The organism is Chitinophaga sp. Hz27 (genome assembly GCF_042263525.1).
Classification (GTDB): Bacteria; Bacteroidota; Bacteroidia; order Chitinophagales; family Chitinophagaceae; genus Chitinophaga.
The window spans coordinates 403,701-461,371 of the sequence record NZ_JBHKFJ010000002.1 but is presented as its reverse complement, the minus strand read 5'-3'; the positions used below and the strand labels follow the sequence as shown (position 1 = coordinate 461,371).

The 57,671-nt window shown below is 43.5% G+C and carries 40 protein-coding genes and 1 tRNA gene (2 of these 41 cut by a window edge); 24 read left to right on the top strand and 17 right to left on the bottom strand.

The window, feature by feature from the left end:
- The 3 genes from ACE38W_RS05740 to ACE38W_RS05730 all read right to left on the bottom strand — a co-directional run.
- Positions 1-202, bottom strand: the beginning of a protein-coding gene (locus ACE38W_RS05740; RefSeq protein WP_375829401.1) for an acyl-CoA dehydrogenase family protein. The gene continues 1,442 nt to the left of window position 1, outside the view; only the first 202 of its 1,644 coding nucleotides appear in the window; the start codon lies at positions 200-202; the stop codon falls past the left edge of the window.
- A 52-nt stretch (positions 203-254) separates the two neighbouring features.
- Entirely contained in the window at positions 255-1,376 is a 1,122-nt protein-coding gene (locus tag ACE38W_RS05735; protein ID WP_375829400.1) for a hypothetical protein, read from the bottom strand.
- 119 nt (positions 1,377-1,495) lie between these two features.
- Positions 1,496-2,503 carry a helix-turn-helix transcriptional regulator gene (locus tag ACE38W_RS05730; protein WP_375829399.1) on the bottom strand — a complete coding sequence of 336 codons (1,008 nt, stop codon included), beginning with the start codon at positions 2,501-2,503 and terminating at the stop codon, positions 1,496-1,498.
- Positions 2,504-2,608: 105 nt separating this feature from the next.
- On the opposite strand from ACE38W_RS05730, the gene ACE38W_RS05725 reads away from it, so the two are divergent.
- From ACE38W_RS05725 to ACE38W_RS05655, 15 genes are all read left to right on the top strand, one after another.
- Entirely contained in the window at positions 2,609-4,123 is a 1,515-nt protein-coding gene (locus tag ACE38W_RS05725; RefSeq protein WP_375829398.1) for a TROVE domain-containing protein, read from the top strand.
- A 641-nt stretch (positions 4,124-4,764) separates the two neighbouring features.
- Positions 4,765-5,355: an RNA polymerase sigma factor gene (locus tag ACE38W_RS05720; protein WP_375829396.1), complete on the top strand. Its 591-nt coding sequence runs from the start codon at positions 4,765-4,767 to the stop codon at positions 5,353-5,355.
- Between the two features lie 71 nt (positions 5,356-5,426).
- On the top strand, positions 5,427-6,581 hold the full coding sequence (locus ACE38W_RS05715; protein WP_375829395.1) for a FecR family protein: 1,155 nt from the start codon (positions 5,427-5,429) through the stop codon (positions 6,579-6,581).
- Positions 6,582-6,753: 172 nt separating this feature from the next.
- A complete protein-coding gene (locus ACE38W_RS05710) occupies positions 6,754-10,074 on the top strand; it encodes a TonB-dependent receptor (RefSeq protein ID WP_375829393.1) in 3,321 nt (1,106 codons plus the stop codon).
- Positions 10,075-10,085: 11 nt separating this feature from the next.
- Positions 10,086-11,705 carry a RagB/SusD family nutrient uptake outer membrane protein gene (locus ACE38W_RS05705; protein WP_375829391.1) on the top strand — a complete coding sequence of 540 codons (1,620 nt, stop codon included), beginning with the start codon at positions 10,086-10,088 and terminating at the stop codon, positions 11,703-11,705.
- Positions 11,706-11,978: 273 nt separating this feature from the next.
- Positions 11,979-12,743, top strand: coding sequence for a metallophosphoesterase (locus ACE38W_RS05700; protein WP_375829389.1), 765 nt, complete (start codon positions 11,979-11,981; stop codon positions 12,741-12,743).
- A 91-nt stretch (positions 12,744-12,834) separates the two neighbouring features.
- A complete protein-coding gene (locus ACE38W_RS05695; protein WP_375829388.1) occupies positions 12,835-13,191 on the top strand; it encodes a hypothetical protein in 357 nt (118 codons plus the stop codon).
- 75 nt (positions 13,192-13,266) lie between these two features.
- Positions 13,267-13,719 carry a DUF3347 domain-containing protein gene (locus ACE38W_RS05690; protein ID WP_375829387.1) on the top strand — a complete coding sequence of 151 codons (453 nt, stop codon included), beginning with the start codon at positions 13,267-13,269 and terminating at the stop codon, positions 13,717-13,719.
- 89 nt (positions 13,720-13,808) lie between these two features.
- The gene (locus ACE38W_RS05685) at positions 13,809-16,025 is read left to right on the top strand and encodes a multicopper oxidase domain-containing protein (RefSeq protein WP_375829386.1); all 2,217 of its coding nucleotides are present in this window, start codon (positions 13,809-13,811) and stop codon (positions 16,023-16,025) included.
- Positions 16,026-16,160: 135 nt separating this feature from the next.
- A complete protein-coding gene (locus ACE38W_RS05680) occupies positions 16,161-16,607 on the top strand; it encodes an ATP-binding protein (RefSeq protein WP_375829385.1) in 447 nt (148 codons plus the stop codon).
- Positions 16,597-17,364: a tRNA(His) guanylyltransferase Thg1 family protein gene (locus ACE38W_RS05675; protein WP_375829384.1), complete on the top strand. Its 768-nt coding sequence runs from the start codon at positions 16,597-16,599 to the stop codon at positions 17,362-17,364. Before ACE38W_RS05680 ends, ACE38W_RS05675 begins: the two co-directional genes overlap by 11 nt.
- Positions 17,365-17,404: 40 nt before the next feature.
- Positions 17,405-19,309, top strand: coding sequence for an AAA domain-containing protein (locus tag ACE38W_RS05670; protein ID WP_375829382.1), 1,905 nt, complete (start codon positions 17,405-17,407; stop codon positions 19,307-19,309).
- A gap of 95 nt (positions 19,310-19,404) precedes the next feature.
- A tRNA-Leu gene (locus ACE38W_RS05665) sits at positions 19,405-19,488 on the top strand.
- Positions 19,489-19,851: 363 nt separating this feature from the next.
- Positions 19,852-20,178 carry a hypothetical protein gene (locus tag ACE38W_RS05660; RefSeq protein ID WP_375829381.1) on the top strand — a complete coding sequence of 109 codons (327 nt, stop codon included), beginning with the start codon at positions 19,852-19,854 and terminating at the stop codon, positions 20,176-20,178.
- A 727-nt stretch (positions 20,179-20,905) separates the two neighbouring features.
- The gene (locus tag ACE38W_RS05655) at positions 20,906-22,024 is read left to right on the top strand and encodes a type I restriction endonuclease (protein ID WP_375829380.1); all 1,119 of its coding nucleotides are present in this window, start codon (positions 20,906-20,908) and stop codon (positions 22,022-22,024) included.
- A 94-nt stretch (positions 22,025-22,118) separates the two neighbouring features.
- Here the strand turns inward: ACE38W_RS05655 and ACE38W_RS05650 are convergent, their stop codons facing one another.
- Complete coding sequence (locus ACE38W_RS05650) at positions 22,119-26,150, bottom strand: two-component regulator propeller domain-containing protein (protein WP_375829379.1); 4,032 nt, start codon at positions 26,148-26,150, stop codon at positions 22,119-22,121.
- 234 nt (positions 26,151-26,384) lie between these two features.
- On the opposite strand from ACE38W_RS05650, the gene ACE38W_RS05645 reads away from it, so the two are divergent.
- The 5 genes from ACE38W_RS05645 (at position 26,385) to ACE38W_RS05625 (ending at position 36,597) form a co-directional block, all read left to right on the top strand.
- Positions 26,385-29,393: a SusC/RagA family TonB-linked outer membrane protein gene (locus ACE38W_RS05645; RefSeq protein WP_375829377.1), complete on the top strand. Its 3,009-nt coding sequence runs from the start codon at positions 26,385-26,387 to the stop codon at positions 29,391-29,393.
- 21 nt (positions 29,394-29,414) lie between these two features.
- Positions 29,415-30,875, top strand: a complete 1,461-nt coding sequence (locus ACE38W_RS05640) for a RagB/SusD family nutrient uptake outer membrane protein (protein ID WP_375829375.1) — start codon at positions 29,415-29,417, stop codon at positions 30,873-30,875.
- Between the two features lie 49 nt (positions 30,876-30,924).
- Positions 30,925-33,003: a DNRLRE domain-containing protein gene (locus ACE38W_RS05635; RefSeq protein ID WP_375829374.1), complete on the top strand. Its 2,079-nt coding sequence runs from the start codon at positions 30,925-30,927 to the stop codon at positions 33,001-33,003.
- 129 nt (positions 33,004-33,132) lie between these two features.
- The gene (locus ACE38W_RS05630; RefSeq protein WP_375829372.1) at positions 33,133-35,205 is read left to right on the top strand and encodes a glycoside hydrolase family 2 TIM barrel-domain containing protein; all 2,073 of its coding nucleotides are present in this window, start codon (positions 33,133-33,135) and stop codon (positions 35,203-35,205) included.
- 39 nt (positions 35,206-35,244) lie between these two features.
- Positions 35,245-36,597 (top strand): DNRLRE domain-containing protein, encoded by a 1,353-nt coding sequence (locus tag ACE38W_RS05625; protein WP_375829658.1) that lies wholly within the window; start codon positions 35,245-35,247, stop codon positions 36,595-36,597.
- 74 nt (positions 36,598-36,671) lie between these two features.
- Here the strand turns inward: ACE38W_RS05625 and ACE38W_RS05620 are convergent, their stop codons facing one another.
- The 4 genes from ACE38W_RS05620 to ACE38W_RS05605 all read right to left on the bottom strand — a co-directional run bounded on the left by ACE38W_RS05620 (position 36,672) and on the right by ACE38W_RS05605 (position 43,252).
- Positions 36,672-40,127: a hypothetical protein gene (locus tag ACE38W_RS05620; protein WP_375829371.1), complete on the bottom strand. Its 3,456-nt coding sequence runs from the start codon at positions 40,125-40,127 to the stop codon at positions 36,672-36,674.
- 335 nt (positions 40,128-40,462) lie between these two features.
- Positions 40,463-41,320: a helix-turn-helix transcriptional regulator gene (locus ACE38W_RS05615; RefSeq protein WP_375829369.1), complete on the bottom strand. Its 858-nt coding sequence runs from the start codon at positions 41,318-41,320 to the stop codon at positions 40,463-40,465.
- Positions 41,321-41,435: 115 nt separating this feature from the next.
- Entirely contained in the window at positions 41,436-41,918 is a 483-nt protein-coding gene (locus tag ACE38W_RS05610; protein WP_375829368.1) for a DUF4822 domain-containing protein, read from the bottom strand.
- A gap of 113 nt (positions 41,919-42,031) precedes the next feature.
- Complete coding sequence (locus ACE38W_RS05605) at positions 42,032-43,252, bottom strand: amidohydrolase (protein ID WP_375829367.1); 1,221 nt, start codon at positions 43,250-43,252, stop codon at positions 42,032-42,034.
- A gap of 195 nt (positions 43,253-43,447) precedes the next feature.
- Between ACE38W_RS05605 and ACE38W_RS05600 the strand changes: the two genes are divergently transcribed.
- Positions 43,448-44,779 carry an amidohydrolase gene (locus ACE38W_RS05600; protein ID WP_375829365.1) on the top strand — a complete coding sequence of 444 codons (1,332 nt, stop codon included), beginning with the start codon at positions 43,448-43,450 and terminating at the stop codon, positions 44,777-44,779.
- Between the two features lie 240 nt (positions 44,780-45,019).
- On the opposite strand, the gene ACE38W_RS05595 is transcribed toward ACE38W_RS05600, so the two are convergent.
- Positions 45,020-46,249 (bottom strand): glycoside hydrolase family 27 protein, encoded by a 1,230-nt coding sequence (locus ACE38W_RS05595; protein WP_375829364.1) that lies wholly within the window; start codon positions 46,247-46,249, stop codon positions 45,020-45,022.
- 213 nt (positions 46,250-46,462) lie between these two features.
- Here ACE38W_RS05595 and ACE38W_RS05590 point away from each other — a divergent pair, with 213 nt between their 5' ends.
- Both ACE38W_RS05590 and ACE38W_RS05585 read left to right on the top strand, forming a co-directional pair.
- Positions 46,463-46,843, top strand: a complete 381-nt coding sequence (locus tag ACE38W_RS05590) for a VOC family protein (protein ID WP_375829363.1) — start codon at positions 46,463-46,465, stop codon at positions 46,841-46,843.
- A gap of 255 nt (positions 46,844-47,098) precedes the next feature.
- A complete protein-coding gene (locus tag ACE38W_RS05585; protein ID WP_375829362.1) occupies positions 47,099-47,920 on the top strand; it encodes an alpha/beta fold hydrolase in 822 nt (273 codons plus the stop codon).
- A gap of 35 nt (positions 47,921-47,955) precedes the next feature.
- On the opposite strand, the gene ACE38W_RS05580 is transcribed toward ACE38W_RS05585, so the two are convergent.
- On the bottom strand, positions 47,956-48,564 hold the full coding sequence (locus ACE38W_RS05580) for a Crp/Fnr family transcriptional regulator (protein ID WP_375829360.1): 609 nt from the start codon (positions 48,562-48,564) through the stop codon (positions 47,956-47,958).
- A gap of 230 nt (positions 48,565-48,794) precedes the next feature.
- Here ACE38W_RS05580 and ACE38W_RS05575 point away from each other — a divergent pair, with 230 nt between their 5' ends.
- Positions 48,795-50,390, top strand: a complete 1,596-nt coding sequence (locus tag ACE38W_RS05575) for a sigma 54-interacting transcriptional regulator (protein ID WP_375829359.1) — start codon at positions 48,795-48,797, stop codon at positions 50,388-50,390.
- Here ACE38W_RS05575 and ACE38W_RS05570 read toward each other — a convergent pair.
- The 7 genes in view from ACE38W_RS05570 to ACE38W_RS05540 are tightly spaced (at most 25 nt apart) and all read right to left on the bottom strand, a layout consistent with a single transcriptional unit that may run on beyond the window.
- Complete coding sequence (locus ACE38W_RS05570) at positions 50,377-51,012, bottom strand: TMEM175 family protein (protein ID WP_375829357.1); 636 nt, start codon at positions 51,010-51,012, stop codon at positions 50,377-50,379. The two genes, ACE38W_RS05575 and ACE38W_RS05570, sit on opposite strands and share 14 nt — an antisense overlap.
- 5 nt (positions 51,013-51,017) lie before the next feature.
- Complete coding sequence (locus tag ACE38W_RS05565; RefSeq protein ID WP_375829356.1) at positions 51,018-52,379, bottom strand: sigma-54-dependent transcriptional regulator; 1,362 nt, start codon at positions 52,377-52,379, stop codon at positions 51,018-51,020.
- 10 nt (positions 52,380-52,389) lie between these two features.
- Positions 52,390-54,642, bottom strand: a complete 2,253-nt coding sequence (locus ACE38W_RS05560) for a histidine kinase dimerization/phosphoacceptor domain -containing protein (RefSeq protein ID WP_375829354.1) — start codon at positions 54,640-54,642, stop codon at positions 52,390-52,392.
- 4 nt (positions 54,643-54,646) lie between these two features.
- Positions 54,647-55,342 carry a YoaK family protein gene (locus ACE38W_RS05555; RefSeq protein ID WP_375829353.1) on the bottom strand — a complete coding sequence of 232 codons (696 nt, stop codon included), beginning with the start codon at positions 55,340-55,342 and terminating at the stop codon, positions 54,647-54,649.
- A gap of 25 nt (positions 55,343-55,367) precedes the next feature.
- Positions 55,368-55,841: a Dps family protein gene (locus tag ACE38W_RS05550; protein ID WP_375829351.1), complete on the bottom strand. Its 474-nt coding sequence runs from the start codon at positions 55,839-55,841 to the stop codon at positions 55,368-55,370.
- Positions 55,842-55,850: 9 nt separating this feature from the next.
- Positions 55,851-56,282, bottom strand: coding sequence for a DoxX family protein (locus ACE38W_RS05545; protein ID WP_375829349.1), 432 nt, complete (start codon positions 56,280-56,282; stop codon positions 55,851-55,853).
- A 10-nt stretch (positions 56,283-56,292) separates the two neighbouring features.
- A protein-coding gene (locus ACE38W_RS05540) for an amidohydrolase (RefSeq protein ID WP_375829348.1) crosses the window boundary here: on the bottom strand, positions 56,293-57,671 show its 3' portion. Its footprint extends 511 nt past the window's final position; only the last 1,379 of its 1,890 coding nucleotides appear in the window; its start codon lies off the right edge, out of view — the gene reads right to left on this strand; it ends in the stop codon at positions 56,293-56,295.

Sequence of the window (57,671 nt, the reverse complement as noted above, 5' to 3'; positions counted from 1 at the left end):
ATTTGTTAGCAAGGGCGCCCGCCTGCTGCATCGCTGCACTGCCCATGACAGCGCCAAAATCGGTGGCGGCAGGCAGGAGCCAGTCGCCACCCCAAACCTTCAACAGCTGCTGCAGTAAAGGATTGCTGGAGAATGAATTATAGTTTTCCAGTATGGGCGACTGGTTCAGCGAGGTATTAAAATCGAAATCAGGAATGGACATCACCGTAAGTTTTGGCCTTCCTAAATTTAACGAATATTAAGGATTGATGATGTTATTCTCCTTCGAATTGCATCCATGGAATCTGCAGGAATCCAGCGCGTTCGAGTACGCTTATTTCCTCGTCTATCTCTACTGAATTGTAGTAGGCACTGGATACAGAGATTTCTTCTGACTCCTGTCCTGGTTTCCAACCATCTACCTTTAGATAATAAGTATCGGTTTTGCCGGTAGACACGTGTTTTGAAAGCACTTTCGTTTTGTAAGCTACCGGATTGGATATATCCAGGAAATTATTTGTATACATCACTACACCGAATGTTCCTGCCATTGTCATGACCATAAATGCAATGATGAAAATCAGTTTACGTTGCTTCTTAATCGTGAATTCTTTAACAGCATTCATAAAAAGGATCAGCAGTAAAAACAATACAAAACCAATAATCTTCCACAAACTAACGTAATCCAATACACGTAAATGACGGGTATAAAAAAACAATACAAAATTTATGATCATTAATGGTATCATAGCACTACTACCAGCAGAATCTTTTGGCGCATCCAGCATAAGGATACCTTGGAAATACCAGATGGCTATGATCATTACACCATTCAACGAAAATAACAGGTAAAGCAACCATGCATAGTTATATTCAGTAAAAAAGAGTAATCCAGCAATTAATAAAGAAACGCAGGTAATACTTATGTTAAAATACTTTGCCAGTTTCGTTTTAGTGTCAACCACGCTCGGATCTATCGCAGAAATAGCATCATTGTACTCTTCTTCAGTAGTATGATCTTCAGTTGGATTACGGACTTTGGTCACTTGCTCTACCCAGGCAATAATCTCCTGGTAATCTTTCAGGTAGGATGATATAGTGACAGAACGCTTACCAGCGAGGCCTTTCAGCTTCATACCATTTTTTATTGGTAAAACCGTGCGGATCTCGTTGTTCAATAATTCTCTGCTGTAAAATCTAGATCGATATTTAATACCATATTGGTCAATGGAAATTGTAGAAAACAAATCATTTAGTGCGAAAATCATAACGCCGGACATGCTTACAAAAACAATTTCTAAAAATACAGTGGCCGCGATAGACTTAGGATCTATAAACATTAATATGCCTCCGGTGATAAAAGCCACCAACATTGCGCCGGCTAAAATTGTCATCACAATTTTAAACCATTTTGGATAAGTATATTCTTTCATAATCTGATATAGGAATGCCGAAGATGCAGGATTTATTTCAAAATTCAAAACAAGACCACGGCTGTTATTGGCTTACAGCAAGATCAATAGAGGTCAGCACCTCGCTGCAGTTTATTATGAATGCGCTTACGTAGCTGTGCCGGTTCTACTACCCGCATACCATCTGCATAACCTAGTATTTCTCTTTCCAATTCAAAATTCAATGTTACCGTCAGCTCTATGATCATCTCATCCTCGGTCGTTTCAAGGATTCGTTGACTCTTGTGCATGGGTTTTGTAGCTACATAAGGTATATGCTCCCCTCTAACAGCAATGACTACACGTGTAGGATCGGTATGCATCACCGTGGCGCCAATAGTGTGTTCATAATATGTTTCGGGAGTATGACCTTCATTTTTGGGCCGGTAAAGTAATTGTTTATTTACTTTCAACTCCACAATCCTATCTAGTGCCAAAGTGGACAGTACTTCCTGTTTTTGGATATTACCCACAACAAACCACCTGTTTTTAAACTCTTTCAACCAGGAGGCATGGAACTGCATCCATTTGGGTTCTTTTGCTTTAAACGACTGATAACTCAGTTCCAGCACCTGTTCATTAGCGATGGCCTCATAAATTGCATGGAGGTGCGTCAAACCTTTTAGGCGGTCATTCTTCTCAAAGTCAATAATAGTACGCTGGTTATGGGAAGAGGCATATATATGTCCTTCCAGCTTTTGTACCACCTCATTGAGATGTTGAAAATGAGAGAAGCCCTTGAACTGCTTCAGCACTTCTACCGCTTCGGTCATCTTACTAAGATCATGATCACTCAGGGGAATATTGGTAATACTATAGTCAGGGTCGTCGTAGATATAATATTTCTTTTCCACTATACTGATGGGCGCATTGTATCCCAACTTATCACTACGCATCATTTGTATATCTGCCTGGATGGTGCGGCGGCTAATACCCTTTTCTATACCCTCATAATCATATAAGGCCGTTGACACCTTGTCGATGATATCCTCTAAAGTCCAGCGGCGACGGCGGTTCCTAAGGCATACATCAATGGTTTTATATCTTATGAGGGCATTTCTGTTTACGGGCATTTTTTAAAAATTTTCTGAAAAATAATAAAAAAAATCATCTGCGCAAAAAGACTGCGCACATGGACAGACATCTTTGTATCGTCAATCACACAAAAACAAAAAGCTATGAAATTTAACTTAATGAAAAGATGGAACGACAGGGTTACCAATCATGAGGGGTTCAAAGCACATGCACTGAATACTGAGATGGAGCTTTACAGCAGCGTTGTAACGTCTTCATTGAGTGATCAGTTCTACGAAAGTGGTGCTGCGCGTGTGGATCGTATCAAAGCCCTGATTCAGGAAGCAGATCCTGCGTTTATAGCCAAACTGGCGATATATGCCCGTGAAAAGATGTATCTGCGTAGTATACCAATGGCTTTAACTGTGGAGCTGGCGAAGCGTCATAAAGGTGATGCTTTGGTTAGTAAAACTGTAGCCAGAGTAGTGCAGCGTGCAGATGAAATCACGGAGCTGCTGGCCTGTTATGCGCAGTCTAACGGCCGCGTACAAACGAAGCAATTAGCGGGATTAAGCAAGCAGTTACAAAAAGGTTTATCGGCCTCTTTCAACCGTTTCGACGAATACCAGTTTGCAAAATATAACCGCGACACTGCCATCACCTTACGTGACGCATTGTTTCTGGTGCATCCTAAGCCTAAAGATGAGGCGCAGCAACGGTTGTTCAATAAAATTGCGCAGCAACAGTTAGCGGTTCCTTACACCTGGGAAACGGCTTTATCTGCTGTCGGACAGCAGCGCTATGGTTCGGAAGTCGCTAAAAACGCAGCCATCAAAGCTACCTGGGAAGCTCTTATCAGGGATAAATCGCTGGGATATATGGCTATGATGCGTAACCTGCGAAATATGTTACAGGCAGATGTCAGCCCTGAATTGATACAGCAAGTATGTGATACCCTGGCAGACCCAATAGCAGTAAAGCATTCCAAACAACTACCATTCCGTTTCCTGGCGGCCTATCGTGAACTGAAAGCAGTACCACACGGCCTTACCGGAAAGGTGCAGCAGGCGCTGGAAAAAGCTTTGCAAGCCAGCGTAGCCAACATGAAAGGCTTCGATGCCAATACACGTGTAGTGATAGCCTGCGATGTATCTGGTTCTATGCTAAAACCGATATCTGCAAAAAGTAAAATACTAAACTATGATATAGGCCTGATGTTGGGAATGTTGCTGCAATATAAATCGCAGCATGTGGTAAGTGGAATGTTTGGAGATAAGTGGAAAATCATCCAGTTGCCAACCAATCAAATCCTTGCCAGCGTTGATGAATTCTATCGCCGCGAAGGTCAAGTGGGTTATGCTACTTATGGTTATAAAGTAATAGAAGACCTGACCAATCGTAAATACGTTGCTGATAAGGTAATGATGTTTACTGACTGCCAGCTCTGGGACGACAAAAACGATCAGTCGCTGGAAGCCGCCTGGAGCAGCTATAAAAAGATCGCGCCTCATGCAAAGTTGTACCTCTTCGATCTGGTGGGATATGGAAAAGTGCCAGTGGATGTAAGGGAGAATGATGTGAACCTCATCGCAGGTTGGAGTGATAAAGTATTTGAAGTGCTGGAAGCCCTGGAAAACGGTGCAGACGCGCTCGAACATATCAACAGCATTACTTTGTAGTCTGTTGTTTGTTGACCCCTGAAGTCATTAACTTCTGCCATTTTAAAAAAATGAAGGTGTCGGATCAGCGAGTTACTTCACTTTAAAGAAACCCGACTTGCTGAAATAATTACCCTTCTAAGCGGCAGGTGCCGTTGTGGTGAGATACTTCATATCCCGAATGGACGGCAGCAAAAGCTGCCATCACCTCATCACAGTTGTAGCCCTGCCGCTTTCCATCCATTATAATGTTACCTTAAAATTAAAGAAGGTGTCGTACTGTTGAGATACTTCGCTAAAAAAAAGACTTAACAGGCTTTTTACCCTTCTAATATTCTTTACAACCAGTGTCGTAGTCATGGGCTACTTCCTTGGGGGCAGGTAAAACAGGTGCAAGTCCTGTTGCTGAAATTCAGTATAGTCGATATAGTTATGACACCTGAAAAATATCCCTGGCTGTTTTTACCTGGTTGTAATTATCACCTTTGCACTCCGATGTCAATCGCATCGGGGTTTAGCGGTTTTATCCTATCACTGTTACGGTAGCACGAAATAGTTGTCATTTATTCAAAAATCACAATCCACTATCAGCTTTTAGCAATAGACTATCAGGTTAATATTTATCTTTTTAATTACTTTGGAAATTACCAGAATTCCAGTTATTGATAAACACACCTGACATCCACGATGAAAGAGGACTCCTGATTAGGTTGTCCGGCAATGATCAGGCAGCATTTAAGGGGCTGTATGATAAATACCACCATGCACTTTACCGCAAAACGTTTTTCATTTTAAAGTCGGCCGGCGAAACGGAAGATATTATCCAGGAGGTATTTATTACGCTTTGGGAAAAGCGTAAAGATATTGATCTGGAGAAGCCCTTAGGGCCCTGGCTTTTCACGGTAACATTTAATCGTACGGTTAATCATCTCAAAAAATCACTGCGGGAAAAAAGCAGGCAGCAATTGGCGTTGTTGTTATCAGATACAGAACCGGGCAGCTATCTGCAAGAAGCGCGGCTTCAAATGCTCGAAGTGGCTATCAGTCAGCTTTCTCCGCAAAAGAAAAAAGTCTTTCAGCTCTGTAAGCTGGAAGGAAAAACCTATGAAGAAACAGGTCGCCTGATGGGGATTTCGAAGTATACTGTTAAAGAGTACTTGGGGGAAGTAATGGCGAGCCTGAAGGACTATGCCCGGAAACATCCTGTTTATGATACGTCGCTCACTTTGTTCCTCTTCTTATATTTTTTATAATTTTTTTTTAAACTACCCCCCCGATTTTTTTATCCTGTTGTATCTATTATTACTAAACTGTAGTTCATCTTTTGGAAAATAATACAGAAAGACTCAGACAGATACTTCAATCGGCCACCAGAACGCCGCAAGAAGAACAATGGTTGCAAGCATACCTGGAATCCGGTGATACGCATGCACTGAAAGAACTGTCTGCACAGGAATTTGAAAGAGAGATGGAATCAGGGGAGCCCTTGCCAGCAGCGACATCTGACCGGCTATGGGATGCGATACAACAACATACCAATATTCCTATAGTTTCTATAGCTGATCATCGGCCTAAATATCAGTATTTATGGTGGGCTGCAGCAGCCATTGGCGCCTTATGCATTGCCTGGCCTATATTTCGTCATAAGCCGATTAAAAAGGAAATACCGGCATTAGCCAATATACGCCCTGCGATAAACAAAGCAGTGCTTACCCTGGCCGATGGCTCCAAGGTGACACTAAGCGACACCGGTAGCCAGGTTATAAGTATTGGTACTACCAGCATCAAACAGCACGATGGCGCATTGGAATACAATCATAGCAGCAAAGACAATATGATCGCCTATAATGAGCTGGCGACGCCCAAAGGCGGCATATTCCAGGTCACGCTGCCTGATGGCAGCCGCGTATGGCTGAATGCCGCCTCGCAGCTAAAGTACCCGACTACGTTCAAGGATAAACGAATAGTAACATTAACAGGGCAAGCCTATTTTGAAATCGAACCTGATGCCAGCATGCCTTTTATCGTAAAAACCAATGGCATGGATGTGCAGGTACTCGGCACCAGTTTCGATGTCATGTCCTACGAAGATGAAGCTACCACTAATACGACCCTTGTACAGGGAGCTGTTGTTATTAAGGCCGGTGGCCAGCAACAGCAACTTAAACCCAGCGAACAATCACTTCTGAATAATACATCGAAAACAATAACTACCCGGAAAGCAAATATAGCGCAGGTGCTGGCATGGAGAAACGGAAAGTTTGAATTGGAAAACACTGATCTGCCGGCCTTTCTGCGGCAACTATCCCGATGGTACGATGTAGAAATTGTGAACAGCCCTGCCATGAATACTGACAAGCGATTCGGTGGACAAATAGGTAGAGATATAGGCCTGAATGATGTACTGAAAGTACTGGAGCTGTATGATATTCACTGTACACTAGAAGGAAGAAAATTAACCGTCATATCCGTAAAATAATAGCTAAAATAACTACCGGCTGATACAACCAAAACACGATCCAAACCTGATTTTCCACTGATACAAATTTTTCGAAACACGAACTTTTGCTTACTGTTTAAAACTTGCAATCGAATGAAATTTATCTATCCATCTTAATCAACTATAGTTTATCACCAAATTCTATTGATGTATGTTTCAGAATTTCACTACAGGCGCTACGGCCAGGCCGAAGCACCCTGGTATGCTATGCTCCGGCTTGTCCTCGCCGGGAGGCAGTTATGAAAAACGCAGAAAAATTCAGCGGATAATGCGCATTACCACCTTACTGCTATTGTTTGCAATAATGAATGTATATGCCATCGGCGCATCACAAAACATCACGCTGACAGCTAAAAACGAACAGCTAAAAACTGTACTGAAAGAAATTGCCAAACAAGCCGGTGTTTATATCGTCTACGAAGAAAAAGAGCTAAATACGTTGTTGCCGGTAACGATAGCAATTAAAGAGGCTCCGTTGAAACAGGCGCTGGACCAATGTTTCAGAGATCAGCCACTGATGTATGATATCATCGACAAAACAGTAGTAGTAAAAAAGAAGCAATCGCCCACACCTACCTTTAGCACTGCTATTGCGCCTCCGCAGGAAAAAACGGTGCGTATCCTGGGCCGTATCCTGGAAGCAAAAGATCCTCCCGGACCTTTGATGGGCGCCAATATTGCAGTTAAAGGAACAACCAAAGGTGTCACCTCTGATGTAGACGGCGTTTTTGAACTACATGTAGCCAAAGGTAGTACCCTTTTGATTTCAATGATCGGTTATAAGCCACAGGAATATATTGTAAATGATGAACAGGCCAACCTGATCATCTCTTTAAGAGAGGATCTCAAAATGTTGGACCAGGTAGTAGTTACAGGTTTTGGAACACAGCGTGTAAAAAATATAGCCAGCTCCGTTAGTACCGTAAACATGGAGAATGTGAAGAACAAGCCTATCACGCAGCTTTCACAGGCATTGCAGGGTGGTACTACTGGTATACAGGTGGCCCAAACTACAGGGCTGGTAGGAGAAGACCAGGCCAATATTCGTGTACGTGGCGTAGGAACCTTGCTGAATGCGTCGCCGCTGGTATTGGTGGATGGCGTTCCTTTCGACATGAACAACCTGGACCCTAACACCGTAGAAAGTATTACCGTATTGAAAGATGCCGCCGCGGCTTCTATGTATGGCGCCAGGGCAGCTAATGGCGTAATCCTCATCACCACCAAACGTGGCGTGGCAGGTGTTCCTAACATCGAATACAATGGATATTACGGCATTCAACGTCCACAATACCTGCCTGATTTCGTGAATGCGGCCACGTGGATGAAGATGAATAACGAAGCGATGATCAACTCTGGTGGTAACCCTATCTATTCAGATTCCACCATCCTGATGACCGGCTCCGGTGCGGATAAGGTTAAATATCCCAGTACCAACTGGCCTGATCTGGTGCTCAGAAAATCAATTCCTATCCAGCAACATTCTATCCTGGTTTCTGGTGGTAATACTGCTGCCAGGTTCTCACTGGCTATTAACCAAACCTGGCAACAAGGCCACGTGAAAAACTCCGATTATTCCCGTACCACCGTTCGTGGTAATACCACTGTAGACCTTACGAAGAAATTCTTCATCTACATGGACCTCTTCGCCTCCAGGAGTTCACAAAATCAACCTTATGCCAACAACAGACTTACATCAGATATCTACCGCCGGATGTATACTGTACCACCTAATATTATTTCTAAATTTCCTGGCAGAGATGATAATCCAGGTTATACCTACTACGGCATCTATGGTGAAAGCTGGAACCCTGTAGCCATGCTGGAAAAAGGTGGACGTCTCAATAAAACAAGAGATGAAGCACTCATCAACCTGCGCCCGCAATGGAACATCATTCCAGGACTCAGCCTGAAAGGCCAGGCCAGCTACCGTGTAGCTTCCGGCCTTGATAAAGCTGATCAGGAATCTTATATCTTCTTCGACTATTATACCAATCGTACTGCCGGCGTCACCTACCCTACTGTAAAAACAGCTACGCTCACTGCAAGAGAAAGCTACCTTTACTTCGGTGGTAATCTCGATTACTCACATGATTTTGGTAAACATACTGTCAATGCAATCGCAGGTTATACACAGGAATTGAGAACATACGAGTCCTGGAAAGATGTGGCACTGCGGTCCATCTTTGCCAAAGCCTTCTATACCTATGATCAGCGTTACTTGCTGGAAGCGGGATTGAGAAGAGACGGGTCTTCCCTCTTCGGTGACGGAAAAAAATATGGCATATTCCCGTCTTTTGCAGTTGGTTGGAATATTGATAAAGAAAGATTCTTTAACGTAAACTTCGTAGATGCGTGGAAGTTAAGAGGCAGCTGGGGAGTTTTAGGCAATAATAATGTTGATCCTTACCTCTATCAAACTACCATCGATGGCGGCAACGGTACCGAAACTGTAATAGGAAACCCTAATCTCACCTGGGAGAAAGTTAAAGAGGTGAATATCGGTACAGACATCAACCTGAAAAAAGGTTTCAGTATTACAGCAGAATGGTATGATAAGGTGACTTCCGATATGATCATCACTCCACAACCTAACTATACAGGTGCTACCGGTATCGGCAAAAATAATAATGGCGCTCCTATTAATGTTGGTAGCGTGAGAAACCGCGGTACTGAATTGAAAGTATCTTACCGTAAAATCATTAACAACGACCTGAGTTTCGATGCTGGCATTGGTTATACCAGGAACAAAAGCAAGATACTTCACCTTATCGGCGGCGACCAGCCTATCATCAGTGGTAATACCATTATGTACGTAGGCGGCTCTCTGAAAGAATTTTACGGTTATAAGACCAAGGGACTATTACAAGCCGCTGATATTGCAGACGGAAAAGTGATGAAACTCAGCGGACAACAAGCAGGTGATGTTTACTTCATCAATACCAATGGTGATACGCTTATCAACAGTAACGACCGGGTACCACTTGGCAACACAGAACCCACCGATGTATTCTTCTTCAATTTAGGTTTCCATTACAAAGGATTTGATTTTGCTACCTTATTCTCTGGCGAGTCTGGCGCACCGCTTTTCTATACTGGTAATCTTGCGATTCCATTGAATATAGGAGGCGAGAGCGGTACACCACAGCAATCCCAACTGGATTACTGGACACCAACCAATACCAATGCCTCCAGGCCACGCCTTACGCCGACGCCGGGCACTAATGCCAATTTCTCCGACTTTTGGAGAATAAACGGAGCGTTTGTGCGTGTACGTTATCTTGAACTGGGCTATACGCTGCCAGTGCCCATCGGAAGAAGAATCAGGGCTAAACTACTACGTGTATACTTCAATGCACAGAATCCTTTCACCTTCTCTAAAGTTAAGCTGATGGACCCTGAAAGTGGCGGTGACCAAACTACCGTGCCATTGCTGAAATCGTACACTTTTGGTCTTAATCTCAAATTCTAAAAACCGGCTACATGAACAAACTACATAAACGTATTATCACCTCGCTGATGGCTTCCACTATGCTGTTCAGCTGCTCCAAAGATTATCTGGAGCGGGATAACCCAACTGCCACTACAGATGCCAAGTGGTGGCGACTGGAATCCGATCTGTTTGCCTACCTGGAAATCATCTATAATAACCAGATGTCGCCAGGTGCGCTGATCACCTCTTCTTCCTACCAGGCCAACTGTCGTATGCATATGTCTGGCATCACCGATGAATCAGTGTTCAGGGCCAATTTTGGCAGCTGGAACTCTTATCCACTGGGTGCAGTAACCGCAACAGACTCCTATCTTTCCGATACCTATCGTCAGAATTATATAGACATACGAAATGCCAGCCGTATACTGGAGAATTATTCACGTGTATACATGGAAAGTCCTGTCGTAAAAGAGCAGCGCGCTGCGGAGGCCAGAGCCTTACGCGCCAGGGCGCACCTCAATCTCTTTCTTTTCTTCGGCCCTATTCCTATTGTAGATAAAAGCATGGACCCTACCAATCAGGCTATTTCAAGGAATACACAGGAAGAAGTGGTAACGTTTATCAATACAGAACTGGATAAGGCTGCAGAAATATTGCCGGCAACTTATCCTACCAGCGATGCTTATCGCATCTCTAAAGGCGCTTGTTACGCGATGCAGGTGCAGTTATATCTCAGCATCAAGAACTACGCGAAGGTGATAGAATACGCGAGAAAGCTGATGGCGCTTGGTGTTTACGACCTTCATTATTCCACTACAACAGGTGTCAATAGCTATGCACAGCTGTTTAGCTATGATGCGCTGGAAAACAAAGAGCGTATTCTTTTCAGACGCACAGGTAATTCCGGCGCCTTCTTCCGCCTGGCGCCGAAGAGTCTTTCCGGACAAGCATGCAATGGCCCTACTGCTGCGATGGTGAATAGCTACGAAACAAAGCAGGGGAAAACCTTACAGGAACTGGGACAGGATAGCCTTATGTACTACTGGAAAAATCCGTTGTATAAAAACAATCGCGATCCACGCCTGGAAGCCAGTGTATTATTTCCCGGACAAACATTTGTAAACCGCCTGTTAGACCCATTCACTGCAGGTTCTGTAGATCAGATTGGCGCAGCACAGTCTACACAAACTGGTTACTGGGTGAAGAAATATGTTGATCCAAAAGATGTATCCAGGAATAATGCCGGCACCTTGAATTTTATGATCATCCGATATGCAGAAATATTACTGAGTTATGTGGAAGCCATGGTTGAATCAGGCGACTGGCAGAACCCGGATGTGGTGCTATATCTCAATAAAATAAGGAATCGCGCAGGAATGCCGAATGTAGATGTAAACGTTTATAACACACAGGATAAGATACGTGAGTTATATCGTAGAGAAAGAAAAGTAGAACTCGCATTTGAAGGTACCCGTTTGTTTGACATCAGAAGATGGCAGATAGGAACAGAGGCGTTATCAGGACCTGCGATGGGCGCGATTAATCCGGCTACTGGTCAGCCGGTAGTAGTGGAGACAAGGATTTTTGATCCTAAGCGTGATTACCGCTGGCCTATTCCATTAACTGAAATGAATGGTAATACTGCTATGGTACAGAACCCTAATTGGTAACAAAAGACTTTTAAACAGTATACTTAGCGAGAGCCAACGGCCTTTCTACCAGTTTCGTTTGTTACCCCAGGTTTGCGAGAGCCGCCTTATCAGAGGCGGCTTCTTTTGTTTTATCTGTTGCCCCATGGTATGAACAAATAGTTATCCTTAGTGGCCTTAACGTTGGCATTACGTTCGGGCCTTACATTTATAACCATATAGAGGAACCTCACACCGATTGCTACTTTAAACCCACAGTTATGCCAATTCCTTCACTATTAAACCATCTTTATTATGCCTACAAGAACCTTTGTAATAGGGGATATTCATGGTGCATTACTGGCACTTAAGCAATTGCTCCTATCCTTGTCACTGCAGCCTTCTGACACGTTAATATTCCTCGGTGATTATGTAGACGGCTGGCCACATAATGCCGAAACAATCAGTTACCTGATTCAGCTATCCCAAAAGCAATCCTGTATTTTTATCCGAGGCAACCATGATGTGTACTGCGAGCAATGGCTCCGCACTGGTAAAGCAGATCCAAACTGGCTACAGAACAGAGGCACTTCAACCCTTCAGAGCTATCAAAATGTTTCACTTGACACCCGAACACAGCACCTGCATTTCTTTGAGGATCTAAACAACTTTTATATAGATGATCAACAACGACTGTTCCTGCATGCAGGATACGTTGCAGAACAAGGGCCAGAACAAGACGAAGAATTCAATCTATATTGGGACAGAACCCTCTGGGAACAAACGATTGAGGCTTATAGAAAAAATGAACGCAATGGCCCTGCAAGATTGCAATTATTCCGGGAAATCTTTATCGGGCATTCGTCAACAAAAGATTATGGCAGTGAAAAACCTATGAATGCTTATAATCTATGGAATATTGACAGTGGCGCAGGTCATGGACTTTCCCTTTCTGCACTCCAGCTGGAAACCCATACCATTTATCAAAGCCACCACGTTCGCTGGTTGTATCATGAAACAGGAAAAGCCGGACCAGCTAAAGTAGTTTTCAGTATCGGGAACTATATGAACAGGAAATAATTACTATCTCCCAAAATTATATAAATCATACCCTGAATTATATAAAATCCGGCAGGCATACCTGGCATATCTTTGGGGTGTTAATTCAAATATGAAAAGAAGCATTACCATAAAAGCATTGAGTCTGTTGCTGATCTTCAGCATACATATCCTGACAGGATTCACCTGTGCGGCGATTATGCAGGTGAAAACACAGACAACCCACCATCAAGGTCAGCATCACTGCTGTTCCGATGATATGGTTAAATTCAACCTGCTGGACAAAGTGGTAGATGCAAGTTTACAAGTGGCCTCCACACCAGGTCATATTACACCCAAACATAACGATCACCTCGAATTATGCCAGGCCCCAGCCCTGCTGACAGCTGGCCAACGATATTTAACCAACCATACCAAACAGCTACCTGTTAAAGACATCCGGATAGAGATACGAAGTTTTCAGATTTGATGTTGATACTAGCAGTTCATTCTTTACTATTCTACCCATTAATTTATCAACATAAAATTTCAAAAACTTATAGATATGAAAAAGGTATTTATTGCAATAGCAGCACTGTTCCAACTTTCAACAGCATTTGCACAGGACAAATCCGGATTACTGAATCATTACTACGAAGTAAAAGACGCATTGGTAAGCGGTAACAGCAGCGCCGCTTCCACCGCAGCATCTGCCATGATCGCATCCGCAAATAGCAGCACCGACAAAGCAGTTCAGGCAGCAAAGGACAAACTGATCGCCGATGCACAGCAAATCGCTACTGGTAAAGATCTGGCACAACAACGCGAGCAGTTCAAACAGCTGTCTACAGACATGTACACACTGGCAAAAACCACTAAACTCTCCGAACAGCCTGTTTACCAACAGTATTGCCCAATGAAAAAAGCAGCCTGGCTGAGCAGCAGCAATGCTATCAAAAACCCATACTTCGGTAGCCAGATGCTCACTTGCGGTAAAGTAAGTGACACCATTCAGTAATTTCTCCTCAACATTATAACAGGTGAACGGGTTGTATATCTGTTCACCTGTTTAATCCTGCCTGCTCAGGCAATATCTATTCTCTTTTTATGAAGAAGTTTTTGCTATATATAACCCTTTTGGTTATAGGTAGCCAGGCTATGGCCCAGGCGCCTAAGACAATCCGATACGATCTGTACGTGGGTGACACGATGGTGACCTATTCTGGTAAAATGCGTCATGCACTCGCCATTAATGGTAGTATCCCCGGTCCCACCCTCGAATTTACAGAAGGTGATACTGCCCTGATATATGTTCACAACACCCTGAAAGAAGAAACCTCCATACACTGGCATGGAATCATTCTTCCCAACGAACAGGATGGGGTATCTTATCTCACCACCAGTCCTATTAAAGCGGGCCAAACACATGAATTTAAATTCCCGATTGTACAACATGGTACGTACTGGTATCATAGTCATACCATGTTCCAAGAACAAAGCGGTATGTATGGCGCGTTGGTATTTCATCCGCGCAAAAAATCAGATATCCCAGAAAAAGTACTGCTGTTAAGTGATTGGACAGATATGCACCCTCACCAGGTAAACCGTTATCTGCATAATGCCAATGATTGGTTTGCCATTAAAAAAGGTACTACACAAAGTTATACAGAAGCCATCCGCCAGAAACATTTTGGCACCAAGGTTACCAACGAATGGAAACGTATGAATGCCATGGATGTTAGCGATGTATATTATGAGAAATTCCTGGCAAATGGTCGCCTGTCTGACAGTATGCCACAGCTTAAAGCCGGCGACAAGGTCAGATTACGCATCATCAATGGTAGTTCCAGCACCTATTTCTGGCTACGCTATTCAGGAGGTAAAATCACGGTGGTAGCCAATGACGGAGCTGACGTGGAGCCGGTGGAAGTAGACAGATTAATAGTAGGCGTATCCGAAACCTATGATATCATCGTTACTGTTCCAAAAGATATGAAGTACCAGCTGCTGGCAACAGCAGAAGACCGTACCGGCTCTACCGGCCTGTGGTTGGGCAGTGGCATGGAAATGCCCATGAAGCCTTTGCCTAAGCTGAAATACTTCGAAGGCATGAAGATGATGAATGATATGATGAAGATGAATGGCGACCTCGATACCAGCACCGGTATGCTCATGAGTAATCAGACCATGGATATGAATACCGTAATGTATCCAGAGATTACCGGTGACGACAAGCCATCCGGCAAAGAAGAAAAAATGCAGCATGACGAGCATGCAGGCCATGATATGGCCGGCATGAATATGGGTGGCGGCGATATCGTTACACTGAACTATGGCATGCTGAAAGCACCGGAAAAAACGAACCTTCCCGCAAATGCACCAGTGAAAGAACTTAAGTTTGAGCTGACAGGAAATATGAACCGATATGTGTGGAGCATCAACAACAAAACCGTTTCTGAAGCTGATAAAATATTGATCAAGCGAGGAGAAAACGTGCGTATCATTCTTTTCAACAATACAATGATGCGTCACCCGATGCACCTTCACGGGCACTTTTTCCGGGTGTTGAACGGCCAGGGCGACTATTCTCCACTGAAAACGGTGCTAGACATCATGCCGATGGAAGTGGATACAATCGAGTTTGCAGCTACAGAAAGTGGCGACTGGTTCTTCCATTGTCATATTCTGTACCACATGATGAGTGGGATGGGTAGAGTATTTAGTTATGAAGATTCTCCTCCAAATCCCCAGATCCCTGATCCAGTGAAGTCTTTCAGGATGATCAAACGAGATGACCGTATGTTGCACTTTATGGGTCGTGTAGGCCTGGAAAGCAATGGTAGCGATGGAGAGCTGATGCTGGCCAACACCCGCTACAGGCTCACTACCGAATGGCGTGTAGGCCTTAACGATAGGCATGGTTATGAAAGTGAAAGCCACTTCGGACGCTACTTTGGTAAGATGCAATGGCTGTTTCCATATATAGGCTGGGATGTACGCTATCGTAAAATGGATGAAGCAGAGAAGAATATGTTTGGTCAGAAAAACACGAAAGATTTCCGTCAGGTATTCCATATAGGATTGCAATACACACTGCCAATGCAGATTATTGCCGATGCATCTTTGGATACCGATGGGAAGATACGTGTACAGCTGATGCGGGAAGATGTGCCTATTTCCAAACGTTTACGCTTCAACTTCATGGTGAATACCGATTATGAGTATATGGCAGGCTTCAGGTATATCGTTACCAAAAACCTGGCTATCTCTACACACTATGACAGTGATATGGGACTGGGTGCCGGTATAACATTGAGTTATTAATAACATAAACACAGGAGTTCGGGGATTGTATTCCCGCCTCAAAAGGAAAAGGTCTCGTTGAGACCTTTTCCTTTTTTTGATTATATGATGTGTAGCATCGCCTCTGTATTAAGAAAAAAACTATATTTAGCAGCTATGGAAGCTATTATATTCTGCGGCATTCAAGCTACCGGTAAATCTACTTTTTACCAGCAGCATTTCTTCAACAGTCATGTAAGAATCTCTCTGGACCTGCTTTCCACGCGGAACAGGGAAAATCTGTTCCTGGATGCCTGTTTCAATAGTTTCAAAGCTTTTGTGGTAGATAACACCAATCCTACGGTTGCAGACAGACAGAAATACATTTTACGTGCTCAGGAAAACAAGTACAAGATAAAATGCTATTATTTCAAATCTGATATAGCAGAAGCATTGCAAAGAAATAGCCTTCGTACAGGGAAGGCACTTGTTCCGGAAGTGGGGGTGAGAGGTGCGCATCGCCGATTGGAGATCCCTTCCTATGCGGAAGGATTTGACGAGTTATATTATGTATCTATTCAAGATAACCAATTTGTAATTAAAAACTGGCAAGATGAAATTTGATGAACTGGACCTGAAGATGCGTAGTTTCGAAACCCACTACGATAGGTCTGTTATGCCCGAAATGTATATTGTAGCACGGATCGATGGCCGTGGATTTACGAAGCTGACAAAGGAGAAACATGACTTTGAAAAACCTTTCGATGAAAGGTTTCATAACCATATGCTATCAACCGTACAGCATCTGATGGGTTGTGGCTTTAATATCGTGTACGGCTATACGCAGAGCGATGAGATTTCTTTATTATTTCACTTTCAGGAGAATGCTTTTAGCAGGAAAGAGCGTAAATGGAATTCTATTCTGGCGGGAGAAGCCAGTGCTAAGTTTTCCCTGTTGCTGGGAGATCTGGCGGCTTTCGATTGCCGGCTCTGCGAATTCCCAAACAGCATGCTGGTAACGGATTATTTCCGCTGGAGAAATGAAGATGCACACCGTAATGCGCTGAATGCACACTGTTACTGGCTGTTGCGCAAACAAGGTAGTTCCGCTACAGAGGCTACGCAGCGTATCAACCGATTCACTACTGCAGACAAAAATGAGTTGCTGTTTAGCAATGGTATCAACTATAATGATTTGCCTGCCTGGCAAAAGAGAGGTTCTGGTATTTATTGGAAAGATGAGGAAATCAGTGGCTTCAATCCTGTTACACAACAAACGGCAATTACTACAAGAAAGAAATTATTCATAAACAAAACACTACCATTCAACGAAGAATACAGTAATTTAATAACTAATATAATAAGCAATTCTCGAATATAGCAGCTAATGTTAACCCTCAACTTATTAGTATCTTTGCAGGATGGATTATTTCAAAAAGCTGCTTGGGCTGTTGAAAACAGAACGGGAAGAAGACCAACGATCATATCAGGCTTTAACGGAGAGCACATCTATACAGGAACGCAGGGCTAATGGCCTGGCGTGGTATCCCATCGCGATACGGGGAAGTGAGATGAGCAGAGGGGATTATCTGACGGTAGAAGTAGAACGCACGACCAACCAGGAACTGCCACATCAGCTGCGTGCTGGCGTTTCCGCATTGTTTTTTTCCAACCACGACAGAAAGCAGGACAAACAGGAAGGTGTTATATCCTGGGTTGGTGGCAATCGCCTCAAAATAACCTTACGTACCGACGAGCTGCCAGAGTGGTCGGACAATGGCAAACTTGGCATAGATCTCCTTTTCGACGATAATAGCTATGATGAGATGATATCGGCATTAAAACAAGCCGATACTATTGCAGACGATCCTAAAACCGGCCGGTTGGTGCGGGTTTTGACAGGACAAGCCGCTCCATCTTTCAGAACAGATATATTACCTGTACATATTCCACGGCTGAATGATTCACAAAATGCAGCCGTAAATAAAATTCTGTCTGCTGCAGATGTTGCCGTAGTACATGGCCCTCCTGGAACAGGCAAAACCACTACCCTGGTGCAGGCGATCAAAGCAATGTATCAGCAGGAAAAGCAACAGATACTGGTAGTTGCACCCAGCAACACTGCTGTTGATCTTTTGAGCGAAAAACTCGCAGAGGAAGGCATGAATGTATTGCGTGTAGGCAATCCTGCGCGTGTGTCTGAGAAAATGCTGGCACTCACGCTGGACAGCAAAATGACCGGGCATAGTGGCATGAAAGAGGTTTCCCGTTTGCGTAAACAGGCGAATGAGTTCCGGAACATGGCGCATAAATACAAGCGCAACTTCGGCAAGGCTGAGCGTGAACAACGCAAAGCTTTATTTGATGAGGCCCGCAACATTATGAAGCTGGTAGAGAATACCGAGCAATATGTGATCGAGGATATTGTAGCTAAAGCACAAGTAATCACTGCGACACCAGTGGGCGCCAATCATTATACCGTCAGACACCTGAAATACCGCACTGTTATTATCGACGAGGCAGGACAAGCATTAGAGCCAGCCTGCTGGATTCCGATCTTAAAAGGAGAAAAGGTAATATTTGCCGGCGACCATTGCCAGCTTCCACCAACGATTAAGTCTAATGATGCAGCGACTGCTGGATTAGCAGAAACATTACTTGAAAAAGTGGTGAATCTTTATCCGGAAGCAGTTGTATTACTGGAGGAGCAATATCGTATGCACACCGCTATCATGGGCTATTCTTCCGGTGTTTTCTATGGCGACAAATTAAAGGCACATGCTTCTGTAGCCTCACATTTGTTGTTTGATGCTGATGCACCACTGGCCTTTATAGATACGGCTGGTTGCGGTTTTGATGAGAAAATAGAAGGCACTAGCACTACCAATCCGGAAGAAGCGGCATTTCTCTTCAGACATCTGGAGTTGCTTGCAGGCACGCTGGTGCCGCATTACAAGCCAGAGAACTTCCCTAGTATAGCTATTATCTCTCCATACAGGCAACAGATAGAGGTATTGAAAGAGCAACTGGCGCATTATCCGGCCTTACAACCTTATCTGTCCAGCATTTCCATCAACACAATTGATAGTTTCCAGGGGCAGGAAAGGGATATTGTTTATATCAGCATGACGCGTAGTAATACAGAAAGTAAGATTGGTTTCTTATCAGATATACGCCGAATGAATGTGGCAATGACCCGTGCTAGGAAGAAATTAGTGATTATTGGCGATAGCGGGACATTGTCTCAACTGCCTTTCTATGCTGATTTTATCAAATACTCAGAGGCTCAAAATGGCTACCAGAGCGCCTGGGAGTTTGCAGAGTAATGTAACGATTTCATTTTCAGCGAGAAAAATCAAAAATAAATTTGGCAAAATAAAAAGTCTGCTTATCTTTGCGGTCCTGAAACACAAAATCAGTTGCCCAGATGGCGAAATTGGTAGACGCACTGTGTTCAGGTCGCAGCGCCTGCAAGGGTGTGCTGGTTCGAATCCAGTTCTGGGCACTACAGAGGATAGTAAGTAATACTTACTATCCTCTGTTCTTTTTAGGTAACATTGCGTTTGTTAATGGTTGTTAATGTTTTTATTATTTTCTCTATTCACGACACTATTTTGATCCACACATTTCTATCATCATACCCCTGCAACATAGTACCACAAAGGATTCCAGACAAATAAAAATATCTTCATATCAGTATTTATCAAAATGATTATTACTTCCAACCATTTGGCTATTAATTGATTTGATTATAACTTTGCGGCGCGAATATTAAAAAAGAAATAGAAAATAGAACATAGAAATGTGGGATCGATTTTACTTTAGAGTTATTGCCCTATTCATTTTAGTGAATGGCATATTATTTTTTTTGAAAGACTGGTTATTAGATAATGGCTTTCATCACAACGTATTACTTGGCGGAAACCTTGCACTGGCTGCGCTTTCAGCTTTCACCTACAACATGAGCCGTAAAGGCGTTCAGGCAGAAAGCAATAGTATTTTTATGCTTCGTGTATATGGTGCAATGATCACCAGAATGTTTCTTTGCCTGGCTGGTATCACCATCTATGCTGTTGCCAACAGAGCTAACACCAGCAGATACACCATCTTTACACTGATGTTCTTCTATGCAGTGTATGCTATCATGGAGAATGTAAGTCTGCAGAAAGTCACAAGACAAGGAAATAAAGGTTAAGCATAACCTGAGAGATATTTGGAACAGCCTGTAAGTAAGACTTACAGGCTGTTTTGTTTATGGGGCAATTGAATATTCAATTACGCAGTTAGTTTGATCATTATTAGTACGATTAGATTAAACAGCTGTTTCTCCAATAAAAGGAAATATAACTACTGATTCCACTATGTATATAGACACGAACACATTTCTTCCCAGAACAGATACCAAAAATAGTATTGATATTACTACTAAATTGTCGGGTATTAATAGCGCACAAGTCATTCCATCGTCTCCTAATATTATTAAAGAGGACTCACCTAATATTCGAAAGGCTTTTAACACTATAACTTGATAAGAATTATTAAAAATCCTAATAATGCTCTCTGTAAGACAGCCAGGGGTTATTCTATTTTATTTGTTCCCAGTTAAAAAAAATCCTATCTTAATTATTAGAAAATCAATTTTTTCTGTAGCAGGCAAGATATCTGGATCCAGTGAGCATTAACTGGAAACCGTAAAAATAGATCGTTACTGTTTGAGGTTAGCACAACCAAGCACCCGCGTAGACTGGAAAAAAGTACTGATTGGAATGTTAGTTAGAATTTAAAACTCTATCATTTTAGTATAAGCAATTTCTATAGATGATTGTCTGGAATAAATAACTCCCATTAGTGTTTAGCAAACAAATCAAACAATTATATCACCCCTAGTAAATTAAGATTGAACCCAAAACAAAACTATAACTATGGATTTCAAAGATGCAATTAAACAGCTTGGCGACCGAGTAATCAAGCTAAAATCACAAGTACTTACCGAAGAAGCTACAAAGAATGCTTTTATCATGCCGTTTATTAAGGAATTGGGTTATGATGTGTTTAATCCTTTGGAAGTGATTCCTGAATTTGTTGCTGATATTGGGATAAAACAAGGAGAAAAAATTGATTATGCAATTATAAAAGATGGAGCTCCAATAATACTAATTGAGTGCAAATGCCATACAGGCCCTCTCAGTGTTCAAAATGCATCTCAGCTTTTCAGATATTTTCATGCTACCAAAGCCAAATTCTCCATATTGACTAATGGTATAGAATACAGGTTTTATACAGATCTGGTAGAACCTAACAGGATGGATGAAAAGCCTTTCTTTGTATTCGATATCACAGAAATGAAAGATACCCAAATAGAAGAGCTAAAGAAATTTCACAAAACAAATTTCGATTTCACCAAAATTGTAAATACAGCAAGTGAATTAAAATATACGAACGAATTAAAGTTGCTCATAAACCAAGAGTTAAATACGCCTTCTCCAGATTTCGTAAAATATTTCGCAAAACAAATCTATCCTGGCTTCGTTACACAAAAAATTCTTGAGCAATTCACGGAGCTTACTAAAAAATCGTTTACTCAATACATAAATGATATTATTACTGATCGTCTGAAATCCGCGCTGAATAAAGAAGCAGAGTCTCAGAAATTAGAAACGCCAAATATCGAAAATGAAAATTCTATTATTGGGGATGAACCTAAAATAGTGACTACTCAAGAAGAGATTGATGGTTTTTTGATTGTGAAATCCATTTTAAGACAAATTATACCGGTAAATAGGATTGTGTATAGAGATGCACAAACTTATTTTTCAATATTGTTGGATGACAATAATCGCAAAACCATATGCAGACTATATTTCAACACATCTAAAAAGCAAATAGGATTATTTGACAGTAACAAAAAAGAGTCCAAAATTGAACTATCTAGCCTTGACGACCTTTATTCCCATGCTAGCACATTACTAGAAACCGTTCGAAATTACGACAACAAAAAAATCTCAACCGAAGCTGAATTTGAACAGAGCAGTAATAACTAACCGTCAAATGAACTAAATCCAACTTACATACAAAACGCTTGTAAAGTCCTGCGCCTTGGCTACAGGACTTTACAAGCAACTAACTCCTCACTCCCTACTCCCTCTTCCTCCATTCCCGTGGCGACTTCCCAAAGTGTTTCTTAAACTCCTTGCTGAAATACTTTGGATCACTATACCCTACTTTATATGCTACCTCACTGATATTATATGTCCCATCCTCGAAGTAGCTGACAGCCTTCTTCATGCGGATGGCGATGATAAAATCGTTTACAGTAAGCCCTGTGAGCATATTCAGCTTCTTGTATAGCACAGGCCTGCTCATAGCCAGTTTGCGGGAAATAATGTCGACGCTAAAACCTGGCTCCTCCATATTCTCTTCAATAATGTCTATCACACGCAATAAAAAAGGATCCTGAATAACATCAGGCGTTTCTTCATCTACAGGCACTGCCACACTCGTTTCTAGCGACAGCTGCTTTGCAAAACGAACATGTATTTTCTCCCGGAGACTTAACAGATTACCAATATGCAAGGCCAGCATTTGAATACTGTAAGGTTTTGTCAGATATACATCTGCACCCTTCTGCAAACCACTCAGCTGCTGCGTGGTAGTCGTCATGGCGGTTAATAGAACTAACGGAATATGGTCCGTTCGGGTATCCGTTTTGAGCTTATTACATAACGTATAGCCGTCCATGCCAGGCATCATCACATCACTCACAATGATATCCGGAATAGTATCTACCGCCACATCCCAGCCGGCAGTGCCATTGCTACAGGTAATGACCTGATAACTTTTCTCCAGCATCTCCTTATTAAATTGTAGAATTTCTTCGTTGTCTTCTATAAGTAATACCGTATACCTTTTCTCCCCTGCCGGCATTGTCAGCGCTTCCATACGAGGCAGCAGCTCCGGAGGCGAGGCTAAAGAAAAGACCTTCTTTTCGCTGTTCTCACGAGATACCCGTTCCTGCCTGACCGCCTGATCAAAATGGTGGTGGCCCTTTCGCAAGGTAACCGTAAACACAGTCGTATTGCCCTTTTCAGCACGAGTACTGTTTACGCCAATAGTGCCGCCATGAAGCGCTATTATGCTCTTTGCCAATGCCAGTCCGATACCATAGCCTTTATTATCACTGTCCTGATCATCCTCCTGGAAATAATTTGTAAATAGTTTAGGGAGATTTTCCTGCGATACGCCACGCCCTGAATCTTGTATAGACACTGTAACAGTGGCATTATTATCCGTTATAGTCGCACTGATGCTGCCACCAGAGGGCGTAAATTTATAGGCATTGTAAAATAGATTATAAAAGACTTTTTCCAGTTGCTCTTTATCAAAACAAAGGACTATCGGTGACGGACCTACGAATTCATATTGAATATTCATCGACAAAGCCCTGTCTTCGAAAGTATAGAAGATCTCCCGCAGAAAGGCTACGATATCCTGTTCACTTACATGCAATGACAAGTTACCTGATTCTGCCTTCCTGAAGTCCATCAGCTCTGTAATCAAATGCAGCAGGCTTTCAGAGTTCTTACGTATTATCTGTAGCTGACGTGTATTTTCATAATCTTCTTTATTGATCATTAATAATTTCTCGGCAGGACCAATAATCAAGGACAGCCTGGAACGCATCTCATGGGATATATTCGTGAAGAAGTCCAGCTTCAACCTCGTGAGTTCCTTATCCCGGCGTATCAACGACCGCAATACGAAAAAGCGTATCACAAAAAAGCCAACTGCTATCAGCAGCAGGCCGTATATAATATAGGCCAACCATGTTTTCCAGATAGGCGGAAGCACAGTGATATGTAAGCTCACCGGCGCGCCCCAGATGCCGTCATTGTTAGAACCCTTCGCCAGAAAGTCATATTCTCCTGGCGGCAGGTTCATATATGTGGCCGATGGTGTGGCGGCATAATTCCATTTCTTATCAAAACCTCTTAACGTATATGCATATACGTTTTTATCAGGCTGCACATAATTTAAAGTGGTAAACTCCAAAGTGAATACATTCTGCTGAGAGGTGAAACAAATGTTTTTTGTCCGGCTGATTTCTTCGCTCAATAGCTTGTCCTGACCGTTAACGCTAATCGTATGATCGAATAATTTCAGGCCCGTCAGGAATGTTCCTGGTGCATAAAAATTCTCTTTAATCTCCTCCGGATGAAAAAAGGTAATGCCATTATAACCACCAAACATCAGCCTGCCATCACTGGTGATACAGCTGGAGTTGATGTTAAATATATTTCCTGCCAGTCCATCACTTTTATTATAGTTTTTAAATACCATCCGCCTTACATCCAGCTTACACAAGCCATTGCCAGTGCTGACCCAGAGATTATTGCGACCATCCGACCGAATAGCTGCAATGTTATCATCGGGCAGGCCATTTTCTTTGGTGTAAACTTGAAAGTTCTTTGCTTTATCTGGTGTATAGCGCGCCAGTCCGCCAAAAGCACAGCCTATCCAGATATTGCCGTCCACATCTTCCTGGATACTGTTAATATTATTCCTTGGCAGATTATCCTTCACGCTGAAGCGTTGAACCGCCTGGCTTCCATTAGGTAACAGAAACAACGCGGCCGATGTCCCCACCCAGATATCACCGTTTTTAGCTTGCAGCAAGGATTTCACCGCGCTGCTACCTATTATTTTAGTAAGATGATTTTCCGGAAGCCTGGTTAATGATCTTCCTGATCTTTTAAAAGCAAGTAACCCTGTTTGCATACCAATCCAGCAAATACCATCTCTGCTTTCCAGCATAGACAAGACTTCTGAGCTACGTACCACCGGGTCATTATCTCTATAAAAAAAACGGGTAAAATTCTTTGTCGATGAATTAAATACATTTAACCCACCTCCGTGTGTACCGACCCAGAAATTCCCATCGATATCTTTATAAATCATCTTTACCAGATCAGATCCCAGGGAATTACTATCCGCATTATTATGCCTGAAAACAGTTACCTGCTGCGTGGCGCTGTTCAGATAGTTCAATCCTCCCCCTTCTGTGCCTACCCATAAGTTATGAACGGCATCTTCGGCAATGGCACTCACCACATTATTATTGATGCCCTGGGGATAGCTACCCGTCCTGTATATATGAAAAGGTGTATTATTAACGGATACACTGTTTACGCCGCCCCAATATGTCCCTATCCATGCGGTAGCGTGATGGTCCAGGTAGATGCTATATACGGAGTTGTGACTGAGCGACTGCGAATGTTCAGGGTCTGAATGATAATTGAGAAAAGTGCCGTCATGAGGATGGAAGATACTGATGCCGCCCTGTGTGCCAATCCATAGCCTGCCCAGGGAATCTATCTTTATATCTCTGATATTATTATTTATCAGGCCATTGGCCAATCCGGATTCATAGCGTTTAAACGATCCTTTTTCTGGATCATAATAGTTCAAGCCTCCTTGCTGCGTACCTACCCATAGCCGGTTGTTTGTATCACCGATAATAACTGTGACGTAGTTATCACTCAGACTTTCTTTATCGTGGCTATTATGCCGGAAAGACCTGAAAACAGGCCTGCCATTTTCGAAAGACATTCGGGTTAGTCCCAGGGAGGAACCGATCCAATATGCGCCGCCCTGGTCCTGGTAGATGGTGCGGATGTTATTATTTTCCGCCAGTCCTGCCACAGAATCGGGAATGGCTACCTGTTGGAATTTCACAGTCTGCGTGTCCTTCAATTTAAATAACCCCACCGAAGACCATACCCAGACGTTTCCTTGTTTATCTTCATAAATACAGGAGATGCTGACGTTGGTCTTTACCGGTATATCCTTCAACGTTATATCATCAAGCTGGTCCGTTACCGGATTATATTTATTCAATCCATTACGGGTGCCTATCCAGAAGTTATGGTGTGTATCTACCAACAAATGGGTGATGTAATTTTCGGGTACATCGATGTATTTGCTGTGTGGACTTTTATAATGTTTAAATCTGCGGGTATCAAATCTATTCAAACCATTCTGTGTACCGAACCACATAAAGCCGTTATTATCCTGGGCGATGCAAAGTACAGCACCAGGGTCCAGCCCTTCTTCGGAGGTAAGGTGATTAAAAAGCAATTCCTGGCCGCTAAGATGCAGGCACCAGAGCATAACAATTATTAGGATACTAGATTTTGGCATCATTACATCAAACATTCATTATTAAATCAGTCTTTCCGTTCGGATGGCATGTTTGGCGTTCTACATTGTTCTTGCAGGATAGACAAAAAAGCCTGCTTTTCTACCGGAATTTACAATTTTCCCCCATTTTTTTTCTGATTTTACCCGATCCCCTGCTCCCTGGAAGGATATCTTGCCACTATCTAAATTCCAAAACTAAACGTTATGTTTCCACGACTATTTCTAATTAGTATCCTGCTATTTCCATTGGGCTTATGGGCACAAACCAAAAAAGTTACCGGAACGGTAAAGGATGAAACAGGAGTTCCTATACCAGGAATCAGTGTGCAAGTCAAAGGAAAAACTACCGGGGCAATGACCAATGCATCCGGACATTTCGAGATTGATGCCCTACCTGCAGAAATACTTACTTTCTCTGCCGTCAATTATACCAGGCAGGAAATACCATTAAATAATGCCAGTTTCCCACTTACCATTACCATGGCTTCTAAAGTGACCAGCATCAATGATGTGGTGGTAGTAGGTTATGGTACCCAGAAAAAGCGTGACCTCACTGGGTCAATATCGTCTGTTTCTACCAGGGACTTCAAAGAGCAGCCTGTGGTCAATGTGCAGCAGATCCTGCAAGGTCGTGCTGCCGGCGTACAGGTAGTTTCCAATGCCGGCGCACCAGGTGGAGAAGTGTCTGTGAGGATCAGGGGTAACAACTCCATTAAGGGCGATAATAACCCGTTATACGTCATCGATGGTTATGTAGGCGCCGACCCCAGCACGGTAAACCCTAACGATATCGAAACAATGGACATCCTGAAAGATGCTTCTTCCACGGCCATTTATGGTAGCAGGGGCGCCAATGGGGTTATCGTTATCACCACTAAAAAGGGGCGAATCGGAAAGACCAGCATCGATTTTATGAGTCAGTTTTCCCGTGCCCGCGTATTGAAGAAACTCGACCTGCTGAATGCAGCGGATTTTGCCACTACGGCAAATGCCAATGCAGCAGCTAATGGCACAGCCCCCATCTATACTGATGCCCAGATCGCCAATTTTAAAAACAAAGGCGGTACCGACTGGCAGGATGCGATTTTCAGAGTGGCGCCCGCGCAGGAATATCAACTCAGTATCTCCGGCGGCAATGATAAAACACGCTTCTACACCAGTGGCAACTTCCTCAATCAACAGGGCATCATCATCAATTCTTCTCTAAAAAGATATGCATTAAGGGCGGCCCTGACATCTCAACTATATAAAAAATTACAACTGCATGTAAATGCTTATGCTGTCAGAAATGAAACCATGAATACCGGTATTACAGGTAGAGATGCCCCTATTACACAGGCCATTGCCTGGGCGCCAACAGTGCCGGTAAGAGACAGCAACGGTGCCTATACGCTCAATGATCCTGTAGGTTCCATATCGTTCAACCCAGTGGCCCTGGCCACTGACCAAAGAAGAATTAGTTACAATTCTACTTTCGCTACTATCGCAGGACTGAAATATGAATTCATTCCCGGTCTTACATTCGATATGACCGGCGCCGTAAACTACGGCAACGTACAAACGATGAATTATACCGGCCCCGCGATCACTTCAGCCAGAACCGCCAATGCTGGTCGCGGCTCCACCGAAAATATCGGCATACAAAGTACCAACAACCTTACCTACAGCCATCTGTTTAATAATGCACACCAGCTTACCGTTACAGGCGTAATGGAATATCAGTACTTTACCGCTAACGGCTTTAATGCCAACGGCAACAGCCTGACCTATCCTACACTGGAATATTATAACCTGGCCCTGGCACAGACCTACGGCGTAGGAACAAATTACTCAGATTATAAGCTGTTATCATTCCTCGGCAGAGTAAATTACGATTATAAAGGCCGCTACTACCTCACCGCTGGTGTAAGACGCGATGGTTCTTCCAAGTTCCAGAATGGTCATCAGTATAGCACCTTCCCTTCTGTTGGCGCTGCATGGAAGTTGTCAGAAATGGATTTCATGAAAAATATCCATTTCCTTAATAACCTTAAAATCAGGACTGGATACGGCGTTACCGGTAACCAGGCCATCAATCCATACCAGACGCTGACTGCCTACACCAATGTTTCCACTACCCTGACACCTGGAAGCGTAACACCAGGTATCGTTTTAGGAAACCCTGGCAATCCAAACCTCCAATGGGAAACAACCCGTCAATGGGATATTGGATTAGATGCAGATATGTTTGACAACAGACTTTCCCTTACTGCTGATTACTACAATAAAAACACCAGCAACTTGCTCCTCTCCGTGCCTATACCTAATTATATGGGTGGTGGCAGTGTTTTGTCTAATGTAGGAAAAGTAAATAATAAAGGTATTGAACTGGCCCTCTCCGGTGATATCATTCGCAATAGCAGCGTTACCTGGAACAGTGCTTTCAATATATCCTTCCTGCGTAACAAAGTAGTAGCGCTATATTCTGATAAAAGCATTCCTTCAGGAACAAACATTGGCTCAGGACTTTCGCCACAACCAGAGTTTATGATAATACCAGGCCAGCCGCTGGGAACCTATTGGGGCCTTACCTACCTTGGCACCTGGAAACCTGGTGAAGCCGCAGCCGCTGCTGCGTATGGCAACGTACCTGGCGACGCTAAATACCAGGACCTCGATGGTAATAAAATAATTGATGGCAGTGATTATCATATCATCGGCCATGGATTACCAAAATACTCCTGGGGCTTCAATAACACCGTTAGCTGGAAAGGCTTCACACTGAACGTTTTCATACAGTCGCTCGGTGGTTATGATAAACTGGACTATACCTATGCTGCGGGTATTACTGCTAACTCTGACATGCGCCAGGCAACAATTGCAGATATCAAAAACAGGTATATCCCTAAACAGAATGAAACATCTGATATACCTGCTTTCAGCAAAACAAACAAGAACTACACGGTATCTACACGCTTCCTGGAAGATGGCACTTTCATCCGCTTCAAAAATATCAGCATCAGCTATGAGTTGCCGCCATCACTGGTAAAACAAGCCAGGATTACGGTATACGTGCGTGCAGCCAACTTCATCACTATTACCAAGTACAAAGGATTTGATCCGGAAACAAACAGTGTGGCTACCGGTGCTGGCAGTGATGTCAACCAAAGCATCGACTATGGCTCTTATCCTAATGCCAAAACTATTACCGGCGGCGTAAAAATCGGATTATAACCTCATCCCAAAAAAACGAAAATGAAAAAGATACTCTGCATCATATTCCTTGCATCGCTTACAACCGCATGCAATAAAGAACTGAATGAAAGTCCTAATGGGCAACTGGTGGGCGACGCCGCACTCGGCACTATTGAAGGTCTGCAAACCGCGCTGGCAGGCGCTTATCAGCCATTGAAAAATGGTTACACTTCAGGATTTGCCTCTGCAGCTCTGGACGCAGTGCTGATGGGCTCCGACGATATCACCACACATCCTGCCAGCAACAAACAGGAACTGAGAGAGATGGACCAGTTTGCAGTCAATTCTACCAATAGCAGGATCAATGTGATCTGGCTGGGTTGTTACAAAACCATTCAAAATGCTAACAACATCATAGAAAATTATGGAAAAGTAGGTAATACTGCCAATATCAAACAAATCGGAGGAGAAGCTTACTTCTTACGCGCCTTCTCCTATTTCTGGCTGGTACGCCTCTGGGGAAATATTCCACTGATCACTACTTCCAAATACAGTGCGGATCTGTTGTCTATTCAAAAAAGTGCGCCTGCAGCAATTTACGCGCTCATCGAATCGGATCTAAAAAATGCAGAGTCGCTGATGGGCAACACCAAAGCCGCTGCTGGCAGGGCCAGCGCCGGCACTGCTAAAGCATTATTAGCTGAAGTTTATTTAACAGAAGCTGGATATCCAATAAAAGATGCTTCCAAGTATGCGTTGGCAGCGGCTAAAGCTAAAGAAGTCATCGACAACAAAGCTACTTATGGCTTCGACCTTGTACCTGATTTTGCTTCGCTGTGGACAGGTACTACCAGCAGCAACAGTACGCCGGAAGATGTATTCTCATTGCAATTCTGTAACAGCTGTGGCAACCCAAGTACATTGTATGGTAAGTCTGCCATGCCTGGCGATGAATCTGGCTGGGATGACTACTTCTGTGAAGTTACATTCTTCAATAATTTCCCTGCGGGTAAAAGGAAAGATGTTACTTTTTATACCGTATTTAAAACCAGCGCCGGTAATATCAACTGGCAGAATGGTCAGACCAAACATCCTTACTATAACAAGTTTCGCGTAAATGCTCCTACTCCAGGCTATCTTACTTCCGCTTCAGACTTATCTGTGAAGATGTTACGTTATGCACAGGTATTGCTGACCTATGCAGAAGCACAGGCCCGCGCTACTGGTATGCCTTCGGCAGATGCCTACACTGCCGTTAATCTTATTCGAAGCCGTGCAGGATTACCAGACCTCACACCAGGATTAGCAGGCAGCGCATTTGCTGATTCAGTTGTAGCAGAGCGCTCCTGGGAATTAGCCGGCGAATACACTCGCTGGTTTGATCTTCAGCGACTAGAGCTGGTAGAAGCCGCGAACAACAACAAAGCGCCAGATGATTTAAAACCATTAAACGCCATCACCAAAGACAGATACTGGCTACCTATTCCTTACACGGACAAACAAATTAACAACGGATTATAACAGCGAACAATGATTCCACATCCCTTCTCTAACCATTTAATTATCTACAATGAGAAAATCATTATCGATCGTTACAGTGATTTGCGGCTGTCTTGTTGCATGTGCCAAGCAAGATAACCTGCAAAGACTGACACAGAGCAAATCTGCAGTGGTGGCGGGCGCCGTAGGCACGGTATATTATGTTGATCCTGCCGGCAATGATACCAGTGCCGGCACCAGCTCTACTACGGCCTGGAAAACTATTGCAAAAGTTAACTCCATGACTTTTTCTCCTGGAGATCAGATCCTTTTTAAAAGCGCTGGCGTATGGAACGACACCTTGCATCCTAAAGGCAGCGGCACTGCTGGTGCACCTATTGTCATCGATAAATATGGTGGCAGTAGCTTGCCAGTCATCAATGGTGGCGGTCTACTGAACGGTTCCATCACGCTGTTGCTGGATAAGGTTTCCTATTGGGCAGTGAGCAATCTCGAGATCACCAATACGGTGCCTTCCGGCACTACCTATGCTGCAACAGGCATAAGAGTCAATGGGGGTGCCGTTTCTACTGATCCATTTAATTCAAACATCACGATCAGCAATTGTTATGTTCATAACGTCAACGCTGCTACGGTAAATCAAACCAACTATGCTAAAGGCTCCGGCGGCATCATTATCAATGGTATGCTCAGCGATGTACTGGTACAAAGCTGCCATGTTGCCAACTGCTCAGTAGAAGGTATTCGTACTACCGGTGCTACAGATATGGCCAGCAGACTAAAAAATATCATCTTCGATAATAATCTTATTGAGAATATTTATGGAGATGGTATCGTTATGTCCTCTGTAAGCGGCGGCAGTAAAATCACCAATAATACGGTGTACAAAGCCTGCATGACCAATGACGCCAACTTCGCTGGCATTTGGACCATTGCCAGCACAGGCACGCTGGTAGCGCATAACGAAGTCTATGGCATGACTGGCGGCGGCGCCAACGATGGCGAAGCTTTCGATGCCGATGGTTACACTACCGCCACTGCTACTGACGGCGACATCTTCGAGTATAACTACACCCACGACAACAACGGTGGCTTCATGCTGTTCATGGGCTATTCCAAAAATATCACCGTCCGCTACAACGTAAGCGTGAACGACATAGGCACCCTGGGGTCACAAATTAAAAAACTGTTCTGGTTTGAAAAATCCGGCAACAATAACAGACAGATTTACAATAACGTATTTGTAATTAAAAATCCTGCAAATAGCCTGCTGGCCGTTTACAATGGCTCCGGCGCTGCCACAGCCAATTTCTCTAACAACATTATTTATACTACTTCCACTATTGGAAATCTCTCTAATGTTGCACTCACAAATACCATGCAGTTTAACAATAACTGCCTGTATCCTTCCAACGTGTTCTCTGGCGCCAGCTATGGCACTGCCATACTTAGCAATAACTTCTATGACAATCCACTCTTTGTCAATCCGGCTACGGGCACAGGTTTTAATGTAGCTGCAGGATATAATGTTGCTGATACTTCCCGGTGCCGCAATGCAGGACTGTTGATCAGTAATAACGGCGGTGTCGATTTTGCAGGAAATCCATTGCCCGGCAGTAATCCTGATGTGGGCGCATTTCAACATGCGATCATCTCTCAGGCTGGCAGTTCCCTGGACGACGCCTATGTGCGTGATGGCAGCTATGCCAATACCAACTACGGCACAGATACATTGTTAGTCGTAAAAGCTGATGCTACTTCTTATGCGAGGAAGTCGTACCTGAAGTTTAGTTTCTCTCTCGTGACTACACGCAATGTAAGTAAGGCTATACTCAGTATTTATTGTGCTACCACGCCTGTTACCAACACGGTAAACGTTTACAGCACTGCTACCAAATCCTGGGCAGAAAATAGCATCACCTGGAATAATGCACCAATGGATACTACCCGTATAGGGCAGGTAAGCATTACCGCACCAGGTACTTATAATATTGATGTTACCAATGCTGTGAACAAGGAATTACTCAGTGGCAACAAAAATGTTTCGTTGTTATTACTCAATACAGGCGCATATAACTCTAACGGCTATATGATGTTTAACAGTAAAGAAGCTAATAATAATCAACCCGTTCTTCAATTACAGTATTAACCCGGATGCCCGCCGAATGCAAAACAGGCGTGGTTTTCTGATTAGTTGGATGTCTGCCTGTGGCACATACAGGCAGACATCTGCTTATAACCAGACACCTCATCCAGCTATTTAGTTCAGCAACATACAATGAAAAGGAAATCATTTATTACACTCATCGCTTGTTTAATTACGCTCTGCTGCAATGCCTTTGCCGGCAGTATACGAACCATCACGAATCTGGATGCGGGCTGGAATTTTCATTTTTCGTATGATATCCGAAAGAAACCACAGCTGCAACAGGTGACGCTTCCGCATACCTGGAATGCAAAAGATGTAATGAATGGTCAGCTGCAATATTATCGGGGTGCAGGTATCTATAACCGCAACGTGGCCTATCATCCAGACTGGAAAGACAAACGCGTATTCCTATATTTCGAAGGTGCCAATTCCGTTGCGGATGTATTAGTAAACAATAAATTCGTTACGGAGCATAAAGGCGGCTACACGGCATTCTGCACAGAAATCACCTCCTACCTTCATGCCGACTCTAATAACACCATAGCTGTACAAGTAAGTAATGCCGCCAGGATGGATGTACTACCATTATCCGGCGATTTCAATGTATTTGGTGGCCTCCATCGTTCTGTATGGCTGATCGTCACCAATAAAAACTGTATCACACCACTGGACTATGCCGGGCCTGGCGTTTATATCCATACAGAAAATATATCCGCATCACAGGCTACCGTGAACGTATGTACGAAATTATCACTACCCCTACAAGGCCACAAGCTGGAAGCCCGCACCATAATTAAAGATGCAATCGATAAGGAAATCAGTCGCCAGCAAACGACTATTGCCAGCAGTGATTCGACCTTGCATCAAAGAATTACCATAAACAACCCACACCGCTGGAATGGTAGACAAGATCCTTATTTATACCAGGTAAGCGTGCAGTTATATCAAGATGACCAACTGGTAGATGAAGTGACGCAGCCGTTAGGCCTACGTACTTTTAAGGTAGATGCAACAACAGGTTTTATCCTGAACGGCAAACACCTCGACCTGCATGGTTTTGGTATGCATGAAGATGTAAAAGATAAAGGTTCCGCATTACTGCCCGCTGATCATAAAGAGGAAATGAATTTAATTCTGGAGTCAGGAGCCACCGCCATGCGACTCACCCATTATCCACACGGCAATTATTTTTATCAGCTGGCAGATACCACAGGTGTAATTGTGTGGACAGAGATACCATTGGTAGGTCCAGGAGGCTATACCGGCACTGGTTTCATCAACTCTCCTGCATTGAAGGCACATGCCCTTCAGCTGTTGACAGAAATGATACGACAGCAATATAATCACCCTGCTATTCTTTTCTGGGGGTTATTTAATGAGCTGAAATTAGATTATGATGATCCACGTCCTTTCCTGCTGGAGTTACAGGCACTTGCCAAAAAAGAAGATAGCTCCAGGATCATTACCTGTGCTACTTTCCTGGACACAGACTATTTCAATACAGTGAGTGACGTGATCGCATGGAATAAGTACTACGGCTGGTATGGCGGCTCCTTCAGTGATATAGGTGTTTGGGCAGAAGCTATGCATCATCAATTTCCATCCAAGCCAATTGCTGTTAGTGAATACGGCGCCGGCGCCAATATATTACAGCACCAGGAAACTTTGAAGGCCCCCTCCGCTGATGGCAACTTCCATCCTGAAGAATGGCAGACGGCTTACCACGAAGCCAATTGGACGGCCTTGAATGCCCGGCCCTTCATCTGGGGAAAATTCGTTTGGGCTTTAGCAGATTTCAGCTCTGCTATCAGAACAGAAGGCAATGTAGACGGTCTAAACGACAAAGGTCTCGTTACCTACGATCATAAAATTAAAAAAGATGCGTTCTATTTCTATAAAGCTAACTGGTCAGCAGAACCCATGTTATATCTGACAGAAAAAAGAGCACAGGAGAGAACCATGGCAATAACTACCGTTAAAGTATATACGAATCTTGATAAAGCAACACTATATGTAAATGGGAAAAATATAGGCAGCGCCAGCCGCGATTCAATAGGAAGGGTTATCTGGCTAAATGTTAACCTGCAAGCAGGCCCAAACACCATCATGGTAAAGGCTGTAAACAATGGTACCATATTACAGGATGCCTGTACCTGGACATTGAATACCACCGCAACGATCAGTAATACATCAACCAAATAATATTTCTGAATCCACTAAAACCTAAACGTTGTGAAAAAAATGAAATTGCTATTATTTCCAGCTGTTGCCGTGGTGGCAGCACTGACGTTTTCAGGCTGTGAGAAAAAAAGTAGCGGCCTGCAACCTATTAATGGAAAGTCTGCAATAGGTATCACCACCGATTCATTGGCAGGAATAGCTGTAAACTACCCAGCTGTTGAAGATGCCTATGTCAGAAATGGCACTTATGCCAGTACTAATTACGGTACCGCCACAGGCCTCGTGGTGAAGTCTGACGCCACTTCCTACAATCGTAAGTCATATGTAAAATTCGACATCTCCGCGGTAACCGGTTCCAGTGTGAATAGTGCTACGCTCAAGTTATATGTCAGCAGCGTTAATACATCTCCCTCCCGTACTATCAACGTGTACACTACCACCACTTCCTGGACGGAAGGCGGTATCAACTGGAACAACGCACCCATGGATACTACCCTTGTTGGTAAGCTAACAGTAAGCGGTGTTGGTTGGTATTCCATGGACGTTACCAGCCAGGTAAACAGCAAACTTTCAGGCACCGATCGTAAAGTATCTTTCCTGCTGGCCAACAACGGCGCCTTCGATCCTACCGGCGACATGACCTTCTCCTCCAGAGAAGCGGGCAGCACTTATGCACCAGGGTTATCCATCATTCAATCTGCTAGTGATTCTACAGATGTTCAGAAAATACTGGCCAACTACAACCTGATATGGAACGACGAATTTAATGGCACTTCCATGGATACCAGTAAATGGAGTTATCGCGCTAATGGCTCCGTAAGAAATTACGCCACTGTTGATGGCGCCAGAACAGTAGCGCTGGATGGCAACGGCCATATGGTTATCCGTGTAACGCAGGAAGGCAGCACCTACTACGTAGGGCAAGTTTCTACTGACGGTCGTTTCAATTCACAATATGGCTACTATGAGTGCCGTGCTAAAATGAATCAATATATCGGACCGCATGTGGCATTCTGGCTGCAATCTCCAACCATGGGCAACACACCCTATAATAATCCCGCAGTGAATGGTGCTGAAGTAGATATTTTCGAATACCATCGTCTTACGCCTAAACAAATCTGGCAGACCATTCACATCAATGGTTATGGCACTGCTCATCAATCACAGGGCGTGCAAGTCCCTGTATCTTCCATAGACACCGGTTATCATACATTCGGACTTCTCTGGACTGATTCTACCTATAAATTTTATATAGATGGATACAAAACATGGGAAACCACTTTTGGTCTGTCTAAACGCACGGAATATATTATTTTAAGTACCGAGCTGACAGGCTTTGGAGGCACGCCGTCGTTGGGTTCTTATCCAGACAGTGTGATGTATGATTATGTGCGTGTTTATCAGCCTAAATAATTTTTATGCAGATGATAAATGCAGAAGCCCAAAGCTGTTTATGGCTTTGGGCTTCTTGTTTTTATGTTTGATGATTACATAGTCACGTCATTCGGTGCATCGCAGCTGCCGAAGCCTGTCCAGCCAGGATAATGGGCCGTTACTCTGTTAGCCCTGTAACGTTTCATAATAGTGCTGATACGAGGCACGGTAAAACCACCACTATTCAATGCCACACTGATAGTCTGTGTTTCTTTCGTATCTGCATAGAAAGAAAGCAACACCTGACCCGTAACAATCGCGCTGCCATCCAGGGTTACAACATGTCCGCGCAGCATATCTTCCTGCTTGTAATAATCATACTGATCGAATTTTGTAGCATGACCTGAAGCCACATTGATTTGTGCACCTCCCAGCAATATTGGATGTGCAGGTGCTTCTGGTGGAATGCCATAACCAATCAGTCCAATGCGGGTATCACTCGAGAAGAAGCGATCACCATATTGCTTGAATACATCCGCATAACGTGGATCTCCATACATAGATTCTATCATCAGCTGCACCTTTTGGGTTTCACCAGGATCCAGTTTTAATGACATGCTTTCTACGTATAAACGATAGTACTTGGCAAACATACCTCGGATCTGTGGTACCACGTAGATGTCTGCTTTTTGTTCGAATGGATTATGCAGGGAGATCTGCGTAATTTCTCTTTTTGCCGGAGAGGAAGACGCTGAAATATAGCGTGTATAGTTAGACTGTGCACTGTTATTACTGTCTGTAACCTCTACAATGTTAGGGTTTACGGAAGTATCAATGTACAGCGGCGTTCTGACGATGATACATTTGTGACCATCATTTGGAGGAATCCAGCCGAAGGAGAATTCAACAAATGGGGACGATGTTTCTGGTGGCACATCATGTGTATCACTACCAAGATAAACCTCTGGCGCGCCTTGTACCGTAAAGTCTTTGATGTAGAAATCTACTTTTACATTCCTTGCCGTTACTGGACCACGATTACGATAACGTGCAATGATCGTGTTGAGATGTCCTACCCAAGGTACGTTCGTCCAGTGTGCTGGATCTGTCATGGAGCGCACGTTGCGTACTTCGATATCAGGACTCTGCCAGTTGTCGCCACCAGGCCATGGACGGATGTATAAGTCCGGGCGACCGTTAGTGCCATACTGAATCCGGATCGTAGCCGTATTACCGCTCATAGACACCACGCTCATTCTGAAGTCTGCAATAGCCATGCTGGAAGTATCTGTTTCTTTATAGTCCTGTCCTACAGTGAAGAAAGAATTTTCACCTTCTGCATCTTTGGAAAGGCGCATAATCTGCGGCCTCGCGATAGGATAGGTAAATGATTGGGAAATCATGTCCGTTCCTAATACCACGGCATTATTAGCATCGTTTGGAGCTGTATTCGCCAGTTGCTGGTCGCCGATCTGGCTCACTTGTCCCTGACGATATTCGAAGTAGTAATTCCAACCATCTGCGATCCTGATCTCAACGGCTGTAAACTCACCTGCCGGCGGTGTTCCCAGCTCGCTGGCCTGTAATACTACAGTGGTATCCAATGGTATCGTTGAGCGGGAGAAATCAAAAGAGCGCACCCATTCAGGACGTACCCAGCCTGTTTCCATTTTCTGTCCTACAGACATATGTGGCAGCTCACCTTCTCTACTCATGAGGTCAAAGTTGGTAATATCCTTTGCCTGGATGGCTGGTGTATATAGGTCATTTGCATTGGTGTACAGATCAGGATAGCCGAGGTTATGACCTAGTTCATGCGAAAGTGTTTCATAAATGGTGCGACTATCACGCGTTGGGTTCCAGTCGTCCGGCATACCGAGTACGCGCATATTTGCACTACCACCGGGAACGGAGAAGGATCCGCCCCATGCCTGTGGCCAGAAGAAATTATCGGCAGAGGTATTACCTTCAGAACGTATCACCATGATCAGTGTTTGCACGTTTCTGAAATCTACCAACGGATTACCGCCACCATCGGTCAGTGCCGCTGCAGCCGATATACAAGCCTGTGCAAATGCAACATTATTGGTAGGTGTAAAAGAATTATTAGGCCATGGCGAAGGCATCATGCTGAAGTTATCTGTCCAGGTGCTATTCAGGTGTATACTCAATACCTGGTTGCCTGCAAGTCCTAAAGTAAACGCGTTATGTGATACCTCTTCATAATAAGCTTTTGCACTGCGTACTTTACCATCAGGATCAGGCGTAGTACCTACTGCGCCATTGCGCCAGCTATTGGTGATAGTAGTAAAAGCAGCGCCGGTAGGGTATTGTGCAGAGTTAGTATCTACAGTAAGAATACAAATATTACGTGTGCCTGATTGCGGGATCACATCTACGTTTTGTGGCGAAGCAGGCCCACCGCCCCAGGTATATCCTGTTACGAAGTCAATCAATTCTCCTGTCATCCAATGTCCTGGGCTCTTATCTGGTACCGTCCATACATCAGTGATCTCGTATTCTACCTCTCCAACAAGCCCATTACTTACTTTATCAGTAATCGAAATTTTATACTTGCCAGGTTTGTAACCTACCAGCAGCATGATTTCGTTGGGTTGGGAAAGATCATCTTTTGAAAAAGAAATTGTACCGCCAGCTATTTCATCGGAGACTTTAATATTTACAGTACTCAGCGTTAATCCTGAGGTACCAAAGTTTATCTGTACACGCTGGAAAGTACCGATAAAAGGTTTGGGATTTTCAACGGTCAGGGTTACTGGCAACAGTGGGGCTCTATTTAATAGATCATACCATAAAAGCCTTTTAATATCTGCGACTATTAAAAGATCTTTCAAACTCCAGGCGGCTATCGGGCGGCCGCCGGCGGTGCTGGAAAGGATTACCTGCTTGGTACCTGTGGCAATATTGAGTGTGCTAACGTATCCAATCAAAGCCCTTTCAGTAAAGAGGATTTGTTTTTGTGTTTTATCTGCCCACGAAAGATATAAAGGGGAACGTAGTGCATTTCCAATGATCTTCCTTGTTTTTGCAGCCAGATTAAATGCAATGATCTGTCCTAATTTACTATCAGATACATATGCGTATTTACCAGCATCATCTACTAATAGTCCCACTGGTAGTTGAAAACCTGTCGATATTACTGTAGATGTTTTTGTAGTAAGATCATACGCGACAAAATCTCTGTTGAGCTGATCTACATAATATAAAATTTTGTCGTGCAGGGCCAGCTGCATTGGATGGCCGTTGCCTTTCAATATAGGCTTTGCATCCGACTGATTAGCTGCTGAAAATTTACATTCATAGATGATGAAAGTATGGTGAACGGAATCCGTATCAGCAACGAATATCCTGGCGCCATCCGGCGTAGCGGTAATACCGCCGGGTTCCTGGTAACCGGTACCAATGGATTTAACAGTACCTGAGTGCAGGTCCTGTGTGGATAAGCCTGTACCTTCTGTAAACAAAAGTAAGGAGGTGGCTGGACTACCGGCAGAGATAATTACTCCACCTTTCAATTGATCATTGAATGTCTTTGCTAACTTAGCCATGATTGTAATTTTTGGGGTAATGATAATAGTGCTGCCCGTGGCAGACGCGTGCTTAATTTGGGGTATTAAATTGCTTATGCTATTGCTACATTTTCCATTTGGGGTGTCGACAATGCTAAGTTAGGAATCTTCCATTATCACCAAAAATTATTGGTGATCGCATGTTGCATCATTCATTTTTTTTGACGAAAAATAGTGGAATAAATACGCTAAAATAGGCTACAGCACTGGATAAAAAGTACAATTACGGAATCTTACGTTATTTCTACTTAATACTGATCTTCGCAGCTGAATGCACAATATTTTGCTATTAAAAAACAGCTACAGCCATAAAATCAACCTTCTCTGAACTGTGTAGGTGTAATACCAGCCTGGGCTTTAAAGAAATTGGAGAAATAGGCATGATCTACAAATCCTAGTTCAAATGCAATTTCTTTTATAGAGAGATCTGTGGTTTGCAATAAGCGCCTGGCTTCCAGCAGTACGCGCTGTTGTATAAGTTTAGTGGCCGATACGTGGAGATTATTTTTACAGAGTATATTCAGGTAATTAGCAGAGATATGTAATTTGGCCGCATAAAATCCAACTAGTTTTTCCTGCTTGTAAAATTTATCAATCAGTGTTTTGAAATTTGCAAGTCTGGGATTTGACTGAAATACCTTCAGATCAGTAAAAATATTCTCGGCTTCTTTGCTTACAATAGCCGCAATAACAGCGGCTCTGGCACTGATTACCTCTTGTACAGAATTTTCTGAATTCAGTTCGTCCCTGATTGCATCAAACTCATATTTCAGTAGTTTAAAGCTCTCGTTGGACAATGGTATCACCGGATGGTTCATATAATTGGAAAACGAGAAGCGGAAAAATGGTGCAAAACGCTCAAAGAAATTTTGCTGTATCATCAGCTGATAGCCGGTGGTATCAGGCTTTATGTCCCAGGTATGCACCTGTCCGGGAAACAATACATGTATTTGTTTATTGCCTACAGGATAATCGTGAAAATCGATATTATGTACACCCTTGGCTGATTCGAAGAGGTTAATGATAAAGAAATCATGCTTATGCGGCTTGTCGATATGACGCTCACCATGGAGTTCGTTAAAGAGGAATTCCTCCCGGCCGGCAAGCTGGCCTTTCCTGAATTCGTGAAGGCCTAGAACGGGGATGTAGCCTGTTTCATCATATCTCTTCATAGCAGCAAATTTTGTTGGGAGATCTACTTCTAAAATAGGAAAAATTAAGGCAAAAAAAATGGATTGGCACTGAAAACAATCAAAGCCAATCCATCTTTTAAATCAGATTATCCTACTACTTCTTAGGTTCAGCGTGTGTTGTAGGTGTGTGGATAATATCGAAGTAAATCGTTTTGTCGTTTGCGTTAGGATAAATACGGTAGGTAAACTCCTGTTTTGTCAGTACAGTAATATCCACTACGCGGGTAAACAGTACTTTTCCATCAGCATCTTTCGCAATAACAGTACGGGTTTTACCATCAGCAGGCACTGACCAGTCGCCATGCATTTTTGGAGAATCATCCAGGTTGTACATGGTGAAAGTACCGTCTGCTTTGAAATAAGCAAATCCTACGAAGTTAGCAACGTTGGCATCTCCTAAGGCAACATTTTCCCCTTTGTTATTTTTTGCGTTGGTTGTTTCCCAGGAAACACTTGCCAGTGTTTCACTTGGAGTAAGTTGTTTTGGTTCATTGTCCTTATCCTTGCTACAGCTAAAAAGGAAGGTGCTACATACAGCGAGTAAAAGAACTGCGGTTACTTTTTTCAGATTCATCATATAATGAAATTTTTAAGCATGACAAAGGTATCTGCCTGCTATAACATCCCTTTGCGATTTTCATCCTAAAGCTTGAAACATTTATAACAGGCAACCGCCTTATTTTTCAGGTATCAAAAAACGATATTCCCTTTATGTACCAATGATTTCACTGGCGACACCCTTGATACTGCTTCCGCAGAGCAGGAGGCCTCCAGGAATACCAGGTCAGCATCATCGCCAGCTTTAGGCCATTGCTGCTTGCCTTTATCATCCAATGGCAGTACATTTCTCGTAGCAAAAGCCAGTGTTCTCGACAACGCCAATTCAGAGCTATAGCCGTATAAACTAGCGATGAGTCGTGCTTTCTGTAACATGTCACCAGGGCCGAAAGTGATCCAGTGGTCAATGATATTATCGTTACCTACCAGTACTTCCACTCCATGTTTTCTCAGCAACGGAATAGGCATCACCGTATTACCGAATGGAATAGAAGAAACGATACCTACACCTGCTTCTGCGAGCCGGGCTGCAATACGTTCCGTTTCCAACGGTGTGAGATGCCCCAGCGTGAAAGCATGGCTCACAAAGGTTTTACCGCGCAGCGATGGATTCTCATTGGCCTTATTGATCAGGTATTCAATTGTTTTCACTCCGGACTCTCCTATTTCATGCAAGTGAATATCGATGCCTTTATTATTGTCGATAGCCAGTTGTGTGATAAGGTCCATCGGCCTTTCTATACTGCCATCCAGCGAGTAAGGATCTACCCCGCCGATGAAGTCGATGTTCATTTTCACTACTTCTTTGAGTAGTGGGGCCGTATTGGTATAAAAAACACCATGCTGCGGAAAGGCCACCAGCTCAGCTCCTACAGTTTTCTCCTTATTTTTAAGGGCTCTTTCCAGGTGCTTTAAGGAATCAAAGCCAGAAGTGGGATCTACGTTGAAGTGAGATCGTATATAGGTGGTACCGTTGGATTGTAAAAAATCGATCAGTTTCTCAGCACGCTCCACAGAGGTTTTCAGCCATTCCGGGATCATTTTCTGCTCATAGGCAATCTGGTCTTTTACGGTCTTCCTTTTTTCTGAAACTGCCTGCCATGGGAGACCCCAGAGCATTTTATCCAAATGCGCATGCATATCTTTAAATGCAGGAAGCATCAATCTCCCTTTTGCATCAATGGCATCCTTATCAGGATCGTTGGGAGTGATAGCTTTGACCTTTCCACCGGCTACTTCCACACAAAAAAGCGCGGTCTTAGTTTTCACGACTTCTTCACCATCATACTCGAAACCCGTTTCCAGCAACACATTTTTAAATGCATAGCTGCTATCGTTTGCTATATTATCCATTTGTTCCATTTTTTCTCCGAAGATTACTATAGCAAAGTACGCGGTTAATATCTCCAGATCTTTGTGGTATCTATACAGATGCTTGAAAGATTTATAAGTCCCGAGGGATTAGTTATAAATCTTTCAAGGCATGTCATGAATCCTACACGGTCTAAGCGGAGATGAACATTATTTTTGTAAAAAATGATTGGGACTATGAAGAAAACGGAAATATCCCGCAAGGAATTTTTAAGGATGTCAGGCCTTGGGCTGGCAGGAATGGCCTTTGCTACTGGATTGCTGGGATCAGCTACGGCCCTTGCCGGCGATATAGTCAATGGCAAAAAAAGCTACCTGCTGAAAAATGTACGCCTTGAAACAGGGTTTGTATATGACGAAGGAGAGGTTGTCCACACTAAAACCGAATTGTTCTGCGTAGAAATCAAAGACGGGAAAATCAGTAAGATTTCCGCCAATAAACCAAACGACTCAAAAGCAATTGATGCTAAAGGATGGCTGATGCTTCCTGCGTTCAGGGATATGCATATCCATCTCGATAAAACCTTCTATGGCGGCCCTTGGCAGGCAACCAGAAGAACGAAGGGCGGTGTAAAAGGCATGATTGAACTCGAACAGCAAATCCTCCCGGAAATGCTGAAAACATCTACCGCTCACGCAGAAAAACTCATCGAACTATTACAGTCTAAGGGTACCAACTTCGCTAGAAGTCATGTCAATATAGAACCTACTTCTAAACTACAATCCCTCAATAACCTATTAAAGGCACTGGAAAATAAAAAAAATTCTTTTGGTGCTGAACTGGTGGCCTTCCCGCAGCATGGCGTGTTCTATACAGACTCCGTGCCTTATCTCAAGGAAGCCGCAAAAATGGATATTGATTATATCGGTGGTGTAGATCCTTATTCTATTGATGGCGCCATCGAAAAAACCATGGACTTCACCGTTCAACTGGCGTTGGATAACAAAAAAGGTATCGACATTCACTTACATGAATCAGGAGAATCAGGCGTGAAAACAATTGAATACCTGATTAAAAAAGTTAACGAAAATCCTGCGTTGAAAAATAAAACGTTCATCAGCCATTGCTTTGCCCTCGCGAGAGTAGATAAAGTGAAACAGGAAGCGTTAGCAGAGCAGTTGGCTGCAGCAGGTATCGGTATCGTGTCTACCATACCATTCGGAGGACTTATTATGCCTATACCTGTCCTTTACAAACACCAGGTAAATGTGATGACAGGAAACGACAGCATCATTGATCATTGGAGCACATTCGGCTCCGGTAGCGTATTAGAAAAAGCCAACACCATGGCTCAGCTCTACGGCTACGCATCAGAGTTCCTGCTGTCAAGAAGCTTAAAACTGGCTACAGGCAATGTTTTGCCGCTGGATGATAAAGGTAACCAGCAATGGCCTAAAGCCGGCGATGCGGCCGATGTAGTATTGATAGATGCCAGCTGCTCCGCAGAGGCAGTGTCCAGGATATCACCAGTTAGATCACTTATTAATAAAGGGCAAATCGTATATTAATATACGACGATGAAGGGGTATAAAAACAAGAGGGCGTCTCAAAAATATTTTTTTCAGGCGTAAGCCTACCGCGCGCAGCGCGGAACCAACCCAGCTGATACCGAAGGTATCAGCTGCAAATCCAGTACAGATAAAGGAAATGTAATAATCTACCTATTGCAGATCAATACCAGGTTATCGACAATTTCAGTTTGAAATTATTTTTGAGACGCCCTCTTACATTTTATATACAACCTATCTTTAGTTTTTTGTAAACACGTTGAAAGGCACACTGGTACCACTTACTTTCAATACCACCACGCCATGTGCCGGCAACTGATACATCAGCTTCTTTCCTGCCGCCAATTTCGACTCCTTATGCAACCATAAATCACGCACCGTAACAGACTTGTCAGCATTCAGGCCAATAGCACCGATATTCAATTCAGCGGTAGCCGGCGCATTAGTAGTATTCAACAGCGCTACACCTACCTCTCCGCTGCGAACGCTAATCAGTGGCTTTGCCCATAGCTGTACGCCCAGACTATCACTGAACTTCCTGGCCTGATAACAGAGTGGGTCCTGGTTCAAGGCAATCACCTCTTTGTTGGTAATGATAGATAATGTTTGCCCGGATATTTTACGGAGATCATTACCCAATAACAATGGTGAATTGAGGATACACCACATCGAAAAATGACTCTTATCTTCTTCGAAACTCATACCACGGCCTACCTGCAACATATCCATATCATTGAAATGACCAGGGGAACTATACTGCCACAAATCAGTATTCAAGGCAATAATCCGTAGGATGGACGCAAAATCATTATTGATATCGCCTGAGATTCGCCAGGAGTCGGCAATAAGCGGCGCCCATTTTCCTGGGAACTGCCAGCGGCAGATATTATATACCACTTCAGGTTTGATACGTCTTATCCAATCAGCAATCTGCGTATAACGCAATTGCTCATCGAGGCCAAGGTCTTTACCACCACACCAATCTACTTTCAGGAAATCATAGCCCCAGTTTTTCAGCAAAGTAGTAAGATCTTGTTCATCATGTCCATACAATCCGGAGCCAGAGCCGATGCTATCCCTGTCCCAGATAGAGGCACAGGTGTTTATCCCAGCTTCTGCATAGATGCCGGCTTTCAGGCCCTTGCTATGTATATAGTCAGAAAGTTTTTTCATGCCTCCCGGAAAACGCTGGCGATTATGCAGGAGTTCTCCTTTTTCATTGCGGCCACCAAAAAAGCCATCATCTACATTAATGTATTGATAACCGGCATCCTGCAGCCCCTTCTTCACCATGGCATCCGCTTGCTCACGGATAATCTGCTCGTTGATATTTACACGGAAATTATTCCAACTGGCCCACCCCATGATAGGTGTGCGGGGTTTATCAACGGCCTGCTGCGCCATTGACAGCTGTGTCATGCACAGCATAAAGATGGCCATCATGGCCCTTTTCATGTTCCTGTTTATCATTGAAGTTAATTTACTGCCGTTTCTTTCGGAAAAGTAAATTTATCACGGATAATTTAATAATTTCAATTTAAATACCAGTCATATCTTCCAACTAATCATCCACATTACCAATATTTCCGAAAAATGAAAAAAAGCGTATTATTAATTTTAGCACTGCTGATATCATTCGGTGTTGGTTTCGCATTCCATTCAGTTTTAAAACATCCAGCAAACATGAAACGAGTAACAGGTATCGGCGGCATTTTCTTCAAATGCAAAGACCCCGAAAAAGTAAAACAATGGTACAAAACACACCTGGGCTTTGATACAGACCAATTCGGTGCTAAGTTTGAATGCCCTGCATCTAACAATGGCGAAAAGAAAGCCACCACCGTATGGAGTCCGTTTCCTGAAAAAACGGAATACTTTGCTCCCGCTACCAAAGACTTCATGATCAACTACCGTGTTGAAAACATTGAAGCCCTGGTAGCCGCTCTCAAAGAAGAAGGCGTAACGATCTTAGATAAGATTGAAGCCTATGAAGGATTCGGAAAATTTGTGCATATAATGGACATAGAAGGTAACAAAATTGAACTGTGGGAACCGAGTAAATAAAAAACATACAAATAGTACAAAACGCCTGTAAGTCTTACTTACAGGCGTTTTGCATTTATACCCTTATCTCCTGTTCCAGGTAACACCTGCTATACATTTCCCCTATTTATTAATCTATATTAACGCCATTTCTTCATCTAGGTTATTGTACGCAGGTACACAAAACCCCGAGCTTTGTCAAACAATTGATCACCACAAAAGATGTTCAATTAATTACTTCACTGAAATATTTTCCAAATCAATAAATCCTAACAAATGAACAAGATTACTGTAAAAGACGGCACTGAAATATATTACAAAGATTGGGGTACCGGACAACCACTGGTATTTCACCACGGATGGCCTTTATCTAGTGATGACTGGGACGCACAGATGATATTCTTCCTGCACCAGGGTTTCAGAGTAATTGCTTTTGATCGAAGAGGTCATGGAAGGTCCAGCCAAACTGCAATCGGCCATGATATGGATACTTATGCTTCCGATGTTGCTCAACTCGTGCAGGCGCTCGATTTAAAAAATGCAGTACACATCGGCCACTCTACTGGTGGTGGTGAGGTAATCCGCTATGTAGCAAAACATGGACAAGGCCGCGTAGCTAAAGCGGTACTGGTATCTGCTGTTACGCCTATCATGGTGAAAAACGAAAACAATCCTAATGGCGTTCCTATGGCTATCTTCGATGATATCCGCCTCAACACCGCTACTAACAGACAACAGTATTTCCAGGATTTTACCATTCCTTTCTATGGTTACAACCGCGAAGGCGCTAAAAAATCACAAGGTATCATGGATAACTGGTGGCGCCAGGGTATGATGGGCTCCATCAAAGCATACTACGATTGTATCAAGGCATTTTCAGAAACCGACTTCACAGAAGACCTGAAAAGCGTTGATATTCCTGTGTTGGTAATGCATGGTGAAGATGACCAGATCGTACCTTTTGAAACGACCGCTGTTAAAGCTGCCCAACTGCTGAAAAATGGTAAACTGATCTCCTACCCAGGTTTCCCACATGGTATGCCAACTACCGAAGCTGCTACCATCAATGCCGATCTGCTGGCATTCATTAAAGGCTAATCCCAATAATAAAGACAAATGGTAGCATTTCCCAGCTACCATTTGTCTTTATTATCTATAAGCTTTTCCTTTTTTTGGATAGCATTCCTGACCTTACTTAAAAACTGTGGTGATACACCCAGGTAACGCGCAATCTGATGCTGTGGCACCCGCTGCACCACCTGCGGATGTTTCTCAATAAAGGCCAGGTACCTATGCGTGGCCGACTGCGACAACAGGTTATGAAAACGTTGCTGCATCGTAAAAAGTGACCGCTGCAACAACAACCGAAATAGCCGCTCAAACTTTGGCACCTTTTCGAATAGCGCTGCTTTGCTTTTATGATCTATTATCAACAGCTCACTATCTTCCAGCGATTCGATGTACATATTAGAAGGCGTCTGCTCTGTAAAACTATAAGGGTCGCTTACCCACCAATCCTCCACAGCAAAGGAAAGTATCGTTTCTGTACCATCTTCACTCAGGTAATACGTACGGATACATCCCTTTACGATATAAGCCTCAAAATCACAGATCTCCTGCTCATGCAACAGAAATGTCCGCTTACGTACCCGCTTATACTTTAGCAGCGAATGAAATAACTGCTTTTCCTCTGACGTAAGCGATATATTACGGTCTACAAATTGATCAATCTGTTCAAACATACTCAGTTAACGTTGGGATGTTATTGTTATTAAAAAACATTTCTGATTACCAAACGCTATACCTTCATCTAACTAAATAATAATCAACTATTTAACACATATTTACATAGATCTAAATTTACGAAATATCGTAATTTTATGAAGAGCTTTTGTATTATTGTGGTGAAATTGAAAAATCTGCCAAGGTAGCATCATTATCGCTGGCTGCCAACTAACCCACATTACGGAGTATGAACGCTGAAACTGCCAACAGGAAAGAATTTGAGACACTGCTTTGCCTGGCTAATGCCATCGCTGCTGCAAGACATCGTGCCGACCTTTGGGAAATCATCAATGAACAACTGCTGGAAAATTTCGGCGCCAGTTATTACACGCTTTGTCTGATAAATGAAGATGACATTACACATTCGCCATTTTTACATAGTACGATAGATAAAATAAAGTCGATTGCAAAAGATAGCCCGGTAATGCACCAACTGCACCCCATAAACGATGGCATCTTTGACAAAGCGCTTGCTAGCGAAGATCCTATCGTATTCGATTTCAAAAGCCTGATCCGCAAAAAAGATATACCCGCCTACGTTATCCGTTGGTATAATGCCGGTGTAAAAGAAATGATGCTGGTACGAATTTGCAATGGTAAAGTACCTAAAGGTGTGTTGTATCTATATTCCCTGAATGCAGGCCAATTCAAAAAAAATCGTTTCGATTTTTTCAAAGGCATTGCCGACCAGCTGGGAACAGGTATTGCCAACATTCTTGCCAACGAAAAAATAGAAGCACAGCTGGAAGAAATCCAAAAATATAAAACACAGTTAGAGCAGGAAAATCTTTACCTGAAAGAAGAAAGAAAAAAAGATAAACAGCTGAATGGCAATACTGCTGGCCATTCAGCCGCCATGAAGCAAGTATATAACCTGGTTTCCAAAGTAGCACCTTCTGATGCTACCGTACTAGTACTGGGAGAAACAGGAACAGGCAAGGAGCTGATCTCACACCAGATACATGAGCAATCTCCTCGCCACGATAAGCTCATGATCAAAGTCAATTGCGCCGCCATACCCACCACCCTTCTGGAAAGTGAGCTATTCGGCCATGAAAAAGGCAGCTTCACCGGCGCGCTCGAACGCCGAATAGGAAAGTTCGAGATGGCTAACAACAGCACCCTTTTTCTGGATGAAATTGGAGAAGTACCACTGGAAATGCAGGCCAAACTACTTCGCGTGCTACAGGAAAAAGAAATCGAAAGAATAGGAGGCAATTCCGTTATCAAAGTGAATGTACGCATCATCGCGGCCACCAATAAAAACCTGGAAACAGAAATACGCGCAGGACGCTTCCGTAGCGATCTTTACTATCGCCTCAATGTTTTTCCCATCAGCTTACCAGCATTAAGAGAACGTAAACAAGACATACCAGATCTTGTTAATTTCTTCATAGAAAAATATGCGATTAATAGCGGCAAAAAGATCACAGGTATTACTCCTAAAGCATTGCAGCAACTCATGGATTATCCATGGCCCGGCAATATCCGGGAACTGGAACATCTCATTGAAAGAACTGTTTTACTCACCAGCTCCAATATGATCACGGAGGTAAGCCTTCCCTCCAAAGCCAATATGCTGGCGGTGCAACAAGGCAGCGACACACGGATACGCACCCTCGCAGAGGTAGAAAGAGAACATATCCTCAACATCGTGAGGTTATCGAATGGAAAGATTTCAGGCCTTAATGGCGCCGCTGTCAAACTACAGCTCCCCGCTACCACGCTGATATCAAAAATGCAGAAATTGGGTATTAAAAAAGAACACTTTATTGACTTATAGTAGTCTTGTTTGCCATCAGCTCCAACCGTCCTGAAACAACCGCCCAATACGTCCACAGTACGGCGCATAGTACCAGTGCTGCCGTGGGACAACAAAAAGACAGCAAGAAAGCAGTAATATGCACAGGTATACCATATTGGTAATTCCTATTGATTTTACGTATAGCCGTCTCTGTTATTTCAGGACGAAGCAATTCTTTATTTCTACTCGCTATACGCCACAACAAGTTAAAGGTTAGGTTAATCAGCACAAACAACCCAGTATATATCGCAGTGGCCACAGACAAGGCACTGGTGCCATAATACCGCGCCAGCAAAGCCGTTGGGTAAGAAATACAGGTAATCAGGAATAGCAGCAATCCATTCACAAACATCAACTGACTATTGCGCCGGTAAATCTGCTTAAATACTTTATGATGATTTACCCACATAATAAATATGCTGAAAAAAGAAAGACTGAAAGCCAGGAAGGAAGGCCATTGCGCCAACAGGTTATGCAGCAACATCGACGCGCTATCGTTATTTTCTGCTGTAGGGATATGTAATTCCAGTACCAGCAATGTAACGGCAATAGCAAATACACCATCACTGAAACCTTCAATCCGCGCAGTTTCCTTTTCCATAGAAATTATTTATAGATAGATTTTATACCTAATTTTTTCATCTTAGCGTATAATGTCTGGGCAGGTATTTTTAAGATATCAGCAGCGCCATTTTCGCCGGATACACGTCCATTGCAGGCTTTCAAGACTTTCAGGATATGTGTCCTCTCCATTTCTTCTAATGTTTCCAAAGGCTCGTGTAGCATAGTAACATGCGCATCTGGTAAATCGAAAGCATCTATCCTCTCTCCTCCAGCCAGGATAAAGTGTCTTTCCATCAGGTGTTCCAGTTCCCTGATATTTCCCGGCCAGTCGTACTGCTGCAACGATGCCAGAGCAGGTTCGCTGATACCCATATTTTTCCTACCGGCGTTTTCACAGAGCCTTTCCAGGAAATGGGCTACCAACGCAGGTATATCTTCCTTATGCTGGCGTAATGGAGGTAACTCTATAGGAAATATATTCAGTCGATAATACAAATCCAATCTGAATCTGCCTTCCGCTACTTCTTTCTCCAGGTTCCTGTTAGTGGCCACAATTACACGTACATCAATCTTTGTAAGCTGCCCCCCGCCTAACTTTTCAATTTCTTTTTCCTGTAAAACACGCAGCAGCTTTACCTGTGCTTCAATTGGTAACTCACCTATCTCATCTAAGAATAAGGTACCTCCGGAGGCAAGCTCAAATTTACCGATACGCTTCTGTACTGCGCCAGTAAAAGCGCCACGTTCATGCCCAAACAATTCCGATTCCAGTAATGATACAGGCAATGCTGCACAGTTGACCGTTACAAACGGCTTATTTTTTCTCAACGAATTTTTATGAATAGAACGAGCGAAACGTTCTTTTCCTGTACCACTTTCTCCTAACAGCAATACCGCTGTATTGGTGGGTGCTACGGCACTCACCATTCCCAGGGCTTTTTGAATAACCTCGCTATTGCCGATAATGTCAGGATCAGGAGATATAGTTCTTGGGGCATGGGCCGCCTGTTGTTTGATAGCACCTGTTTCCACACCATGGCGATATCTGGCAATATCCAGCATCACAAACAAATCTCTTTCTCTGAAAGGCTTCACCAGAAAGCCATAAGGCTGCGTGGCTTTTGCTGCTTCCAATATTTGCTGGTTAGTATTAGCAGAGATATATAAAAAAGGAATTCGTTGCTGCAACAACTCCTTGCCCAGCTCAATACCGCTGGTAGCAGTTTTCAGCATGATATCCAACAGCACCCAATCCGGGTTCTTTTGCGCGATCATCGTGCGTGCCTGCTCCACAGACGCCGCTATACCGCATACTTCATAGCCTCCATTCACCAGCATCATACGCAGGTCATTACCCACGATGAACTCGTCCTCAACAATCAATATCTTTTCCTTATTGTTCATTGCACGGAATTTAGTTATCATTATTTAGGGACCTTAGTAAAAAGCGTATCTGAATGACAACGCCGGCCTTGCTGCTACTAAGCTCAAAACTGCCTTCCAACTGATCTGAAAGTCCCTTCATCAGACTCATACCCAGCGATGCAGAAGTCTCTGCTTCATAGTTTTCAGGAAAACCAATGCCATCATCTGCAATCGACAACAAACAATGCTGCTGCTCATCTTTATTAAACCTGACTGCTATAGTGCCGCGCTTATCAGCCGGGAAGGCATACTTAATAGCATTACTCACCGCTTCATTCAGGATGAGCCCTACAGGTATGGCCTGCACTACATCCAGCATAATACTTTCCGTGGCAGTATCAAACTTGATCCTGCTACCTGTATCAAAGCTCTCCTTCATAAAGCCCATCAATTCACAGATATACCAGTTCATATCTATGCTGCCAAGATTATCGGTATGATACAAACGCTGATGTATCAACGACATCACATACATGCGATGCTGGCTGGTTTTAATAGCGGCAATAGCGTCGATATTATCCAGGTATTTAGATTGCGTATTCAACAGGCTGATGATGATCTGTAAATTATTTTTTACCCGATGATGTATTTCTTTCAGTAACCATTCTTTCTCGTCCAACAGTTTCTTCAGTAATTCATTCTGGCGGTTGATTTCTTCCTGTTGCAGTTCAAGACTATAGGTTGTTTTCTTCTTCAGCCGGTACCTGTTGTACAATAAAGCAAGAATCATCAGTAGCATACAGATGCCGCCGATGATTACATTTCGAAAAACCTTTCCCCGTTGCAAAGACACTTCCTGTAACTTACTTTTTTGCGTAAGTAGCTGAATATCCTGGTCTTTTCTTTCTGTATCAAATTGTAGTCGCAAGAGATCCAGTTGTTTTGCCTGCACAGTACTGGTAATAGAATCAGAGAGATGCTTGAATTTTTGAAAATGACTCAAGGCGGATGGCAGCCTTCCAAGTGCCGAATCAGTACGGAAAATATAATACTCTGCCTCGGACTGTTTTACCAACGAAACCGGCAGCCCTTCAAGGTTCTGTTGATAATCGCGTATATACTTCTCCGTATCCTTGAACCTGCCTATATGCTGGAAATAGGCTATTACAGGCACACGAATGACTTCTTTCACAAATTTATCTCCATCAGGGTTGTCCAGGTAAGCCTGCAAGCCTTTGTAATGCTGTTCTGCTTTGTCCAGGTCATGGAGGGATAAATAATCCTTCAGATAAATCACATTGGACTGTACCTGATCAAAACCAGGCTCAATGCCTAATAGCTGCGCTTCTCCCAACAAGTTAAGGCTTAGCTGAAAATTTCCTTTGTTCCTGTAGCAATCAGCGAGATTGAAGAGAATACTTTTAAGCGAAGTACTGTCTTTGTTCTTTTCTGCAATGACCCTGGATTTTTTGAAATTATCAATTGCCAGGTCGTAATACAGTACAGTATAGTAATTCAACCCTATCCTGTTATAGATAGTAGACATCAGCGGGCTCGTATCTCCCAGGTTTTCACCAATTTCACCAGCCTTTAAATTGTAGTTTAAAGATTGTACGAAATTATTGAGGCCATGGTAATTCTGCGCCATGATGCAATAGAGGCCATGTAAGCGCTTATAACCAACTTGCTTGTAAAGTCCCAGTGCTTCCTCCAACAATTGCTGTGAGCGGGAAAATTCCTGGTTTATCTGTAAAAGATCCCCGAGGTATTCCTTCAGCTGCGCCACTTTCAGGGTATCTCTTGCTTGCTGATAAAGAGCAATACCTTGCTCATACAAGGCGATTTTCTGCGGTATCTGCTCTCTGAGCGGCGAAGAATAAGTGCCTCCCAGCTCAATAATTGCCTGCGCCTTTTCTCTTAGCGTACCATATTGATTTAATATTTTAACTGCTTCTTCTGCCAAAGCTCTCCAATCTTCAGCCTGGCCAGTTTCACGAAGAATTTCCGCCCGCAACAGTTTGGACAATCCCAGTCCTCTTGGATAATTGGCTTTCCTGCTGCGGACTTCCATTTCATCAGCTATTCGCGTGCACATGCTCATATCTTCCTGCTTCTCTTCCGGCCTGTCTAAGAATGCCTGACCGGTTTGCATCAACCTGGAAATGGTGGCAGTATCAGTCTTTCCATTCCGTAGCAATTCAGCGGCTAGCCTTGGATCATCCAATGACTGGGCCGACAAATACGCCGGAAATAGCAATAAAAATATCCATATGATCGTTGTGCGGTAGCTGTAAGCTGGCATAGTGCTATTCTTCTGATTTATTAGCAGCGGCTTCTCCTTGTAAATAACAAATGATAATAGCCACGCCCGGAATCATCAGAGCAGTCAGTCCCACCCAGCGGGAAAGAAATGCGCCAATGAGGCAACCTGCCAGAAATCCACCAATAGTAACTATTTGCTTATTGAGACTAATTGTTGATAACTCATTTTCCAATCTACCCTTTCTAATGACATTACCCAGGTCCAGGGCGGCCTGCGTTACATTTCCTGTCATCATTGTGGTAGGGCCATGCGTCTCTTTTGCAAATAATTTCCCGAAGGCATTCTGGAGGCCCATTCCAAGCACAGTTATCATTACTATCAAGTAGGTCACCAGCTTAGCTTCCCATGTTGTAATCATTGGAAGCAGAAAAGCCAATGCGCCACAAACCAGCAAAATTATGCCTTCTGCCAGCAATATTTTGTATTTCTGTGCAAATTTTTCGGCCAGCCATCCACCTGTCATCACCGCAATGATGAAGACAGGAAATGTAATCAGCTTAATCCAGGCCATGGCACTGGTGCTCCCGGAAGATACCTGTGCCGCAAATACAATAAAGTTTCCTGTAACATGTGCAGAAAAAATACCATCCCCCGACACGAATGTGGCGGTATCACAATATCCTGCCACCCATGCCAGCAGAAAGGTTACCCAGTTTATGCTGTGCTTTGTTGCTGTCATGCTTTTTTTTATTTAGTCAGATGATTTAGTCGAGATGAGCCCTGAGCATCCATGCCATCTTCTCGTGCTGTTCCAGCAATCCGGTGATAAAATCACTACTGCCAGCATCATGTAATGCAGTAGCAAATCCATTAATATTTTCCCGTAAGTGAATCAGTATGCTTTCATGATCACGCAACAATTCTTTAATAAATCCTTCGCTGTCATTTTTCTCACGTGTCATTTCTGTGAGATGTGTCAGTGCGAGAAACTCCTTCATGGTGGCTGGCGGATAATGACCAAGACTGCGGATACGCTCTGCTACATCGTCGATGATCTCATCCAGTTGCTGGTACTGACTTTCAAAGAAAAGATGTTTGCTATGGAAATCGTTTCCGGTCACGCACCAATGTGCCTTGCGTGTTTTCGTATACAGTACAAATTCATCGGCCAGTATCTTCCCCAGGGAATGCGCTACAGCGGCCAGATTTTCTTGTTTAATTCCAATATTTATCTGCATAAAATAATTTTAAAAAAGTGGATATAAGAGTTGAACGTCAACGGAGAATCGGCCGGGCCCGAGGATCAGCAGCAGCAACAGCGCGAGGGTATACATGTAGGGCACATCCCTAACCTCCAGGCTATCCTTCCGATGAACAACGAAATAACCAATGGCTGTTACACCGATGGTAGGCAGCACGGCCACTCTGGTGAGCATTCCTAATGCAATTAAGAACGGCACAATCGTATCCGAAAAGGTAGCTACCAGCCCATTGAGCTTTTCCGGCAGATGCAGTGGATTAGGTACATGCTCCCTTTGTCCGTTTTCTACGCGAAACTTTTTCATGCCGTGTACCCGAAACAGTTCCAACGCTAGCAGTACACGAAATGCCAACAGTGCGTAATTATTGAATGCAGTGCCCACCTCCGAATACAGTATACTGCTGATGATCTCATTCATAAAAAAATATTTAAAAAGCAAAACAGGAACATCCGAAGACACCCCAGAATGCGCTGAAATTATTAACAGGTATGTTACTCAATCTGGCAACGTTATGATCATGTCCATGCACCTGACAGCTGCCTGCACAGCTGTGTACATGCGCCGATATCAATGCTGCCTGCTGCATCGCTACTACGGTTTCTTCCACCTTATTTTTAGGAGAATAATATCCGCCAAACTGATTCACCGGCGACCAATCCGGTAGTACTGGCGGCAGTGTAGGCGTATGATCTTCAAACTCATTGCTGGCATATACGATTTTACCCCCCACCACTGTCAATATAGATTCCAGGTGTTTGATCGATTCTTCTGCTACTGCAAAGAAATCCCTGTCCAATACTGCCAGATCTGCTAACTGTCCAACTTTGATACTTCCCTTTTTATCCTGCTCACTGGAGAACCATGCACTTCCTTTGGTATAAAGATCCAAAGCTGTTTCTCTGCTGAGTTTATTGCCATCATCATATAGCTGCTGCCCGCCTACTGTTTTGCCGGCACTCAGCCAATACAGCGCCACCCATGGATTATAACTGCTTACGCGTGTAGCGTCGGTGCCTGCACCAACAGGAACACCTGCCTGCAACATACGTTTCACCGGAGGTGTATGCGCCGCTGCTGCTTTACCATAACGATCCGTAAAGTACTCACCCTGAAAAGCCATCCTGCTCTGGATCGCAACACCGCCACCCAAAGCCTTCACTCTGTCAATGTTGCGCTCATCGATTGTTTCTGCATGGTCAAAAATCCAATGCAATCCATCAAACGGAATGTCTCTGTTCACCTTTTCGAAAACATCCAGAAAGCGACTGATGCTTTCATTGTAGGTGGCATGCAGTCGAAACGGCCAGCGGTGTTCTACCAGGTGACGTACTACTTGCTCCAGCTCTGCTTCCATTACCGCTGGCAGATCAGGACGTGGTTGCAGGAAGTCTTCAAAATCAGCGGCAGAAAACACCAGCATTTCACCAGCACCATTGTGGCGGTACATATCATCACCTTGATGCAGCTTAACGGTGCTAGTCCAGTTCTTAAAATCTTCCAGCTCCTGCTTAGGCCTTTGCGTAAAGAGGTTGTAGGCAATACGTACCGTCAGCTGTTCCTTTTCGTTCAGTTCATTGATGACCTGGTAATCATCCGGAAAATTCTGGAATCCGCCACCAGCATCGATGACACTGGTAATACCAAACCTGTTCAACTCCTTCATGAAATGTCGGGTAGAATTCACCTGATATTCATAAGGCAGCTTAGGACCCTTAGCCAGGGTGGAATACAGGATCATCGCATTAGGACTCGCCAATATAAGTCCGGTGGGCTCTCCTTTACTATTCTTTTCAATGATACCACCAG

Excerpts from the sequence above, each read along its gene's own strand:
- ACE38W_RS05655 (WP_375829380.1), top strand. The coding sequence starts at position 20,906 with ATGGATTTCAAAGATGCAATTAAACAGCTTGGCGACCGAGTAATCAAG.
- ACE38W_RS05545 (WP_375829349.1), bottom strand. The coding sequence starts at position 56,282 with ATGAATGAGATCATCAGCAGTATACTGTATTCGGAGGTGGGCACTGCA.
- ACE38W_RS05675 (WP_375829384.1), top strand. The coding sequence starts at position 16,597 with ATGAAATTTGATGAACTGGACCTGAAGATGCGTAGTTTCGAAACCCAC.
- ACE38W_RS05705 (WP_375829391.1), top strand. The coding sequence starts at position 10,086 with ATGAACAAACTACATAAACGTATTATCACCTCGCTGATGGCTTCCACT.
- ACE38W_RS05630 (WP_375829372.1), top strand. The coding sequence starts at position 33,133 with ATGAAAAGGAAATCATTTATTACACTCATCGCTTGTTTAATTACGCTC.
- ACE38W_RS05685 (WP_375829386.1), top strand. The coding sequence starts at position 13,809 with ATGAAGAAGTTTTTGCTATATATAACCCTTTTGGTTATAGGTAGCCAG.
- ACE38W_RS05670 (WP_375829382.1), top strand. The coding sequence starts at position 17,405 with ATGGATTATTTCAAAAAGCTGCTTGGGCTGTTGAAAACAGAACGGGAA.
- ACE38W_RS05730 (WP_375829399.1), bottom strand. The coding sequence starts at position 2,503 with ATGCCCGTAAACAGAAATGCCCTCATAAGATATAAAACCATTGATGTA.
- ACE38W_RS05615 (WP_375829369.1), bottom strand. The coding sequence starts at position 41,320 with ATGAAGAGATATGATGAAACAGGCTACATCCCCGTTCTAGGCCTTCAC.
- ACE38W_RS05560 (WP_375829354.1), bottom strand. The coding sequence starts at position 54,642 with ATGCCAGCTTACAGCTACCGCACAACGATCATATGGATATTTTTATTG.
- ACE38W_RS05725 (WP_375829398.1), top strand. The coding sequence starts at position 2,609 with ATGAAATTTAACTTAATGAAAAGATGGAACGACAGGGTTACCAATCAT.
- ACE38W_RS05645 (WP_375829377.1), top strand. The coding sequence starts at position 26,385 with ATGTTTCCACGACTATTTCTAATTAGTATCCTGCTATTTCCATTGGGC.
- ACE38W_RS05695 (WP_375829388.1), top strand. The coding sequence starts at position 12,835 with ATGAAAAGAAGCATTACCATAAAAGCATTGAGTCTGTTGCTGATCTTC.
- ACE38W_RS05570 (WP_375829357.1), bottom strand. The coding sequence starts at position 51,012 with ATGGAAAAGGAAACTGCGCGGATTGAAGGTTTCAGTGATGGTGTATTT.
- ACE38W_RS05640 (WP_375829375.1), top strand. The coding sequence starts at position 29,415 with ATGAAAAAGATACTCTGCATCATATTCCTTGCATCGCTTACAACCGCA.
- ACE38W_RS05590 (WP_375829363.1), top strand. The coding sequence starts at position 46,463 with ATGAAACGAGTAACAGGTATCGGCGGCATTTTCTTCAAATGCAAAGAC.
- ACE38W_RS05680 (WP_375829385.1), top strand. The coding sequence starts at position 16,161 with ATGGAAGCTATTATATTCTGCGGCATTCAAGCTACCGGTAAATCTACT.
- ACE38W_RS05700 (WP_375829389.1), top strand. The coding sequence starts at position 11,979 with ATGCCTACAAGAACCTTTGTAATAGGGGATATTCATGGTGCATTACTG.
- ACE38W_RS05625 (WP_375829658.1), top strand. The coding sequence starts at position 35,245 with ATGAAATTGCTATTATTTCCAGCTGTTGCCGTGGTGGCAGCACTGACG.
- ACE38W_RS05565 (WP_375829356.1), bottom strand. The coding sequence starts at position 52,379 with ATGAACAATAAGGAAAAGATATTGATTGTTGAGGACGAGTTCATCGTG.
- ACE38W_RS05650 (WP_375829379.1), bottom strand. The coding sequence starts at position 26,150 with ATGCTCTGGTGCCTGCATCTTAGCGGCCAGGAATTGCTTTTTAATCAC.
- ACE38W_RS05600 (WP_375829365.1), top strand. The coding sequence starts at position 43,448 with ATGAAGAAAACGGAAATATCCCGCAAGGAATTTTTAAGGATGTCAGGC.
- ACE38W_RS05610 (WP_375829368.1), bottom strand. The coding sequence starts at position 41,918 with ATGATGAATCTGAAAAAAGTAACCGCAGTTCTTTTACTCGCTGTATGT.
- ACE38W_RS05710 (WP_375829393.1), top strand. The coding sequence starts at position 6,754 with ATGTTTCAGAATTTCACTACAGGCGCTACGGCCAGGCCGAAGCACCCT.
- ACE38W_RS05605 (WP_375829367.1), bottom strand. The coding sequence starts at position 43,252 with ATGGATAATATAGCAAACGATAGCAGCTATGCATTTAAAAATGTGTTG.
- ACE38W_RS05575 (WP_375829359.1), top strand. The coding sequence starts at position 48,795 with ATGAACGCTGAAACTGCCAACAGGAAAGAATTTGAGACACTGCTTTGC.
- ACE38W_RS05550 (WP_375829351.1), bottom strand. The coding sequence starts at position 55,841 with ATGCAGATAAATATTGGAATTAAACAAGAAAATCTGGCCGCTGTAGCG.
- ACE38W_RS05580 (WP_375829360.1), bottom strand. The coding sequence starts at position 48,564 with ATGTTTGAACAGATTGATCAATTTGTAGACCGTAATATATCGCTTACG.
- ACE38W_RS05635 (WP_375829374.1), top strand. The coding sequence starts at position 30,925 with ATGAGAAAATCATTATCGATCGTTACAGTGATTTGCGGCTGTCTTGTT.
- ACE38W_RS05595 (WP_375829364.1), bottom strand. The coding sequence starts at position 46,249 with ATGATAAACAGGAACATGAAAAGGGCCATGATGGCCATCTTTATGCTG.
- ACE38W_RS05620 (WP_375829371.1), bottom strand. The coding sequence starts at position 40,127 with ATGGCTAAGTTAGCAAAGACATTCAATGATCAATTGAAAGGTGGAGTA.
- ACE38W_RS05555 (WP_375829353.1), bottom strand. The coding sequence starts at position 55,342 with ATGACAGCAACAAAGCACAGCATAAACTGGGTAACCTTTCTGCTGGCA.
- ACE38W_RS05690 (WP_375829387.1), top strand. The coding sequence starts at position 13,267 with ATGAAAAAGGTATTTATTGCAATAGCAGCACTGTTCCAACTTTCAACA.
- ACE38W_RS05585 (WP_375829362.1), top strand. The coding sequence starts at position 47,099 with ATGAACAAGATTACTGTAAAAGACGGCACTGAAATATATTACAAAGAT.